The sequence below is a fragment of the Luteimicrobium subarcticum genome (assembly GCF_002798015.1).
Taxonomy (GTDB): domain Bacteria; phylum Actinomycetota; class Actinomycetes; order Actinomycetales; family Cellulomonadaceae; genus Luteimicrobium; species Luteimicrobium subarcticum.
In genome coordinates, this window is sequence record NZ_PGTZ01000007.1 from 1 (window position 1) to 57,671 (window position 57,671).

Consider the following 57,671-nt stretch of genomic DNA (forward strand, 5'->3'; position numbering starts at 1 on the left):
GCGCCGGCGATCGCGATCCCGGCATCGAGCCACGACCGTTCCCCGGTCGCCGCGAGGGCGATGTTCGCTAGAGCGCTGACTATCGCGGCCACCGCGGCCACGACCAACAACACTCCGGCGAGCGCGGTCCCGACGACGGGGATGAACGCGACCACGATCGCGAGGATCCCCGCGATCGTCGAGATCACATCGGCGATGTCCGCGATGGCGGCGACGACCTTCGACCCCCAGTCGTCCCACCAGGAGTCGTTCAGATCATCGTGTGCCGTGATGTCGGTGATCTGCGCGATCGCGTTGTCCGCAGCCCGGTCCCGGTCGCTGACGGCGGTGTCGATGTCGCCCTTCGCGGCGTTCACCACACCATGGGCCGCAGTGACCTGGTCACCCGCCGCATCAGCCTTGTGCTGGTAGACCGTCTTCTCGTGCGGGTCGGTGGCGTCGTCCGCGAGCTGCTGCCACCGCGACTTCGTCCCGGTCGCGTCCGCCGACTCGTCGAGCGCCGAGATCGCTGTGTTCAACGCCGCCAGCGTGTCCGACTGGACCCGGTCCAGCACCCCCGCGTACGTGACCAACGCGTTCCCCGCGGCCTCGTAGCGGCCATGGGCTTTCCGGATGTCCGCGATGACGTCTTCCTTGCGGTCCATCACCGCATCCACCGCTTGAGAGACCGTGCCGTCCACCGACAACCGGTCCAGAGCCGACGCCGCGTCATCGATCGCCGTCGCGACGTCCAGGTAGTCCCGACCGCCCGCCAGCACCAGCACCGGATCACCCGGCGTCGGATCGATGTCCAGACCCACCGGCGACCAATCGGACGGCCGACTCACCGCACGCCCCCGTCCGCGGCCACCGCGGTGTGCACCGACGTCCGAGCCTCACGCCCCCCGCAACCCCTGCGTCCCATGACGCGCGACCCTACCTACCCGACGGCGGTCACCACGATGGGGAGTAACTGCCCTGTGGATGGCCGGCGGAGTCACCGGTGTGCGTGGAGCGAAGCGACCCTCAGCGACCCTCAGGGCGTGAGGCTCGCCACCGCGTCACCGGCCGCCTCCCACCACAGCCGCGCGATCTCGCGGTGCCCGGTCGGGGTGGGGTGCACCCCGTCCGGGGCGACGAGCTCGTTCCCGCCGAGCGACGCGGCGAGCGTGCGGAGCGGCTCGGCCAGGGCGACGAACGCGGCGCCGCGCTCGGCGGCGAGCCGGCGGACGGCGTCCTGCTTGGGAGCGAGGTCCTCGGCCCACTCCTCCTGGTCGGGCGTCACGGGCAGCACCCACGGCTCGACGAGGACGGCGGGGATGCGGCGCTGCCCGAGCGTCGCGAGCAGGGTGGCATAGGTGTCGACGAACGCGTCGAGGGACGTCTCGTCGCCCTGGTCGTAGCGCCGCCAGGTGTCGTTGATCCCGACGTACACGGACACGAGCGACGGCATCGGGACGAGGACGTCGTGCTCCCACCGTTCCGCGAGGTCGCGCACCCGGTCACCGCCGGTGCCGGCGTTCACGACGTCGCACCCGGCGAGCGGTCCGGACGCCAGGTCGCGCACGTAGCCCCAGCCGAGGCGGAGCAGGTCGTCGCGCCAGCCCGCGTCGGTGATGGAGTCCCCCACGAGGACGACGGTGGGCTGGGCGGTCACGGGCGCTCCTGCGGTCCGGAGATGCGGTCGGTCGTCAGACTAACGCTGCTCCAGCGCACGGGTGCCCGGTCGGCGGAGACCGGCCGGGCACCCGGCTGAGCGCGGCGACGTCAGCGTCGCGGCGCGCCCCGGTGGAGCACTCCGAAGAGCGTGACGCCCCGGGTGGCCGCGGACGTCGCCGTCCCGTCCGACGCCCCGGCGCGGTGCGCGGTCACGACCACGGCGATCCTCTGTCCGATGTCGCGCAGCCGCGGGACGTAGGTGCTCGACGTGGCGCCGGAGACGGTCCGCCCGCCGACGGTCCACCGGTAGGTGAACGTGGTGTCGTCGAGCGACCACCGGCCCGGGTCGCCGGTGAGCCGCGCGCCGACCCGAGCCGTCCCGCGGACGCTCGGCGCCGTGGTGGCCCGCAGCGTCGTGTCGAGCGTCGCGAACCGGGGTGTCCCGGACGCCCCGATGGACCGCGAGTAGAAGTCCGCCATCCCGGCGGGGCCGGTGTTCTCGGCGTTCCAGGTCCGGGCGCCCCACGGCATCGCGAGCGTGTACTTCGGCGCAGCGGCCTCCTGCTCCGCGGTCGGCAGGTAGAAGGTCTCGCCGATGATCATCGGCTTGCCGCCGTCCTCGGTCGCGATCGCGGACGCCTGGTCGTAGTACTTCTGCTGGTACTTGTCGAGGTCGTAGTAGTCGACCGCGAGGACGTCGTAGTAGTCCTTCCCTGGGTCGAAGCTGCGCCAGTCGTTCGCGTCGTACTCGGCCAGACCGCCGGGGACGCCCTCGTAGCGGTCGAACTTGGCGTCACCGTCGGCGTACCCGTAGTCGTCGGGCAGGTCCTGGACGTCCCACACCCACACGATGTTCGTGAGGCCCTTGGTCTTGACGAGGTAGTCGTGGAACATCCGGTACAGCGCGGGGGAGCCCTCGACCTGCGGCGTGGACGGGTCGTCGGGACGTCCGCCCCACCAGAACACGTGCTGGTTCATCTCGTGGAACGGCCGGAGCATGACGGTCACGCCGGCGTCCTCGAGCTGCTGCAGGTAGCGCGCGTACTCGTCCATCCGCTGCTCCCAGTTCTCGTGGATCGGCGTGCCGTCCGTGAGCAGCTGGTCGAACTGGTCCTGGTAGAGGTACGAGTAGACGTGGTTGGGGCTCGGCATGGTCTCGGGGCCGGTGTCGCCGCCCCAGCCGCCCTGGGCCTCCTGCGCCACCGTGTACTGCGGCGGGGAGACGTGGAACATGATCTGGACGAGGTTGCCGTTCGCCCACTGGCGCTTCACCTCGTCGATCATGTTCTGCCGGTAGGCCACGGTGCCGCCGGTGAGGAAGTCGGCCGAGTAGAGCGCCGGGTACACGCCGAACTCGCGGGCGACGCGCTGGTGCAGGACGTCCGTCGCGGCGGGGTCGGCGTACGACTGGTCATGGTGCATCGCGGAGAGCATCCCGTTGCCGGTGAGGCTCCGCAGGTAGTCGACGACGCCGACCGGCGGCGGCAGGTGTCGCACCCGGACGTCGAGCGTGACGTCGGGACGGACCGTGAAGGTGGTGCCGTCCGCGAACAGCGTGAGGCTGGTCAGGTGGACGCTCGCGCGTCCGTCGCGCTCGAAGTCGCCCTTGGGGGCGAGCCGGTCGGGTCGGCTCGCGAGCACGGACTCGTCGGTGGACGTCCACGTCGCCTGGACGATGCGGGAGCCGGCGGGCTTGGCCGCCTCGTCGTTCAGCACGGTGACGAGGTTGCTCACGCCGTCGGCGGTGAGCCGCGTCCTGGGGAACGTCACCGTCGGCGTCACGGGCTCCCGGTCGAACGTGAGCCGCACGTCGTCGAGGACGACGGACCCGCTCGCGACGCCGTTCTGCTGGTTGGCGTAGACGGCGAACGTGGTGACGCCCTTCGGGTCGAGCGTCCCCGAGCCGGACTTGGGGGCGAAGTCCGCGACGGGGATCGTGAGGTGCTGCGGCGCCGTCGAGGTCGCGTCGAAGCCGGCCACGCGTGACAGGTGCGCCTCGTAGGACGCGCCGTCGGAGAGCTGCAGCAGGACGTCCTGCCCGGGGGTGAGGTCCTGGACCCAGAGGTCGACGGACCGCAGCCCGGGCCAGTACCCGTCGGCGACCGGCCGGGAGACCCCGGCATACCCGCTGCGGTAGGTGTAGTCGAGCCGCATCGCGTGCCCGGACGACGCGGGGTCGAGGCTGTCCGCGCGGTGCAGCGCCACGTCGCCGCCGTTGGGGTTGCGCGAGTACGCCGCGGTCAGCGCGGCGTCGTCGGCGTATCCGTCGAAGTCGTCGAGGACCCGCTGGTAGCCGGTCCCGGCGTCGGCCGACACACCGGTCGACGCGTCAGCCGCAGGGACGGCTCCCGGGGCGGCGCCAGCGGGGGCCGTGGTCCCGCCGAGGGCGGCGAGAGCCGCAGCGGTCGTGACGGACAGGGTGAACAAGCGCTTCACAATGACCTCCTTGTCGAATGCGATGCCGTGAACCTATGAGCCACATTTGCAGGCTGTCAACGTTGACAGTTGGAGTATGAAGCGCTTAAGTGTGAAGCGGCAACCGGAGGACGCATCGCAGCGCTCCCCGGTCGCCGTGTCAGGCACGACAGGCAACGGAACAAGGTGGTTTCGCATGCTCTCCCTCGGCAGTACACGCACGACTCGACGGCTCTTCGCGGCAGGCGCCGCGCTCGCCGCAGCCTCTCTCCCGCTCGTCGGAGCGACCGCCGGACAGGCGCTCGCCGCACCAGAACGCGCACCGAGCACGGGGTCGGGACCGGTCACCGCATCGGTCGTCGTACCCGGCGGCGCGCCACAGGTCAGCCGTCTCGCGCTCGACGGCACCGCCACCACGAGAGCGGACCGGCCTGCCGCCCGCTCGGCCCTCGGGGCAGCACCCGGGTACGTCACGGGCACCACCGTCGCGGTGGACCCGGCGATCCGTCTCCAGACCGTGACGGGCTTCGGCGCCTCGCTCACCGACTCGTCGGCCTACGACCTGTCGCTGCTCCCCGCCGCCGACCGTGACGCCGTCATGACTCGCCTGTTCGACCCCGTCCGGGGCGCCGGGCTGAGCCTCCTGCGGCAACCGATCGGAGCCTCCGACCTCGCCCGCGAGATCTACAGCTACGACGACATGCCGGCCGGGCGGACCGACTACGGCCTCAAGCACTTCTCGATCGCCCACGACGAGGCGCAGATCCTCCCGCTGCTGCGCCAGGCGAAGACGCTCAACCCGGACCTCACCGTCGTGGCGTCGCCGTGGAGCCCGCCCGGCTGGATGAAGACCAGCGGGTCGATGATCGACGGGCGCCTCACCGACACGCCGCGGACCTACCGCGCCTACGCCGCCTACCTCGTCAAGTTCCTCCAGGCCTACCGCGACGCCGGTGTCGACGTGGACTACCTCACCGTCCAGAACGAGCCGCAGGCGCTCGAGCGCAGCGACTACCCGGGCACCAACCTGGACGTGGCCCAGGAGGCGAAGGTCATCGCGCAGCTCGGCCCGGCGATCAAGAAGGCCGGCCTGCGCACGAAGATCCTCGGGTTCGATCACAACTGGGGTGTGCACCCCTGGGACGCCGGACGCCTCGAGCAGGAGAACGGCGACCCCGAGGCGAACTACCCGCTCAAGCTGCTCGGCACGAGCGCCGCGCGATGGATCGCCGGGACGGCCTACCACTGCTACTACGGCGACCCGGCCGTGCAGAGCACGATGAAGGCGTTGCACCCGGACAAGGAGATCCTCGAGACCGAGTGCGAGGGCCTGAACCTCACCCGGGCGATGGGGACCCTGCAGAACTGGGGACAGTCCCTCACCGCGTGGAACCTCGCGCTCGACGAGAACCACGGACCGTTCGTCGGCGGGTGCAAGACCTGCACGGGCCTGGTCACCGTCGACGCGACGACCAAGAAGGTCACGTACAACGAGCGCTTCTACCTGCTCAGCGCCTTCTCCTCGTTCGTCCGTCCGGGCGCGCACCGCGTCTCCAGCACGTCGGTCAACAACATCGACGGCCAGACCGCGCAGGTCGACAGCGTGGCCTTCCGCAACCCGGACGGCAGCACGGCGGTCGTGGTCCGGAACCTCAGCTCCACCGAACCGCAGAGGTTCGCGGTCCGCGAGGGCTCGACGCAGTTCACGGCGACGCTCCCCGCGGGCGCGTACGCGACCTACAGCTGGGACGCACGGTGAGGGCGTCCCGGCGGCTGCTCGCGGCAGGCGCCTCGCTCGCCGCCACGGCGGCCCTCGTCGCGACGAGCGCCCCGTCGGCGACGTCGTTCCCGGCGTCCTCGAAGCAGCAGGTTCTCGACTACCTGACCTCGATCACCGGTAACCACGTCGTCGCGGGTCAGCACAACAAGGAGCCGGCGTCGCAGCCCAACCAGTACAGCCAGGTCGTCAAGAACGTCACCGGCCAGTGGCCCGGGCTCTGGGGCGGTGACCTCATGTTCAACGCCGCCGACGTGGCGAACCGGCAGCGCGTGATCGACCAGGCCAAGTCCGAGTGGGCGAACGGCTCGCTCGTCGCGCTCACCTGGCACGTCTGCCCGCCGACGCAGGGCAGCTCGTGCTCGTTCGACGGCGGCGTGAAGTCGCGCATCACGAACACCCAGTTCGACCAGGTGGTCACCGACGGCACAGCGCTCAACACCGCGTGGAAGAAGCGGCTCGACGAGGCCGTCCCGTACCTCCAGCAGCTCAAGGACGCGGGCGTCCCCGTCCTGTTCCGGCCGCTGCACGAGATGAACGAGACCTGGAACTGGTGGGGCGGCTACGGCGCCAAGAGCGCCCAGCTCTACCGGATCACGCACGACTACCTCGTCGGCAAGGGGCTCACGAACCTCATCTGGGTGTGGAACGTCCAGGACAACCCCGCCGGCGGCTGGTCGACCTATTACCCCGGGTCGTCGTACGTCGACGTCGTCACCCTGGACGCCTGGTACAAGGCGTACCCGAGCGCGTCGGACTACCAGCAGATCCAGTCGATCGCGGGCAGCAAGCCGATCGCGATCGCCGAGATGGGCACCATGCCGACGGAGGCGTTCCTCGCGTCCCAGCCGAAGTGGTCCTCCTTCATGATCTGGTCCGAGCAGCTCCAGGGCAGCAACACGAACGCCGCGATCCAGAGCACGTACTTCGACCCGCGCGTGCTCTATCAGGGCAAGCTCACCCTGCCCGCGGCGGGATCGGGCGGATCCGGCGGCAGCACCGGTTCCGCACGGACCGGCGCGATCACCGGGCTCGCCGGCAAGTGCGTCGACGTGCGCTCGTCCGGGACCGCGGACGGCACCGTCGTGCAGCTCTACACGTGCGCGACGGGCAGCGCCCAGACCTGGACGGTCGCCGCGCCGTCGGGCACCGGGACCGTCGTGAACCCGTCGTCCGGCAAGTGCCTGGACGTCGCGGGCCAGGGCACCGCGGACGGGACGGCGGTCCAGCTCTGGACGTGCAACGGCTCGGGCGCCCAGCAGTGGACGTACGACGCGTCCGCCCGGACCCTGCGCAACCCCCCGTCGGGCAAGTGCCTCGACGTGACCGGCCAGAGCTCGGCCGACAGCACCCCGCTGCAGGTATGGACCTGCAACGGCCAGACGAACCAGGTCTGGAACCTGCCCGCGGCGTGACCCCCCCCGGCGGCGGGCGTCCCACGACGTCCGCCGCCGGGCGGTCAGCCCCCCACGCGAAGGAGCGCGGTACGCATGACGACAGCACGACGGCGTGAGGTCCACGCCCCACCGGCCCGCGGCCGGGCCCTGACCGGCGGCCTCCTGGCCGTCGTCCTCGGGCTCGGCCTCGGAGCGGGCACGATCGGTGCGGCCCAGGCCGCGCCCGGAGGAGACATGACCAGCCCTGACCTGACCGACCCCGCGTCGGCCGACCTCGGACCGTCGCTCAACACGACGTTCGTGACGCACGACGGCAAGCACCTCGAGCTCGACGGCTCGACGTTCCGGTTCGCCGGGACGAACGCGTACTGGCTCGGCCTGGACGAGAACGTGCCGCCGGGCACGGTCGACTACCCGACGGCGTTCCGCATCCGCGACGCGATCGACACGGCGTCGGCGATGGGTGCGACCGTGGTCCGCTCGCACATGCTCGTCTCGACGGGCACCGCGAAGTCGGTGCTGCCCTCGAAGGACGCCGGCTACCAGCAGGGCGCGTTCGACACGATCGACTACGCGATCGCGTACGCGGGGAGCAAGGGGATCCGGCTCGTCCTGCCCCTGACGGACAACTGGGCGTACTACCACGGCGGCCTGCGGGACTTCGCGCGCTCGTACGGCCTGTGCGCGAGCTCGACCGCGGACTGCCCGGAGTTCTACTCCGACCCCCGGGTCGTCGCCGACTTCCAGGACTACGTCCGCACCGTGCTCGACCACGTCAACCCCTCCACCGGCCTCGCGCTCAAGGACGACCCGACGGTCATGGCGTGGGAGCTCGGCAACGAGCTCGAGGGCATGACGCCCGCCTGGATCGACACGATCGCCGCCCAGCTCCGCGCGCAGGCACCGCGGCAGCTCGTGGCCGCGGGCCGGCGATTCGACATCGACCCCGACACGCTCGCCGCGAAGGACGTCGACATGGTCGACGTGCACTACTACCCGCCGACGACGGCGAAGGTCCGCGCGGACGCGAAGACGATCACGGACGCCGGCAAGGTCTACATCGCGGGCGAGTACGACTCGAACGTCGCGAGCACGCTCCTCCCGACGCTCGTCGACGACGCCGACGTCACCGGCATGCTGTCCTGGTCGCTCTTCCCGCACGACGACACGAGCGGGTTCGTGCAGCACGACGACGGGTTCCAGGTCCACTACCCGGGCGACTCGGAGAAGATGCGGGCGAACGTCGCCGCGCAGCAGGCGTACGCGAGGGCCCTCGGCGTGACGATCCACGCACCGGTCACCCGGGCGCCCCTCGTGACGTCCGTGACCAGCGACTACGGCCTGCACCGCCTCGCATGGCGCGGTGCGACCGGTGCCGTCGGGTACGACGTGCAGCGCCGGGACGGCGACGCGTGGAAGACCCTCACCGGCGAGCCCGTGGGCGACGCACCCTGGCTCGACACGGCCACGCAGGGCGCCGCGACGTACCGGGTCGTCCCGGTCGCCGCGGACGGCACCCGCGGGCCGGCGTCCGACCCCGTCGAGGTCGGCGCGGCCGAGCAGGTCCAGGTCGACGCCGTCGGCTCGCTCACCCCGCTCGCGGCCCACACCGGCGTCGAGGTGCGCCCGCTCGGCGAGGACGCCGTCGTCCACCCGCAGGGCGACGCAGCCGGCTCGGCGACCTGGGCGGCGCCGGGCGTGCGCGAGATCCGGCTGGACGTGGTCGCGCCGGACGCACCCCGGCTCACGCTGGCCGCCGGCACGTCCGGAGCGGCGTGGTCGACGCTCGACGCCGACGTCAGCGCTGCCGGCTCCGGCCGCTGGACGGTCACGGCCGCCATCCCGTCCGGCGCCGAGGCCGACACGGTCCGCGTCTCCTGGCCCGAGCGCGCGGTGCAGACCGGCGTCACCCGGGTCACGCCGCGCAGCGCCCCTGCCGAGGCGGTCCTCGTGGACCGGCTCGACGACCTGTCCCGCACGACGGCCCGGACGGGCTCGCTCGGGATCGACACCGGCAACGCGGCGCTGCTCGGCGGCGACGCGGCGCGGGCCAAGCGGGACGCGGCGGGCGCCGCGTCGGCCACCTGGAAGGTCTCGACCGACGACGCACCCGACGGCGTCAGCGGGTTCGACGCCACCGCGTACTACTGGCCCGACCAGGCGCCCGAGCGCCTCACGTTCGCCGTGTCGTCCGACGGCACGACGTGGCAGGACGTCACGCCGGCGCTGGCCACGACGGCGGGCGTGCAGGGCGGCGCGTGGACGCGGGACGTCGCGAGCGTCCGCGGGCTGACCGACGTCCGCTGGGTGCGCGTGAGCTGGCCCGACGGCAGCACCCCCGAGTGGGCGCAGCAGCTCGGCGAGCTGCGGCTCCTCGCGCCCGCGTCCGGTGCGTCTGCCCCGCCGGGTCCGGTCGTCCTCTCGACGCCCGCCGACGACGCGGCCGGCGTGCGCGGCGCGCCCACCCTCACCTGGCAGCCCGCGGCGCGCGCCGCGGTGTACCGGGTGACACTCTCCGCCCACGCGGACCTGTCCGACCCGGTCGCGACGACGGAGACGACCGCGACGTCGTTCGCCCCGGCGGTCACGTTGCGGGACGCCACGACGTACCACTGGCGGGTCGTGGCCGTGAACGGCACGGGCACGACGCCGTCCGCGGTCGCCTCGTTCACGACCGCCACGCGGCCCGTCGACCCCGTCGTCGTCGACGGCTACTCCTACGGGACCGACGCCGCGGTCGCCGCGGCCTACACCCGCAACACAGGCGGCGGCGCGGTCGCCCCGACCCTCGTGCCCTCGGGCGCGGGCACCGGGCACGGGACCGCGATGCGCCTGACGTTCGACCTCGGCAGCCCCGGGTACGCCGGTGTGACGCGCACCCTGCCGTCGGGCGTCCAGGACTGGTGGGGTTACGACGGCCTGTCGCTGTGGCTCGACCGCAGCGCGATGGCTGCCGGGCAGAAGGTCACCGTGCAGATCGTCGCGGGCGGCGCCTACTGGGAGGCCACCCTTCCGGACCCCGGGCCGCACGCGGCGGGCGTCGTCACGATCCCCTTCGGCGACTTCGCGCCGCCGTCGTGGGCGTCGGGAGAGTCGACGCTGGACCTCACGAAGGTCACCCAGCTGTCGTTCTACCTCGGCGGCTCCGGCGCGGGCGTGCTCGGCGTCGACGACGTGCGCGCGGTGCGCGTCGACACGAAGGCGCCCGTCGTGACCCTCTCCTCGGACCCCAGCGTGCCTGCCGGGTCGTGGGCGACGACTCCTGTGACGGTCACGGCGACCGCGCGAGACGACCTCGACGCGAAGCCCGTGGTCGAGACCCGCGTCGGCGACGGCCCGTGGTCGGCGGGACCGGCCGAGTCTGCCGGTCCGTCCCGGCTTGTGGTCGTTGACGCGGAGGGCACGACGACCGTGTCCGCGCGCGCCACCGACACCGCCGGGAACACGTCCGAGGCCGTCTCCACGACGGTGCGCATCGACACCGTGGCCCCGAGCGTCACGGCGAAGCTCGCCGGCCGCACGGTCACCCTCGCCGCCCACGACGCCACCTCCGGGGTCGCCCGCGTGGAGTACCGGCTCCCCGGCGGCGCGTGGACGACGTACGACAAGCCCGTCGCGGTCCCCGCCGGCGTGGGGTCGGTCGCCTTCCGGGCCACCGACGTCGCGGGCAACGCGTCCGCGGCGCAGGAGCTCGTCGTCCCCGGGACGGCACGCGCGGTGGTGGTCGCCCTCGCGCTGCCGCTCGTGGTGCGCGCGGGCGGGACGGTCGACGTCCTCGCGGTCGTCGGCGGCACCCACGGCGTCGCGACCGGCACGGTCACCGTGCGCGACGCGTCCGGCACGGCCGTCGGGTCCGGAACCCTGCGGTCCGGCGTGGCGTCGGTCCGCGTCACCGCCCCCACGCTCGCCGGCAGCACCGCGCTGACCGTCGAGTACACCGGCGACGCCACCTACGCGCCGTCGCGCACCACCACCTGGGTCCTCGTCACGAAGGGAGTGCGCTGACATGCGCCTCAGTCACGGAACGGGTGCGCTGCGGCGCACCGGAGCAGTCGGCATCGGCGTCGTCCTCGCGGCGTCCGTCCTCGTCGGAGGAGGTGGCGCAGTGGCGTCGTCGGGTCATGGCTCGGGGCACGGTCCTGGGCCGGTCGGTGGGCACGGCCGCTGCACGACGGCCGTCGCCGCCGGGACCCACCAGGTCCCGGTGACGTTCGGCGGGGCGCGCTACGACGTCCGCGTCCACGTCCCGGCGGGGGTGCGGAGCCCGGCGCTCGTCCTCGACCTGCACGGGAGCGGCGCGGACGGAGCGGCGCAGTCGGCGATCAGCGGTCTCGACGCGCTCGGCGACGAGAAGGGGTTCGTCGCCGTCGAGCCGGACGGGGCGATCCCGCTGAACGGCGGCTGGGCGTGGAACGTGCCGGGTGTGCCGACCACGGCCGGGCAGATGCCCCCCGCCGACGCCCGGGACGACGTCGCCTTCCTCGGTGCCGTGATCGACCAGGTGGGTCGGGTGGTGTGCGCCGACGACCGGCGCGTCTACGCGACCGGGTACTCGGGCGGCGGACGCATGGCGTCGGCGCTCGCGTGCCGGCTGTCCGACCGGCTCGCTGCCGTGGGCACGGTCGCGGGTCTGCGGGCGGGTCGGCCGTCGCCGCTCGACACGTCCGTCCCGGACGTCGCCGACTGCACGCCCACCCGGGCAGTACCGGTCGTCGAGTTCCACGGCGACGCGGACTACACCAACCCGTACCAGGGCAGCTCCGACCTGCGGTGGGGCTACACGGTGCCCGTCGCGGTGCAGACCTGGGCCCGTCTCGACGGCTGCCGGGTCGGCCCGACCACGACCGTCGTGTCGGAGCACGTCACGCGGTACGCCTACTCCCGGTGCTCGTCCGGTGCGGACGTGCAGCTCTACCGGGTCGCCGGCGGCGGCCACACGTGGCCGGGGACGAGCGTCGACCAGAGCAGCAACGGGACGGTCACGCAGGAGATCAGCGCGAGCCGGATCCTGTGGGACTTCTTCGCGGCGCACCCGCGGCGGTGAGGTCCCGGGGCTCAGGCCCCGGTGCGCGGCGGCCGCTCGCCCGAGCCGCGGCGCACGAGACGGGTGGGCACGACCACGTGCTCCGTCGGGCGGTCCGGTTCGCGCACGCGGGCGAGCGCGAGCCGGGCCGCCTGCTCCCCGAGGGCGACGGCGTCGAACGCGACGACGGTCAGGCCGAGGACGTCGGCCAGGTCGAGGTCGTCGAACCCGATCACGGCACGGTCCGAGCTCGGGCCGAGCGCGCGCAGGACTGCGGCGCTCGCCCGGCCGTTCCCGGCGAGGAACGCGGTCGGCGCGTCCGGCCGGCGCACGAGGCCGTGCACCGCCTCCTCCAGGAGGTCCGGCGTCGGCACGAGCCGCTCCCAGCGGGCCGTGTCGACGACACCCGCCTCGCGCAGCGCGTCCCGGTACCCGGCGAGCCGCTCGCGGTGCGTGTGCACGTCGCCGGGGGAGGCCACGAACGCGACACGACGGTGGCCCGCCGCGGTGAGCGACCGCACCGCGGCGGCCGCACCCTCCCGGTTGGCGAGCACCACGCTGTCGGCGTCGAGCCCCTGGCCGGGGCGGTCGACGCACACCATCGGCGTGCCGGCCTCGGCGTCGGGGGAGAGGTAGGACTGGTCGTCGCCGGCCGGTACGAGCAGGAGCGCCCGGACGCGCTGGGCCAGCATCGAGGCCGTGCACCGGCGCTCGGTCGCGGGGTCGTCCTCGCTCGCGGCGAGCAGCAGGGTCAGCCCGTGCTCGGCGGCGACCCGCTCGACCCCCGCCGCGACCTGCGCGTAGAAGGGGTTGGTGACGCGGCCGATGACGAAGCCGAGCGTGGCTGCCGTCCCGCCGCTGCGCAGGTCGCGCGCGAGGTGGTTGGGCCGGAAGCGGAGCGACGCGGCGGCCGCCTCGACGCGGCGTCGGGTCTCGTCGGAGACGGGTCCGCCGGAGAACACGCGGGACACGGTCTTCGCGCTCACTCCCGCGACCCGGGCGACGTCGGTGAGGGTCGCGCGCGGTCGTCCGGGCGGTGCTGCCCCCTGGTCCACGGGGGGACCCTAGCAGCGTGGACGCGCTCCGCCGGGGGGCAGGACGGATACGCTGGCAGGCGTCCGCGAGCGGTGTCGGACACGGGTGTCGGACACGGGGTGCCGGGCGTGGGTCGTCGGACCTGAGGAGCAGAGGGAGTCAGCACGTGGCGCGCATCACGATCACGGACATCGCGCGGCGCGCCGGTGTGTCGACGGGCGCGGTGTCGTACGCCCTCAACGACCGCCCCGGCGTCTCGAAGGAGACCCGCGCGCGGATCCTCGAGATCGCCGCCGAGATGGGCTGGCAGCCGTCGTCCGCGGCGCGGTCGCTGTCGGGCGCGAAGACCGAGACGGTGGGCCTGGTGCTCGCGCGCGACCCCAGCACGCTCGGCGTCGAGTCGTTCTACATGCAGTTCATCGCGGGCATCGAGTCGGAGCTGCAGAAGCGGTCGTACGGCCTGCTGCTGCAGGTCGTGCCCGACCAGGACTCCGAGCTGCGGACCTACCGCACGTGGCGCGCCGCGCGCCGGGTCGACGGGGTCGTCCTCGTGGACCCGCGCGTGGACGACCCCCGCGTCGCGCTGCTCGCCGAGGAGGACGCCCTGCCGGCCGTGGTCGTGGGCGACACGACCCTCGCGGGCGGCCTCCCGAACGTGTGGACGGACGACGCGGCCGCGATCCGCGAGTCGGTGCGCTACCTCCATGCCGCGGGGCACCGCCGCATCGCCCGCATCGCGGGCACGGAGGGGTACGGGCACACCCTGATCCGGGACGAGGCGTTCGACGACGAGGTGCAGCGCCTCGGCGTGCACGGGGTGGTCGCGCGCACGGACTACACGCCGGACCAGGGTGCGACCGCCACGCGGTCGCTGCTGACGTCGGGTGACGCGGACCGTCCGACAGCGTTCATCTACGACAACGACGTGATGGCGCTCGCGGGCCTGGGCGTGGCCGCCGAGCTCGGCCTCCGGGTGCCGGACGACCTGTCGATCATCGCGTGGGACGACTCGCCGCTGTGCGAGGCGACGTTCCCGCGCCTGTCGGCGCTGAGCCACGACGTGACGCGGTTCGGTGCGCACGTGGCGCGCCGCCTGTTCGACCGCGTGGACGGCAAGCCGGGCGGCAGCTTCCTCGACTCGACGCCGACGCTGCGTCCTCGCGGGACGACCGCCCCCCTGCGCCGCGGCTGACGCAGCCGCAGGGTCTGCCCGCCGCGCCGCACCGATACGCAACCGTGATCCCGGTGTCTTGACGCGCGCGAACTTAAGCGCTTAACTCTCTCTATCAGCACGGGACCGAGATTCGTTCTCGGCTGTGCTCATTAAGCGATCCACCTCAGGGCTCCCGCCCTGGTCAACGACGACACAGGAAAGCGAGACAGACATGACCCGACGGCTCATCGCGACCGCGGCCGGCGCTGCCGTGATCGCCCTGTCGCTCAGCGCGTGCGTGGGCGGCAGCAACGGCTCCGGAGACAGCGCGACGGCGAACGCCGACGCGTTCAAGGGCGACGTCAAGGGCACGATCACCGTCCTGACGAACCGCACCGACCTCGTCGACACGACGCTCAAGGACTACTCCGCCGCGTTCGCCAAGAAGTACCCCGGCACCACGGTGAAGTGGGAGGCGATCACCAACTACGAGGACGACGTCACCATCCGCCTCAACTCGAAGGACTACGGCGACGTCCTGCTCATCCCGAACAAGGTCGCCAAGGACCAGCTCGGCCAGTTCTTCGAGCCCCTCGGCACGGTCGACGACCTCGGCAAGACCTACCGGTTCGTCAACGAGCAGGCGTACGGCGGCAACGTCTACGGCCTCGCCACGTTCGGCACGGCGCAGGGCTACGTCGTGAACAAGAAGGTCTGGGCGAAGGCCGGCATCACCACGCCGCCGAAGACCACCGAGGAGTTCCTCCAGGACCTCCAGGCCATCAAGGACCAGGAGCCGGGCGTCACGCCGTACTACACGAACTACGCCGACGGCTGGCCCCTCACGCAGTGGCAGTCGAACCAGGGCGAGATCGCGGGCCCCGACACCGTCCAGCAGCGCGACGCCGACGACGCCCCCTGGGCCGCGGGCAAGGAGCAGTCCACGATGGACGGCCTCCTGTTCGACGTCGTCCACCAGAAGCTCTCCGAGGCCGACCCCACGACGACCAACTGGGAGGAGTCGAAGAACCTCCTCGGCACCGGCAAGGTCGCCACCATGGTGCTCGGCTCGTGGGCCGTCCCGCAGATGCAGGACGCCGCGGTCAAGGCCGGCGGCTCGAAGGACGACATCACCTTCTGGCCCATGCCGTGGCAGAAGGACGGCGCGTTCCAGTCGACAGTGGGCGGCGACTACAAGATCGGCATCAGCAAGACGTCGAAGAACCTGCCGACCGCCAAGGCGTTCCTCGACTGGTTCGAGGACGAGTCCGGCTTCTCCGCCGCCCAGGGCGGCCTGTCGCCGCGGATCGACGGCGCGACGCCCGACGTCCTCGCCGACTTCACGAAGTACGGCGTCAAGACGCTCGAGCTGCAGCCGGCCCCGGCCGGCAAGGAGTCGCTGGACTCCGACATCTACAACGCCGCCGAGATCGACCTCACCGGGCCGAACTACAAGAAGAAGCTCGTGGACATCGCACGCGGTGCCGCGAAGGGCGACAAGGACTCCTACTTCGCCGACCTGAACAAGAAGTGGGCCGAGGCCCGCACCCAGGTCGCCAAGTGACGGTCTGACCCGTTCCCGGGCGAGCGGTGGGGGTGCCGCCCCGCCGCTCGCCCGTCACGCCGGCGTCCCGTCCTCATCACTACCTTCCCGAATTGCCTGAGAGGTGCCCGTCATGGCTGCCCTGACCGAGACGGCGGCGAAGCTGCCGCCGTCGCCCACCCCGCCCCGCGGCCGACGCCGTGGCCGTCGTCCCGTGTCGCGGCACGGGTGGCGGATCACGCCGTGGCTGTTCCTCCTGCTGCCGCTGGCGTTCCTGCTGGTGTTCACCTACGTGCCCGTGTTCAACATGGTCGGGTACAGCTTCACGTCGTGGGACGGTCTCGACGTCCAGATGCCCTTCGTAGGCCTCGACAACTACGTGAAGATCTTCACGACCCCCGAGCTGTTCCGGGTGTTCCTCGTGAGCCTCTACTACCTCGCGGGCGCCGTCGTGCAGATGGGCCTCGCCCTCTACTTCGCGACGATCCTCAGCTTCAACACCCGGTTCCGGAACTTCTTCAAGGGGATCATCTTCTTCCCGTACCTCATCAACGGGGTCGCGATCGGGCTGGTCTTCCTGTTCTTCTTCCGCCCCGGCGGCACGCTCGACGCCGTCCTCGCGGCCGTCGGGTTCCACCACCCGCCGCAGTGGCTCGGCGACCCGTCGATCGCGAACTGGTCGCTCGCCGCGACGTCCGTGTGGCGGTACATGGGCCTCAACTTCGTGCTGTTCCTCGGGGCGATCCAGTCGATCCCGGGCGAGCTCTACGAGGCCGCCGACCTCGACGGCGCGAACTCGTGGCAGAAGTTCCGGTTCATCATCGCTCCCGGGATCCGCCAGATCATCGGGCTGACGTTCATCCTGTCGGTCGCCGGGTCGCTGTCCGTCTTCGAGCTGCCCTACGTCATGACGGGCGGCGCGAACGGCACCACGACGTTCGTCATCCAGACCATCAACACGGCCTTCACGTTCCAGAAGGTCGGCCTCGCGAGCGCGATGGCCGTCGTCCTCCTCGTCATCGTCCTGGTCGTGTCGTGGATCCAGCGCCGGGTGTTCCCCGACCAGAAGGGAGACCTCGTATGAGCGCCCCGACCCTCCCGTCGTCGTCGCAGTCGTCGCAACAGTCGGCCGAGCGGGCCGCCGTCCTGGACACCGCCGGAGCGTCCGACGTCCCGCTCACCACCTCCGACCGCGTCCGCGGGTCGTTCGCGGGTGCCGGCCGCGCCGTCGCGCCGTTCGCCGGACCCGTCGCGAAGGTCCTCAAGTACCTGTCGCTCGTCGTCGCGTGCCTGTTCGCGCTCACACCGCTCGTCACGATCTTCATGGCGTCGTTCAAGACGGACGAGGAGTACCGGACCTCCGGCCCGCTCGACGCGCCGAAGAGCTGGTTCAACTTCCACAACTTCGCGGTCGCGTTCACGCAGGGCGACATGCTCCGCGGTTTCATGAACACGACGATCATCCTCGTCGTCTCGATCGTCGGGACGGTGCTCATCGGCGCCATGACGGCCTACGCGATCGACCGGTTCGACTTCCGCGGCAAGAAGCTCGTCGTGTTCGCGTTCCTGCTCGCGACCCTCGTCCCGGGCGTCACGACGCAGGTCGCCACGTTCCAGATCGTCAACGCGCTCGGCGTGTTCAACACCCGGATGTCCGCGATCCTGCTCTTCATGGGCACGGACATCGTGTCGATCTACATCTTCCTGCAGTTCATGCGGTCCATCCCGAAGGCGCTCGACGAGGCCGCCATGCTCGACGGTGCGAACCGCGTGACGATCTTCACCCGGATCGTGTTCCCCCTGCTCAAGCCCGCCATCGCGACCGTCGTGATCATCAAGGGCATCGCGGTGTACAACGAGTTCTACATCCCGTTCCTCTACATGCCCTCGTCGGACCTCGGGGTGATCTCCACCTCCCTGTTCCGCTTCAAGGGTCCGTTCGGGGCGCAGTGGGAGGTCATCTCCGCCGGCACGATCCTCGTGATCATCCCGACGCTGATCGTCTTCCTCGCCCTGCAGCGATTCATCTACAACGGCCTGACGTCTGGAGCCACCAAGTGACGACCACCCTCCCCACGACCACCGGCAGCGCCGCACGCGTGCTGGTCCGGCGCGAGCTGCACTCAGGCTGGGCCGTGTCCGCGGTGGGCGGTCCCGTCCCGGCCGACGTGGCGGGCCGGTCGTTCCCCGCGACGGTCCCCGGGTCCGTGCACACCGACCTCCTCGCCGCGGGTGTCATCGACGACCCCTACCTCGACGACAACGAGGCGCTGCAGCGCTGGATCGGCCTGTGCGACTGGCAGTACCAGACGACGTTCGCCTGGTCGGCCCGGTCCGACGGCGCGGCTGACACGCGCGAGGACCGGCACGAGCTCGTCCTCGACGGCATCGACACCGTCGCGACGATCACCCTCAACGGCACCGAGGTGGCTCGCACCGCCAACATGCACCGGACGTACCGTCTCGACGTGTCGGCGCTGCTGCGCGACGCCCGGGCGGGCGAGGGCGACAACGAGCTCGTCGTGACCTTCCGCTCCCCGGTGCGGTACGCGGACGCGCAGAGCCTCGCGCTCGGCTACCGCCCCCAGGTCAACCACCACCCGTTCAACGCGATCCGCAAGATGGCGTGCTCGTTCGGCTGGGACTGGGGGATCGACACCGCGACCTCGGGGCTGTGGCGGCCCGTCGCCCTCGAGTCGTGGTCGACCGCTCGTCTCGCGGCCGTCCGGCCCGTGGTCACCGCGACCGCCCCGCACGCCGGGTCGGACGGGCGGGTCGGCGACGGCCACCTCGACGTCCACGTCGACCTCGCCCGCGCGTCCGACGCAGACCTGACCGTGACCGCGACCGTGAGCGGACAGGGCGCCAGGCAGGGCGGCCAGGTGACGGCGACGGTCACGGTCGCGGCGGGCGAGACGTCCGTCGTCGTGCCGCTCGACGTCCCGGACGCGGCGCTGTGGTGGCCTCGCGGGCACGGCGACCAGCCGCTCTACGACCTGCGCGTCGAGCTCACGGCCCCGCAGGACGACGCCCCGCAGCCGATCGACTCCTGGGACGCGCGGGTGGGGTTCCGCACGGTCCGCCTCGACGTGCGCCCCGACGAGGACGGCACCTCGTTCACGTTCCTCGTCAACGACCGGCCGGTGTGGGTCAAGGGCGCCAACTGGATCCCGGACGACGCGTTCCCGCACCGCGTCACGCGGGCCCGGTACGCGGCGCGGATCGCGCAGGCCGAGGCGGCGAACATGAACCTGCTGCGCGTCTGGGGCGGCGGGATCTACGAGGCCGACGACTTCTACGACCTGTGCGACGAGCGCGGCATCCTCGTCTGGCAGGACTTCGCGCTCGCGTGCGCCGCCTACTCCGAGGACGAGCCGCTGTGGTCCGAGGTCGAGGCCGAGGCGCGCGACAACGTCACCCGGATCATGCGGCACCCCAGCCTGGCCCTGTGGAACGGCTCCAACGAGAACATCTGGGGAATCACCGTGTGGGGCTTCCTGCCGCGTCTCGACGGGAAGTCCTGGGGCCTGGGCTACTACCAGGACCTCTTGCCGTCCGTCGTCGCCGAGCTCGACCCCACCCGCTCGTACACGCCGTCGAGCCCCTGGTCGGGCGAGCTGCCGATCGACATGTCGCGCGACCAGAACGACCCTGCCCACGGGTCGATGCACTCGTGGGAGATGTGGAACCGCGAGGACTACCTGCGCTACCGCGACGACGTGCCGCGGTTCATGGCCGAGTTCGGCTGGCAGGGCCCGCCGTCGTGGTCTGCCCTCACCCGGGCGATCCACGACGACCCGATCACGCCCGAGTCGCCCGGCATGCGCGTCCACCAGAAGGCCATGTCCGGCAACGACAAGCTCACCGACGGGCTCGTCCGGCACCTGCCGCTGCCCGACGACACCGAGGACTGGCACTGGGCCATGCAGCTCAACCAGGCGAACGCCGTCCAGGTCGCCGTCGAGCACCTGCGCTCGCACCAGCCGCGCAACATGGGCTCCGTGGTGTGGCAGCTCAACGACTGCTGGCCCGTGACGTCGTGGGCCGCGGTCGACGGGGACGGGCACCCCAAGCCGCTGCTCTACGCCCTGCAGCACGCGCACGCCGACCGGCTGCTCACGGTCCAGCCGCGCACCCTGAGCAGCGGCGACCGGCTCGCCGTCGTCGCGTCCAACGACACGGGCACGCCGTGGCGCGGGGACGTGCGCGTGCGGCGCGTGCGGTTCGACGGGCACGTGCTGGCGGAGACCACGCTGTCGCTCGGCGCCCCCGCCCGTGGGGTCGTGACGCTGCCGGTCCCGGAGTCGGTCGCGGCCGTCACGGATGCGGCGGCGGAGGTCCTGGTCGCCGACGTCGTGACCGACGTGCTGGGGACGGTTCCGGCCGAGGGTTCGGCCGGGGGTTCGTCCGCCGTCCCGCGGCCGCGGGCGGCCCTGTGGTTCTTCGCCGAGGCGCGCGACGCCGCGCTCGAGGCCCCGCGGCTCGCCACCTCGGTGACGCCGGTCGACGGTGAGGGCGAGGCCGCGGGTGTCGTCGTCGACGTGACCGTCACGGCGGAGAACCTCGTGCGCGACCTCACGCTCCTGGTCGACAAGGTCCACCCGGACGCCGTGGCCGACGACGCCCTCGTGACGCTCCTGCCGGGCGAGACGGTGACGTTCCGTGTGTCCGCGCCCGCCGGCACGGTCCTGGACGCCGCCGCCCTCGTCAGCCCGCGCGTCCTGCGCTCCGCGAACGACCTCGTCGTCCGGTGGGCGCGCTGACCTGGGCGCGGATCGATTGGATGATGGAGCCATGAGCACCCCCTGGACCGACCTGCCCACCCACCGCGCCTGGCTGCAGGCGCACGGCGAGTCCCTGCTCGCGTTCGGTCGACGTGTCGCCGTGCCCGGAGGCGGCGCGGCCTGGCTCGACGACGAGGGCGCCCCCGTCGTCGAGCGCGGCGTCCAGACATGGATCACGTGCCGCACCGTGCACGTGTACGCGCTCGGGCACCTGCTCGGGGTGCCCGGGTCGCGGCCCGTCGCCCAGGGGGCGCTCGCGGCGCTGCTCCCCGGTGGGGTCCTGCACGACGCCGAGCACGGCGGGTGGTTCGGGACGGTCCGGCGCGCCGGTGCGGGCGGCGGGGTCGAGGTGGTGTCCGACGCCAAGGAGGCGTACCAGCACGCGTTCGTGCTGCTCGCGGCGTCGTCCGGGGTGGTCGCCGGACTCGACGGCGCGCGCGAGCTCCTCGACGAGGCGGCGCGCGTCTACCTCGACCGCTTCTGGGACGAGGACGCCGGGCTGAGCGTCGACACGTGGGACCGGGCCTTCACGGCCTGCGACCCCTACCGCGGCATCAACGCCAACATGCACTCCGTCGAGGCGATGCTCGCGGTCGCCGATGTCACCGGCGACCCTGCGTGGCTCGACCGGGCCGCGCGGATCGGTGGTTTCGTCGTCCGGCAGGCCGCTGCGCAGGGCTGGCGGATCCCCGAGCACTACTCGGACGAGTGGGTGCCGGAGCCCGACCTCAACCGCGACTGTCCCGACGACCCGTTCAAGCCGTTCGGCGCGACCGTCGGGCACGGGCTCGAGTGGGCGCGGCTGCTGCTGCACCTGGAAGCCGCTCTGGTGGCCGCGCACGAGGCAGACCCGGGGCTGCCCCAGGCCGGGGGACCGGTCGACGGCGCGGCCGAGGGCTCGACGTGGGCCGAGGCGGCCGCCGCGCTGTTCGAGCGCGCCGTCGCGGACGGGTGGGCCGCGGACGGGGCCGACGGCTTCGTCTACACGACGGACTGGGCAGGCGAGCCCGTGGTGCGCGACCGGATGCACTGGGTCGTCGCGGAGGCCACCAACGCGGCCGCGGCCCTGCACACGCGGACCGGTGAGCCGCGGTACGCCGACCGGTACGCGCAGTGGTGGGACTACGCCGACCGGTACGTCCTCGACCACGAGCACGGGTCGTGGCACCACGAGCTCGACCCCACGAACACGCCGGCCGGGACCGTGTGGCCCGGCAAGGCGGACCTCTACCACGCGTTCCAGGCGACGCTCGTGCCGCGGCTCCCGCTCGCGCCGTCGATGGCGACCGCGGTGGCCTCGGGCCTCTTCGTGACGCCGTGACGGCGCAACAGTTGCAGTAAGAGCAAAAGGGGACGCCGGCGTGCTCGTCGAACGCACCGGACGGCGACGCGGTCGCGTGTGGCAGCACGACGGGATCCTTGCGGTCCTCGACGGCTACGCCGAAGGCCTGCGCCGCGGCTGAGCGCCCGGTCGTCCGTCGCCTACGCAAGGTCGCTTCGCGTCCGGTGCGGCGCACGCGAAGCGCCGGAGCGCACGCGGAGGCGCAGGGTCGGTGCTCGTCCGCCCGAGCACGACGACGCCCCGGCGAGGACGTCGCTCGCCCGGGATCCGACACGACGTCCACACGTGATGCGTCGCCGTGTCGACATCGGGCGCCACCTGAGGCTTGTGGGGGCATGAGCCACGCCGCACTGTCCCCTCGCGCCCGCACCGCGGTCGCGCTGCGCTACGGCGCCGACCTCGCCGAGGCCGAGGTCGCCGACGCCATGAACGTCACCCGCGGCACGGTCGCGACCACCCTGTTCCGGGCGCGTCGTGATCCCGCTGCCGCGACGCGCGGCGAGTGACGGCAGGCGCTGGCCCGCCGGGCGCCGGGCGCCTGCCCGGCGCGACTTCGCGTGCGCTTCGGCGCTTCGCGTGCGCCGCACCGGACGCGAAGCGACCTTGCGTAGGCGACGGACGCCCACGGGTACGCGACGACGCAGCGGCGGGGGCGGGTGTCGGGGGCGTGCGGCACGCTGGTCCCATGGCTTACGACCCCGTCCTCGCCGAGCGTGTCCGTGAGCGCGTCGGCTCGGACGTCGCGATCACCGAGAAGCGGATGTTCGGCAGCCTGGCGTTCCTGTGGGACGGCCACATCGTCGTCGGGGTCCAGATGGAGGGTCTGCTCCTGCGGGTCGCGCACGAGGACCTCGACGCGGTGCTGCGTGAGCCCGGTGTCGCGGTGGCCGACATGGGCGGCAAGACGATGAAGGGCTGGGTCACGGTCGACGGCGCGTACCTGGACGACGACGCGCTGGACCGCTGGCTGCAGGTCGGCCTGGACTACGCGACGGGCGCCTGAGCGGCGCGGGCCGTACGGTCGGGACCATGGCCAAGGACACCGCGGTCGAGATCGAGGTCGCCGGGCGGGCGGTGCGCGTGTCGAGCCCGGACCGGGTGATCTTCGAGGCGACGGACCGCACCCCGCCCGCCACCAAGCTGGACGTCGCCCGGTACGTGGCGGCGGTCGCGACGACGGGCGGCCGCCCCGGCCCGAGCACCGACGCGGGCGTCCCCGGCGGTGCGCCGTCGGACGTCGGCGGTCTGCTGCGCGCCCTGTGGCACCGTCCGACGACGTTGGAGCGCTGGCCGCGAGGCGTCCGGGAGGGCATGGTCCTCGCCACCCGTCAGGGTCACGAGCGCGACGCCGACGCGTTCTACCAGAAGCGCGTCCCGGCGGGCGCGCCCCCGTACGTGGAGACGGCGACGATCGCGTTCCCGTCCGGCCGGACGGCCGCGGAGGTCGCCCCGACGGAGCCCGCGGTCCCGGTGTGGGCGGCGCACATGGGGACGATCGTGTTCCACCCGTGGCCCGTGCGGGCGGACGACGTCGAGCACCCGGACGAGCTGCGCATCGACCTCGACCCGCAGCCGGGCACGACCTTCCTCGACGCCCGCCGGGTTGCGGGGGTGGCCCGCGACCTGTTCGAGGAGGTCGGGATCCGCGCGTTCCCGAAGACGAGCGGCAAGGGCGGCATCCACGTGTTCGTCCGCATCGAGCGGCGGTGGACGTTCACCGAGGTGCGGCACGCGGCCATCGCGTTCGGACGCGAGCTGGGCCGCCGCACCGAGGGTGTCACGACGGCGTGGTGGAAGGAGGAGCGCGGCGAGGCGATCTTCGTGGACTACAACCAGAACGCCCGCGACCGCACGATCGCGGCCGCCTACTCGCTGCGCCCGCGGCCCGGTGCGCCCGTGTCGACGCCGGTCACGTGGGACGAGCTCGCGACGGTCGACGACCCGCGGGCGTTCACCCTCTGGACCGTCCCGGAGCGCCTGGCCGCCGGCGGCGGTCCCGCGGGCGACGGCGTGGACCCCTGGGCGGGCATCGACGACGTCGCGCACTCCCTCGACCCGCTCCTCGCCTGGTACGCGCGGGACGAGGACGAGGGGCTGGGCGACCTCCCGTACCCGCCGGAGCACCCGAAGATGGCGGGCGAGCCGAAGCGCGTCCAGCCGTCCCGCGCCCGCCCGTCCTCGGCCGAGGGCGGCGCGTAGCCGTGTGCCGCCTGTTCGCCCTGCACGCCGGCCCCGACCCCGTCCCGGCGACGTTCTGGCTGCTCGACGCACCCGACTCCCTCGCCGCGCAGTCGCACCGCAACCCGGACGGCGCGGGCATCGGGGCGTTCGACGCCGACGGGAGTCCTCGCGTCGACAAGCAGCCGCTCGCCGCGTACGACGACACCGACTTCGCGACCGACGCCCGCACCCTGGAGTCGACGACGTTCGTCGCGCACGTCCGGTACGCCTCGACGGGTGCGCTGACGCCGGAGAACACGCACCCGTTCGTGCAGGACGGTCGGCTGTTCGCGCACAACGGCGTCGTCCTCGGGCTCGACGCGCTCGACGCGCGGCTCGACGAGCTGGGCGCCGCCGACCTCGTGCACGGCGACACCGACTCCGAGCGCGTGTTCGCCCTGGTCACGGCAGAGATCCGGCGGACGGGAGGCGACGTCGGCGCGGGCCTGACGACCGCGCTCCGCTGGGTCGCCGCCGAGCTCCCGGTGTTCGCGCTCAACGTCGTCCTCGCGACCCGCGACGACGTCTGGGCGCTGCGCCTGCCCGCGACGCACCGTCTGTTCGTCCTCGAGCGTGACGGCGACGTGGCCCAGTCGCCGCTGGACGCCCGCAGCCCGCGCATCCGCGCGCATGCGCCGGCGCTCGCGGGGGAGCGGTCGGTCGTCGTCGCGTCGGAGCCGATGGACGGCGAGGACGGCTGGCGCGCTCTCGTGCCGGGCGAGCTGGTCCGCGTCGACAAGGACCTGCGCGTGACGTCGTCGTTCCCCGTGCCGGACGGCCTGACCCACCTGGTGACGCTCGCCGACCTCGGTCACCACCTCGGTCATCACGCTGCGTCGTCGCAGGCGCCGTCGGGTGGCGCGGAGTAGATTTTCGGCGTCGACGTCACTGACGACGGGCCAGGCAACGCAGGGCCGCGCCGCACGCACCACCCCGCTCGTGTCGCCCCTCCTCGCCGCCTGGAGCCGTCATGCCTGGAGTCATGGTCCGTCGTGTGCTCTCGCTCGGAGCAGCCGCCCTCGCCGCCCTCGGGCTCGCGGTCGGGACCGCCGCAGCGCCCGCCCTCGCGACGTCGACCGCCGGACCGCCGCCGACCAGCTACTACCTCTCCTTGGGCGACTCGCTGGGCTTCGGCTTCCAGCAGCTCAAGATCGCGGACGTCGCCACGCAGGGTGCCGCCGCGTGGACCACCGGGTACACGGACGACCTGGCGGCGACGCTCGCCCGGACGGGCCGTCCGCTGACGGTGACGAACTACTCGTGCCCGGGGGAGACGACGACGTCGATGATCGCCGGCGGGTGCTCGTGGACCCGCAGCGGCCTGCCGCTGCACGACCCGTACTCCGGCCCGCAGCTCGACGCGGCGGTCGCGTTCCTGGCCGCGCACCCTGGCCACGTCCCGCTGATCACGCTGTCCATCGGCGCGAACGACGTCCTCAAGGGCTACCCGGCGTGCCTCGCGACGAATACCTGCCCCGAGCTGGCCCCGGAGCTCGCGACGCTGCGCGCGAACCTCGCGACGGTCCTGGACCGGCTGCACCAGGCGTCGCCGTCGTCGAAGGTCGTCGTCCTGTCGATCTACGACCCGTTCGGCGTCGCGTACCCGGAGAGCAAGACGCTGGCCGTGCAGGTCGATGCGACGATCGCGGCGACGGCGCTGACGCACCACGCCCGGGTCGCGGACGCGTTCGTGCCGTTCAACGTGCTCCCGCGGCCGGGGCTGTGCGCGCTGACGTACTTCTGCAGCACGGGCTCCGACATCCACCCGACGGACCAGGGCTACCGGACGATCGCGTCGGCGTTCTACCTGGCGCAGCTGTTCTGAGCGCGCGCCGTCATCCCTTGACGACCACGACCGCCCCCCATATCGTTTCTCGATAACATCGAAAAACGATATGGGGATGCCATGAGTGCGCCGGCAAGACGACGGCCCACCGGTGACGACCGCGTGCGGGCGCGCGGCGAGAGCGTCGCCCTCGAGGTGCTGCTGTGGGGGATCCTCCTCGTCGTCCTGGTCACCCAGGTGATCCGGCCGGTGGTCGGACCCGACGGGCTGGGCTGGTACGACGGCGCATCCGTCGAAGGTCCCCCGTCGATCACCGTGACCCTCGACCCGGCCGTCGTCGACACGATGACGGTCCCGCCGACCCTGCCGACGCTCGACGACACCGCCGGTGCGGTCAGCCCTGGGCAGGTCGAGATCGTCCCGTCGCGCGACGCCACCGTGACCTTCTGGTCGCCGACGTTCCGCCAGCTGGCAGCGGCGGACGGGCAAGAGCTCGTCGACGGCCTGGTCGCCGCGGCCGTCCTGGCGCTCGTGATCCTCGTCGTGCGGGACCTGCGGCACGGGGAGCTCTTCACGTCCCGCAACCTGCGCCGCGGGTACGCCGTCGCCGCGACCGTCGCCGGCGGCGGCATGCTCGCGCAGGCCGTCGGCACCTGGGGACGGATCGGCGTCCTCGAGAGCCCGCAGGTCGCGCCGTACGCGCGGCTCGAGTGGACGGTGAGCTGGGGACCGCTCGTCGCCGGGCTCGCGGTGTTCGTCGCCGTCGAGGCGGTCCGTCAGGGCGTGCAGCTCCGCCGCGACGTCGAGGGGCTCGTATGAGCCGACGGGACGACGCCCGACCCGACCACGCCCCTCTCGACGACGAGCCCACCGGGATCGTCGTCCGTCTCGACGCCCTGCTCTCCGACCGCGGCATGACGCTCACCGAGCTCGCCGACCGCGTCGGCATCACCGTCGTGAACCTGTCGGTCCTGAAGAACGGCCGGGCACGAGCCGTGCGGTTCAGCACGCTCGCCGCGATCTGCCGCGAGCTCGGCTGCCGGCCCGGCGACGTCCTCGACTACGAGCCCTGAGAGGATCGCGAGATGCCCGGCGACCTCCTGATGCGCATCCACAGCCCGGAGTTCCGGGCCATGTCCGAGCGCGTCCTGCGCGCCACCGAGCTGACGTCACGGCTCAACGTCCTCCCGTTCGAGGACGAGTCCGGGAAGGCCGAGCTGTTCGAGCAGATCCTCGGGCGGCCGCTGCCCGCCCACGTCACGATCTACCCGCCCTTCTACACGGACCACGGTCTGAACCTCGACCTCGGCGAGCGGGTCTTCGTCAACCAGGGGTGCACCTTCCTGGACTACGCGGGGATCCGGCTGGGCGAGCGGGTCATGGTCGCACCGAAGGTCACGTTCATCACCGTCGGGCACCCCGTCGACACGGACGACCGGCGGGTGTGGCTGACGGGCGGCCCGATCGATGTCGCGGAGAACGTCTGGATCGGCGCGGGTGCGACGATCCTGCCGGGCGTCAGCATCGGCCGGGACTCGGTGGTGGCGGCCGGGGCGGTCGTGGCGGACGACGTGCCGCCGGCCAGCCTGGTGACGGGGCAGAAGGCGGCGGTCCGGCGACGGTGGTGAGCCGCCCGTCCGGCAGGGGCGACGCATAGGGTGGGCGCGTGCCCGACACCACACCGCAGGACGCCGACCGCCAGCACCCCGCCGAGCAGACCGGGCCGGCCGAGCCTGCGGAGCCGACGCGCCCGAACGCCCAGGCGGCCCCCGCCGCACCGCCGACGGCCGACCGCCGTCCCGTTGCGCGCACGCACCACGGCGACACGTTCGAGGACCCGTACGAGTGGCTGCGCGAGAAGGACGCCCCGGACGTCCGGGCTTACCTCGAGGCGGAGAACGCGTGGACGTCCGCACGGACGGACCACCTCGCCGCGCTGCGCGGGACGCTCGTCGACGAGATCCGGACGCGCACCCAGGAGTCCGACCTGTCCGTCCCGGTGCGCCAGGGCGACTGGTGGTACGTGACGCGGACGGTCGAGGGCGCGCAGTACCCCGTGCACGTGCGGATCCCGGTCGACGACCCGAAGGACTGGACGCCGCCGGTGGTCGACCCGGCGTCAGCGCCGGGCTCCGCGCCGGGTGAGCAGGTGCTGCTCGACCAGAACGTCGAGGCGGAGGGCCACGACTTCTTCTCGCTCGGCTCGTTCGACGTCTCGGCGGACGGCGGCCGGCTGCTGTACGCGGTCGACACCGAGGGTGACGAGCGGTTCGTCCTGCGGGTGCGCGACCTGGCGTCGGGCGAGACCACCGACGAGATCCCCGAGACCTTCCCCGGTGCGTTCTTCACGCCCGACGGCGGCCACCTCTACTACACGACCGTGGACGACGCGTGGCGTCCGGACACCCTGTGGCGCCACCGTCTCGGCACGCCCGCGGCGGACGACGCGAAGGTCTTCCACGAGCCGGACGAGCGGTTCTGGCTCGGTGCCGGGCTGACGCGGTCGAAGCAGTACGTGGTCGTCGAGATGGGCTCGAAGATCACGTCCGAGGTCTGGCTGCTGGAGGTGTCCCCCGACGGCGAGGGCACGTTCGACGAGCCCCGCGTCGTGTGGCCGCGGCGCGACGGCGTCGAGTACTCGGTCGAGCACGTGATCCTTCCGGTGGAGCCGACGCCGGAGCAGCAGGCGGAGCGTGACGCCGCCCGCGCGGGCGCCGGGCCGGACGGGACGTGGCACGTCGGCGGGTCGAGCCACGGTGCCCTGCTCGTCCTGCACAACGGCGGCACGGGCGAGGCGCCGGAGAACTTCGAGCTGGCCCTGGTGCCGGAGTCCGGTCCGCGCGACCCCGAGCACGCGATCACGGTGGTCCCCTCCTCGGCGCACACCCGCCTCGAGGACGTCGACGCGTTCGCGGGCCACGTCGTCGTGTCGTACCGGCGCGACGGGCTCGCCCGGATCGGCGTGGCGCGGATCTCGCACCTGACCGGTCCGTTTGCGGGCGGCACCGCCCCGTGGGACCTCGCCGAGATCCCCTTCGACCAGCCGCTCTTCACCGCCCAGGTGGGCTCGAACCCGGAGCACCACCAGCCCGCGGTGCGGATCGGGTACGCGAGCTTCGTGGAGCCGGCGACGGTGTACGACTACGTCGTCGCGACGGGGGAGCTGCGCGAGCTGCGCCGCCAGCCCGTCCTGCCGGGCCCGGACGGGCGGGCGTTCGACCCGGGCGAGTACGTGCAGCGCCGCGAGTGGGCGACCGCGGACGACGGCACGCAGGTGCCGGTGTCGCTCGTCTGGCGCAAGGACGCCCTGGGTCTCGACCAGGCGGGCACGCGCGCCGACGCGGCGCCCCTGCTGCTGTACGGCTACGGCTCGTACGAGACGAGCATCGACCCGTCGTTCTCGATCCCGCGCCTGTCGCTGCTGGACCGGGGCGTCGTGTTCGCCGTCGCGCACGTGCGCGGCGGCGGCGAGCTGGGCCGCTCCTGGTACGAGGACGGCAAGGAGCTCACGAAGAAGAACACGTTCACCGACTTCGTCGCAGTCGCACGGCACCTCGTGGGCGCGGGCTGGACGAGCCCCGCCCGTCTGGTCGCGGACGGCCGGTCCGCGGGCGGGCTGCTCATGGGCGCGGTGGCGAACCTCGCGCCCGAGCTGTTCGCGGGCATCCACGCGGGCGTCCCGTTCGTCGACGCGCTGACGTCGATCCTCGACCCGTCGCTGCCCCTCACGGTCGTCGAGTGGGACGAGTGGGGCGACCCGTTGCACGACGCCGACGTGTACGCCTACATGAAGTCGTACAGCCCGTACGAGAACGTGCGCGAGGGCGTCCGCTACCCGCGGATCCTCGCGACGACCAGCATCAACGACACGCGCGTCCTGTACGTCGAGCCGGCGAAGTGGACGGCGCGCCTGCGCGAGGTCGGCGCCGACGTCCTGCTCAAGACGGAGATGAGCGCGGGCCACGGCGGCGTCTCGGGCCGGTACGCGCGCTGGCAGGAGATCGCGTTCGAGGACGCGTGGCTCCTCGACGTGCTCGGGCTCGCGGGGGATGCCTCCGACGACGCCTGACGGTGCCGGCCGCCCCTGGTCAGAGGGCCGGGGCGGCGGTCACCGGCGCGCCCAGCGCCACAGCCGCGGCCGGGACGCCGTCGCCCAGACGTCCTGCGCGGCGGCGACCGCGGCCCGGGCGCGCTCCCGCTCGCGCTCGACCAGCAGCCCGTACGTGAAGCCGTTCTCGCCGGACAGGTGCGCCTGCATCCCCGTCGTACGGAACAGCGCGGCGAGCTCGCACGCGTCGTGGTGCGCGCCGAGGACGTCCTGCACGTCCGCGAGCGCCGCAGCCAGCGTCGCCGCGTGGTCGCCGACCGTGGGGACGGACGCCTCGGCGGCGTAGCGCACGGCCTTGACCTTCTTGCGCGCCTCGTGGAGCGCGGCGGCGAGGCGCGGCGCGGTGGCCGAGGAGGAGTGGATGGCGTGCCCGTCGGCCGGGTCCAGCACGGCGAGGACGTCCAGCACACCCGCGGCACGGTCGACGCGGCGCCGGGCGCGACGGAACGCGTGCCGGACGACCCGGGCGGCGACGTCGTCGGCGGGGTCGTCCGCACGGCGGCGAAGCGGTGGACGCGCGGCGCGGGCGGCGAGCGTGGCGAGGGCGTCGAGGTCGGCGAGCAGCCGCCGGTACCGCTCGGTCCCCAGCTGCGCCGCAGCCTCGCGCTGCGCGGCCCGGTACCCGCGGTCGAGCCGGTCGTCGAGGCGGGCGCGCACCGGGCCGACGACGAGCTCGGCAGGCAGGTCGTCGAGCAGCGCACGGGCGCGGTCGCGCTGGACCTCGAGGTCGCGGGCGGTGCCGAGGACGCCGCCCCACCAGCGCAGCTCGGCGCGCAGCGGCTCGACGGCGGCGCGGTCGAGGACGGGCCGGAACGTCCGCAGGGTGCTGCGCAGGCGCCGTGACGCGACGCGGGCCGCGTGCACCGCGTCGGGCTCGTCGTCCCGGACGCGCGGGCCGGCGTCGGTGAGGGCGTCGACGTGTTCGCGCAGGTAGCGGGCGACGAGGTCGCCGCCCGTGGTCGGGGGCGCCGCGGCGCTGTCGTCCGCGGGTCCGTTCGCGGGTCGGCTCACCGGGCCGGGGCGGGTTCGAGCACGACGAGCGGGATCTCGCGGCCCGCACGCTCCGCGTGCTCGGCGAAGAACGGGTAGGACGCGACGAGGCGTTCCCACTCGCGGTCGCGTTCGTCGCCGGCGAGGACGCGGGCGGTCGCGTCGTACGCCTCGGTGCCGTCGCCGCCATCGACCTCGACGTGGACGGACGGGTCGGCGACGAGGTTCCTGAACCAGGCGGGGTCGTGGGGCGACCCGTTCCCGGACGCGACGACGAGACGCCGGCCGTCGCCGGCACCGCCCTCCAGGTCCGGTCCAGGTGGGACGAACATCATCGGAGCGGTGCGTTCCTGCCCGGTGCGCCGTCCGCGGGTCGTGAGCAGGAGCAGCCGGTCGCGGTGCATCCCGGGGATCTCGCCGCCGTAGCGGAACGCCTCGATGACGTGGCGGTTGATCTCGAGCGGGTCGTCGTCGGGTCCCATGCGTCCACCGTGCGCCCCCTTCCTGGTCGGCGCGAGTCGGTGTTGCGGGCGCCGGGGGCGGGACAGGTCAGCGGGACAGGACCTCCGCGAGGTCGAATCCCGGGACCTCTTCCAGCTGGGTGTAGGTGCAGGAGTCGGCGTCGCGGTCGTCGCGCCACCGGACGAGCTGTGCCGTGTGGCGGAACCGGTCGCCCTCCATGTGCTCGTAGCGGACCTCGGCGACGAGCACGGGGTCGAGCGGCACGAACGACAGGTCCTTCTTCGCGTTCCAGCGGGAGACGCCGCCGGGCAGCCGCGAGTCGCCCGACGTCGCGTCGGTCTGCCAGCGCGCCCACGGATGCTCGTCGAGCGGGACGCGCAGCCGGTCGAGCTCGGCGACGAGCTCGGCGCGCCGGGCCATCGGGAACGACGCCGCGACCCCCACGTGGTGGAGGACCCCGTCGTCGTCGAACAGGGCGAGGAGCAGGGAGCCGAGCAGGGGCTCGGCGTCCGTGGACGCCTTGTGCAGCCGGTAGCCCGCGACGACGACGTCGGCGGTGCGCTCGTGCTTGACCTTCGTCCAGCCGCGCTTGTCGGGCTGGTACGTGGACGCGAGCGGCTTCGCGACCACCCCGTCGAGCCCGGCACCCTCGAACTGCTCGAACCAGCGCTGCGCCTCGTCCGGGTCGTGCGTCACCTGCGACAGGTGGACGCGCGCGACCGCGCCGAGTGGCAGGTCCGCGTCCGACGCGACGGTGCCCGCCGACCCGAGCGCCGCCTCGAGCCGCACCCGACGCTCGGCGAGCGGCAGGCCGGTGAGGTCGTCGTCGTCGAGCGCGAGCAGGTCGAACACGACGAGCGACGCGGGCGTCTCGCGCGACAGGAGCTCGACGCGCGACGCGGCCGGGTGGATGCGGTTCTGCAGCAGGTCGAAGTCGAGGCGCGCCCCCGCGCCGGACTCGTCCGGCCCCGGCGACCGGGGGATCACGAGCTCCCCGTCGACGACGCACCGCTCGGGCAAGGCCGCCCGCACTGCCTCCACCACCTCGGGGAAGTACCGCGTCAGGGGTTTGGTGTTGCGGCTGCCGAGCTCGACGTCGTCACCGTCGCGGAACACCACGCACCGGAACCCGTCCCACTTGGGCTCGTACGACCAGCCCTCACGTCCGCTGTCGCCGCGGTCGCCGGAACCCGGCGAGCCACCGGACGAGCGCGGGATGCGCGGTGCCGCCTTCGCGAGCATCGGCAGGACGGGTGGCAGCACCGGCAGGTCCATCCGGCCAGCGTAGGAGCGCGTGCGCCGCGCCGCAGCGGCAGCCGGTCGCGCGGTGTCAGCCGCGGCCGAGGACGTCCGCGAGGAACGACGTCATCGCCGCCCACGACCGGCGGTCGGCCCGCGCCCGGTACGACGGGGAGCCGGCGATCGTGAACGCGTGCGGCGCGCCGCTGTACGCCGCGATCTCCCAGGTCACGTCGGCGGCGCGCAGCTCGTCCGCGAACGCCTGCACGTCCGCGTCGGGGACGACGGGGTCGGCGCCGCCGGTCAGCACGAGCACGGACCCGCGGATCGTGCCCGCGTCCGACGGCTCGTGCGGCACGAGCCGCCCGTGCACGCACACCGCGCCGCGCAGGTCGGCGCCGGTCCTGGCGAGCTCGAGCGCTGCGCTCCCACCGAAGCAGTACCCGACGACGGCGACGCGCGCGGGGTCGACGTCGGGCTCGGAGAGGGCGCGGGTCATGCCGGCGGCGACCCGGTCGCGAAGGAGCGTCAGGTCGCCGTAGTAGCGGCCCGCCTCGACGGCGGCGGCGTCGCCGGTGGGCCGGACGCCCGCGCCGTACACGTCGACGCAGAACGCGACGTAGCCGAGGCGCGCGAGCATGTGGGCGCGGGCGACGACGGCCGGCCCGACACCCGTCCAGTCGTGCACGACGAGGACGACGGGCTGCAGCCCGGTCGCCGCGAGGTCGCGTGCGACGTACCCCTCGAACGTCTGCCCGTCGTGCTCGTAGGCGACGGGGCCGCCGACGACGTGCGCCCCGGGCGGCGCGGGGACGGTCGCGACGACGTCGCGCCACGCCGCGGTGAGCGTCGCGGGGTCGTAGGGCACGAGGGTCGGCACGTCGGAGGTCATGGGCCCACCGTAGGCACGGGTTCGCCGAAGACACGGGTAGGTGCGCTGCCGTATGCCGTGCCGGCGCGCGCGCCGTTACGCTGGCCTGCGTGGACGACGCGACCCTCCGGCTGCTGCGCGGCACGCGCACGGGCCTCGTCGCGTCCACGTCCTTCGCGCTCGCGGCCGGCGCCCACCTGGGTGCGGGCGGCCGGGTCCCGTCGGGCCTGGGCCTGGGGGCCCTGCTCACCTTGACCCTCGTGGTCGCGGTCGGGCTCGCCCGCGGACCGTTGCGGGCCGCGGTCGTGGTCCCCGTCGTCGGCGGGCTGCAGGTCGCGCTCCACCACGGGTTCGAGTGGTTCACGGCCGTCCCAGCGGGTGCTTCGGTCTCGAGCGGCATGGCGACCGGGATGTCGGGGGCGCCCTCTGCGACCGGGCACCCGTTCGGTGGCGTCGCCGGCGCCGACGGCGCAACCCATGCGGCGCTCGCAGCGGCGACGCCCACGATGGCGTCGATGCACTCGTCGTCGATGCTTGCGGTGCACGTCGTCGCGACGCTCGCGACGACGGTCCTGCTCGTGGTCGGCGACCGTGCCGCGCGCCGCACCGTCCTGTGGTGGACGGCCGTGCTTCCGGTGGTCCTCGCGGTCGTCGCCGGACGGTTCCGTGACCGGGTCCGCGTGCCGCTCGCGGCGGTCGCGGTGGTGCCGGTCCGACTCGCCCTCGTGCTCGGGGGAGGCCCGGGACGGCGTGGCCCGCCCGTGCTCCGTGGCGCACGCACGTCCGTGCTCGCGCCCGCGCTCGCCTGAGCCCGCCGTCGTCCGACGGCGGGTCCGTCCGACGACCTCGGAGCACACCATGTCTCGCACGACCCTTCTCCCGCGCCGCCCTGCCCGCACGATCGGCGCGTCCCTCCTCGCCGGCGGCACGGCCGTCGTCCTCGTGGCGGCGCTGCCGCTCGCGGCCCAGGCGCACGTCCACGTCACGCCCGACCAGGCGACACCCGGCGACTACGCGGCGCTGACCTTCCGCGTCCCGACGGAGTCCGACACGGCGTCGACGGTCAAGGTCGAGGTCGACCTGCCGACCGACACCCCGTTCAGCTATGTGGCCTACAAGCCCCTGCCGGGCTGGACGGCGAAGATCACCACGTCGAAGCTCGACAAGCCGGTGAAGACCGACGCGGGCGCGACGATCACCGAGGCCCCCACGAAGATCGTGTGGACGGCCGACAAGGGCCAGGGCGTCGCGCCGGGCCAGTTCCAGGAGTTCGAGATCAGCGCCGGTGCCGTCCCCGACGCCCCGAGCATCCTGCTGCCCGCGATCCAGACGTACTCCGACGGCTCGGTCGTGACGTGGGACGACCCGACCCCGGCGTCCGGCGAGGAGCCGGAGAACCCGGCCCCGACGCTCTACATCACGGCGACGCCTCCCGCGGAGGACGACGGCGGGACGGCCGCGCCGTCCGTGACGCCCACGACCGTCCCCGACGACGCGCAGACCGCTACCGGGGCGGTTCCGGCACAGGGGACGGTCGCTGCAGGCTCCACGACCTCCGACGACGACTCCGGCAACGGCGTCGCGATCGGCCTCGGCGTCGCGGGCCTGGTGCTCGGCGCGGCCGGCCTGGTCGCCGGTCTCGTCGCGCTGCGCCGGAGCCGGGCGTGACGTCGCGCGTCTGGCCGACCATCCGTCGCCGCGGGCTGCGGGCGGCGGCGGCGGGGGTCGTCGCGCTGGCGGCGGCGGCGCTCGCGGTCCCCGCGGCGGCGCTGCCCGCGATGGCGCACGACTACGTCGTGAGCACGTCGCCGACCACGGGCTCCACGGTCACGAAGGCCGTCCCGAAGGTGTCGGTGACGTTCGACGACGTGGTCCTCGACCCGCAGGGCGACGGCTCCACGACGGTCGTGCAGGTCACGGACGGCGCGGGCAAGCACTACGAGACCGGCTGCCCGGCGATCCTCGACCGGACCATCTCGGCCGACACCGCGCTCGGGGCGGCGGGCAGCTACCTCGTGACGTGGCGGGCCGTGTCCGCGGACGGGCACCCGGTGTCGGGCACGTTCTCGTTCCGCTACCAGCCGCCCGCGGACGCGGTCGCGGCGCCGGGCGCGGACACTCCGGCGTGCGGGAAGGGTTCGGGCTCCGGCGAGACGGGGAGCGCCACGGGCGCGGCGGCGTCCGTCTCGGGCAGCTCCGGGGTCGGGCTGGGCGTGGTGGCGGCGCTCGTCGGGGTCGTGGTGCTCGCGGGCGCGGCGGTCGTCGTGCTCGCCGTGGTCCGGCGACGCAGCCAGGAGGAGGACGTGGACGCGGGCGCCGACGCGACCTGACCGGACGCAGCGCGTCCGGTGCGCGGGCTACCGTGGGTCCAGCGTCTTCACCATCTCGAGGTCGCGCTGCGACCGGTCGAGCGCGTAAGGCGTCCAGTCCCCGGTGAACCGGTACCCGTGCCGCAGGTAGAACGCCTGGGCGCGAGCGTTGTCCTCGTGCACCTCCAGCCGGACGGACCCGTGGCCGCGGTCGCGGGACCAGTCCTCGCACGCCGCGAGCAGCTCGTCCGCGACCCCGGTGCCCCGGTGCGCGGGGCTGACGTACACGGACGCGACCGTGGGGGCGCTCCCGGCCGGGACGAACACGCTCATCGTCCCGACGGTGCGCTCCCGGCCGTCGGTGGTGCTCGGCCCGACCACGGCGACGAGCACGACAGAGCCCGGCGCCGTGTGGCGCCGGGCTCTGGTGTACCACTCGCGGTCGGACCGTCGCGCCGCGTCGCCGTACGTCTCGAGGTAGGCGAGCGGGGTGTCCGCGAGCATCTCGAGCCGCACGTCGCGCAGCAGCTCCCAGTCCGCGAGCGCGGCCCGGCGGATGCGCGGGCCGCGCTCGGGGGGTGTCACGCGGACAGTGCCTTGGCCTTGATGCTGTCGAACTCGGCCTGCGTGATGGTGCCGGAGTCGAGGAGCGACTTCGCGGACGCGATCTCCTCGGCGGGCGACTTCGACGACGACACCTGACGGATGTAGGAGTCGGCGTCGGCCTGTGCCTGCTTGACCTGCGCGTACTGCCGCTCGGCCATGCTGTTGCCCCGTGCGATGAGGTACACGAGCGCCGTCAGGACCGGGATCAGGATCAGGAAGATGATCCAGACCGCCTTGACCCATCCGCTCATCCCGTGGTCGCGGAAGATGTCCGCGAGGATGTTGAACAGCACCATGAGGTAGGCGATGAACAGGAAGGACCAGACGACGAGCCAGAAGAACTGCCAGAAGTCCATGCGAGGACTCACTTTCTACGGGGTTCGTCCTCCACGCGGTTGCGCAGGAAGATCAGGGGCAGGACCAGGGTAGCCAGGGCGGTCACGAGCCACACGATGAGCGTGGCGAGGATCCAGGTGCTCACCCCGTCGATCGTGAGGCCGTCCCCGATCAGGCTCGCGAGCAGCAGGCCGACGAACGCGGAGACCAGGCCCACCCCGCCGATGAACGCGTTCGCGTACCGGCGCGTCATCTTCATGATGAACGGCGTGAGGATCCACTGCGCCAGCGCGTAGACGACGACCGCGATGATGAACCCGGCCGCTTTGAGGTGCATGTCGTCGAGGAGCAGCGACGCCACCCAGATGCCCAGCGCCGCCGACGCCAGGTAGATGCCCGTGCGGATGAGGAAGACCACCATGGCGCTCAAGGTAGACCTGTCGGACGGTTCGGGCGCGTCGAGCGCCGCGGCGAGCACGGCACGGATCTGCGGCCTCCCGTCCGGAGGACGACACTGGCACCACGCGGCCGCGCCGTGCCGCCCCAGCCCGCTCCCACGACGGCCCCCGGAGGTGCCCCGGTGAACCTGGCTCTCGCGATCGTGCTCGGAGCGCTCGCCGTGATCGGCGTGACCGCGTCGTCACGACGGCTGGGCGTGGCGGCCCCGCTCGTCCTGGTGCTCCTGGGCGTCGGGGTGAGCTTCCTGCCGTTCGTGGACGCCGTCGAGATCGAGCCGGAGCTGATCCTCGGGGGAGTGCTGCCGCCGCTGCTCTACTCGGCGTCCGTGAGCATGCCGGTGATGGACTTCCGGCGGGACTTCAAGCTCATCGGCGCGCTGTCCGTGATCCTCGTCGTCGTGACCGCCGTGGTCGTCGGGTTCCTGCTGTCGTGGGTGCTGGACGTGGGCCTGGCGACGGGCATCGCGCTGGCGGCCGTGGTCAGCCCGACCGACGCGGTCGCGACGAGCATCGTCAAGAAGCTCGGGGTCTCGCCCCGCATCGTGACGATCCTCGAGGGCGAGAGCCTGCTCAACGACGCGTCGTCCCTGGTGGTGCTGCGGTCCGCGGTCGCGGCGATGGCGGCGTCGGTGTCGTTCGCGCACGTCGCCTGGGACTTCGGCCGGGCCGTCGTCATCGCCGTCGTGATCGGCGCGATCGTGGGGCGGCTCAGCCTCATGCTGCGCGCCCGCCTGCGCGACCCCGTCCTCATGACGGCGTCGTCGTTCGTCGTGCCGTTCGTCGCCTACCTCCCGACCGAGAAGCTCGACGCGTCCGGGCTCGTCGCCGTCGTCGTCGCAGGGATCATCGCGGGGCAGGGCGCCGCGAAGTACCTGCCGCCCGCCGCGCGCCGTTCCGAGGAGGCCAACTGGAGGACCGTCGAGGCGCTGCTCGAGGGCGGCGTCTTCCTGGTCATGGGGCTCGAGCTGTACGGGCTGGTCCAGGAGGTGCGCGACGAGCACGGCAGCCTCGTGACCGCGACATGGGTCGCGCTGCTCGCGCTCGTCGCCGTCGTGCTCGTGCGTGCCCTGTACCTGTGGCCGATGGTCGTCGGGCTGCGACGCGACCGTGAGGAGATGTCTGGGCAGCGCGAGCGGCTCGCCCGGGTGCAGGAGCACCTCGGGAGCGGGACGACGACGCCCGAGGACATGATGACCGTTCGGCGTGACGGGCGGGAGCCGCCGTCCGATCCCCGCCGGCGCGACGTCCGGCGCGCCGCCGAGGAGGTGGACGGGACGACGCAAGCGGTCGAGGGCGCCGACCCGTCCGACGCGCCGACCTTCGGCGACGGGGCCGCTCACGACATGGAGACGCTCCGCCCCCGCTGGTCGAAGAAGAAGGTGGGGCGTCGCACCGCGCGTCAGGTCGAGCGCAAGAAGCGCCGGGTCGAGCAGTACGACGCGCTCGACCCGCAGGCGAAGGCCGCGCACACCACCCGAGTCCAACGGTTCGTGGACCGTCGCCTCGCCGACATCGACTACCTGAGCGCCGAGCCCATGGGGTGGCGCCAGGGCACCGTGCTCGCCTGGGCGGGGATGCGTGGCGTCGTCACGGTCGCCGCCGCCCAGACGCTCCCGATCCACGCGCCGGGGCAGCCCGGCTACGACCGGCCGCTGCTCGTCCTCATCGCGTTCGGCGTCGCTGCCGGCAGCCTCATGCTGCAGGGCGGGACGCTCGGCCCGCTGGTCCGGCGGCTGGGTCTCGCCGGGCGCGACGACGGCAGCACGTACGCGGAGCGCAGCCAGATCCACGCCGAGCTCGCGCGCGCCGCGTTCGAGGACCTCGGGCGGGACGACCTCGTGCGGCCGGACGGCTCGCCGTACGACCCGGACGTCGTCGACGCCGTCCGGCAGCGGGCGGGCGCGACCGCCGACAGGGTCTCGACCGAGCAGGACGAGGCCGCCGAGGACGTCCGCGAGCAGTACCGCGAGCTGCGCATCGAGGTGCTGCGAGCGCAGCGCGACGAGCTGTTGCGCATCCGTGACGTCGGGGCGTACTCGTCCGAGTCGCTGCGGGAGATGCTCGCGATCCTCGACGCCGACGAGATCAGCGTCGAGCTGCGCGCGCCGAGCGCTGAGGAGTAGATGCGGGCCGCGCCCTCCTAGGCCGCAGCACCGACGGGGAGTGCTCCCCATCGACGTCCGGGAGATCCTGGCGGCTTCCCCCAGCGAGGACGAGCTGGCCGAGATCCTCGAGATCGTCGGCGGATGAGACGCTGTCGCTGACCGGCGACGTTCCCCCTGAGCCAGCGCGCTCCGGGGTCATCAGCCGAAGCCCCTAGGCTGGTCGCATGCCCCAGGTCCACCTCGTCGTGCGCGACCTCGCCTTCGCGTACCCGGGGCGGCCGGTCTTCGAGGGCGTCACGTTCCGTGTGCCGCCGGGCGGGCGGCTCGGCGTCGTCGGGGAGAACGCGTCCGGCAAGTCGACCCTCCTCGGTGTGCTCGCCGGGCGTCTGGCCCCCACGGTGGGCGAGGTCCGGACGGCCGGGCGGCTCGCCGTCGTCGAGCAGGAGCTGGACCCCGCCGAGGGTCTGACGGTGGGCGACCTCGTGCAGGGGACCCTGCGGGAGGTCCGCGAGACGGCGGCAGCGCTCGACGCCGCCGCGCGGGCGTTCGACCACGGCGACGGTGACGGCGGTGACGACGGGACGGACGCGGCGGCGTCCGCGGCCGGACTCGCCGAGCTCACCGACCTGCTGGCCCGCGCCGAGCACCTCGAGGTGTGGGACGCCGACCGGCGCGTCGACGTCGCGCTGACCCGGCTCGGCGCGTCGCGCGACCCGGACCGTCGCCTCGACGAGATGAGCGTGGGCGAGCGGTACCGGGTGCGGCTCGCGTGCCGGCTCGCGGAACGCTCCGACGTCCTGCTGCTCGACGAGCCCACGAACCACCTCGACGACGCCGCGGTCGCGTTCCTCACCGCGGAGCTGCAGGCGTGGCGCGGGATCGTCGTCGTGGTCACGCACGACCGGCAGCTCCTCGACGACGTCGCGACCGCGATCCTGGACCTCGACCCCGGCATGGACGGTCACCCGGTGCTCTACGGGCAGCCGGGGTACCTGTCGTACCGGTTCGCGAAGACGCAGGCCCTGCACCGGTGGCGGCAGCGGTGGCGCGAGGAGCAGAAGCGGGCGGAGCGGCTCGCCGCGCGGCTCGACGCGTCGTACGAGGGCCTGTCCGACGAGTGGCGCCCCGAGAAGGGCTCGCAGAAGAACCGTCGCGCCACCCGCGCGCGCATCCACGTGAAGGCCGCGGACCGGCTCGTCCAGAAGCTCGAGGCGGAGGCCGTCGAGGTGCCGACCCCGCCGCTCGAGCTCGTGTTCCCCGACCTCGTGGCGATGTCGCCCGGGTGGGACCCGTCCGCGTCGGTCGTCGAGCTCCGCAACCCCCGCGTCTCTGCTGGTGCTTCCGCGCCGGCGGACGCGCGGCCCCGCCTCGACCTCGCCGGTACACGCATCGCCGTCCCGCCGTCCGGACGGCTCCTCGTCGTCGGCCCGAACGGCTCCGGCAAGTCGACGCTGCTCGGGGCGCTCGCGGGCACGGTCCCGCTGGCGCGCGGCACCCGGACGGTCGTCGACGGAGCGCGTGTCGGCACCGTGGGCCAGGAGGAGTCCGTCCCGGTCGGGCTGCGCATGGGCGACGGGCGGCTCGCGACGGGCTTCGACGCGTACGCGCGCGAGGCGCTCGACCTGCTCGCGGCGGGCGCGCTCGACCCGGAGCTCCTGGTCCCGGTCGCGGCGCTCGGCCTGCTCACCGAGGACGACCTCGACCGCCCGCTCGCCGAGCTGTCGGTCGGTCAGCGGCGCCGGTTCGAGATCGCGCGGGCCCTGCTCGCCGTGCCGCACGTGCTGATCCTGGACGAGCCCACGAACCACCTGTCGATCGACCTCGTCGACGAGCTGACCCGCGCGCTGCAGCGGACGTCCGCGGCCGTCGTCGTCGCGACGCACGACCGGCGCCTGCGCGACGACCTGGGGGACTGGCCGACGCTGACGCTCGCCTGAGCGCGGGTCGCTGCGCGCGTCAGGCGGTCTCCGTGCGGACGTCGTAGGCGTCCTGCGCGAGGGTGATCTCGGCGATGTGCGCCTCGGACCACGCCTTGAGCGCGTGCAGGACGGGGGTGAGCGAGCGCCCGAGGTCGGTGAGCTCGTAGTCGACGCGCACGGGGACGGACGCGGTGACCGTGCGGGACACGATGCCGTCGCGCTCGAGGGTCCGCAGGGTCTGCGTGAGCATCTTCTGGCTCGCGCCGGCGACGGTGCGGGCGATCTCCGCGTGCCGGAGCGACCCGTCCTCCAGGGCGTTGACGATGAGGCTGGCCCACTTGTTGCCGATGGTCTCGAGGACGCGTCGGCTGGGGCAGGCGGCGAAGAACGCGTTGTACTCGTCCTTGGCGGCGTCGCGCTGCTGGGCGGCGGTGAGGGTGGGCACGGCGGGCTCCTGGAAGGTTCGAACAGGTCAGTTAGGCACTCAGAGGTACCTACTTTCCTTCAGTACCTAGGTTTCCTACGGTAGACGCATCAGGGCGTGACGGGAACCCCCACGGGCACCCGGGACCGCCGAGAGCGCAAGGTCAGGAGAACCACCATGAAGGTCGTGCAGCAGTCCCAGTACGGTCCCGCCGACGTCCTCGAGGTCGTCGAGCACGACACCCCTGCGGCCGTCGACGGGCGCGTCCGCGTCCAGGTCCAGGCCCGCGCCCTCAACCCCGCCGACATCGGCACCCGCGCCGGCGCGTTCGCCGCGATGACCCCCGGCCTCACCTTCCCGGCCGTCCTGGGCTGGGACTTCGCGGGCGTCCTCCTGGACGACGCGACGGTCGGCGGGAGCGTCGGCACGCTGGCCGCCGGCACCCGCGTCGCGGGCTTCGTCCCGTGGTTCGGCGAGGCGCTCGGAGCCGGGTCGTACACCGAGGTGCTGGTCGTCGACCCGACGTGGGTCGCGCCGGTCCCCGACGCGCTGTCGACTGCCGAGGCCGCCGTCCTGGGCATGAACGCGGTCACCGGCGCGCACGCCGCCGACATGGTGGCCGACCTGCTCGGCGTCGCCGGCGGTTCCGACGCCCTCGCGGGACGCACGGTCCTCGTCACCGGAGCGAGCGGACCGGTCGGCGCCGCTGCCGTCCTGACCCTCGTCGGCCGCGGCGCCCGCGTCCTCGCGACCGGGTCGCGCGGGGACGACGAGAGCGTCGCCGCGCTCGGTGCCGAGGTGCTCCCGCGCACCGACGCGGCCGGCATCGCCGCGGCCGCACGCGAGGCAGCGGACGGCGGCGTCGACGCGGTGTTCAACGCCGGCCTCGCGTCGCACGAGCTGCTCGCCGCCGTCCGGGACGGCGGGGTGTTCGTCAGCGCGACCCGCGGCTACATGCCGACGGCCGAGCGCGGCGTCACCGTCGACGGCGTGCACGTCGAGCCCGACCCGGAGCGCCTCGTCGCGCTGCTCGACGAGGCCGTCGCCGGACGCCTGCCCGTCCGCGTCGCGAAGGAGGTCCCGCTCGAGGACGCCGCCGCGGCCCACGCGCTCGTCGAGGCGGGCGGCGTGCGCGGCAAGGTCGTCCTCGTGAGCTGATCCCGGCCCGGCGGGCGCCCGCTGGACGTAGCGTGGACCGCGTGACCCCCGCCCAGCGGCGCGTGCTCGTCGTCGCGATCCTCGCGAGCTTCGTCGCGTTCCTCGACGGCTCGGTCGTGAACGTGGCGCTGCCCGCGATCTCGCGCGACCTCGCGCCGCCGGGCACGGACGCGACGCTCGACGCCCTCGCCCTGCAGCAGTGGGTCGTCGACGCGTACCTCGTGACGCTGGGCTCCCTGATCCTGCTCGCGGGCTCGCTGTCGGACGTCCACGGCCGCAAGAAGGTCATCGTCGCGGGCCTCGTCGTGTTCGGGGTGGCGTCGGTGGCGTGCGCGCTCGCGCCTGACGGGCTGGTGCTCGTCGTGGCGCGGGGCGTGCAGGGGGTCGGCGGCGCGCTGCTCGTGCCGTCGTCGCTCGCGCTGATCATCTCTGCCTTCTCCGGGCACGCGCAGGGGCGCGCCATCGGCGTGTGGACGGCGTGGACGAGCACGGCGATGATCGCCGGCCCGCTCGTGGGCGGCCTGTTCGTCGACAGCCTGTCGTGGCGGTGGGTCTTCGGGATCAACGTCCTGCCGATCGCGGTGACGCTGTGGCTCGTGCGGGGCGTGGCCGGCGGGCGTCCCACCGGCGGACGACGGCTCGACGTGGTCGGCGCGGTGCTCGCGACCGTGGGGCTGGCGGGAGTCGTCCTCGGGCTCGTCGAGCTGGGCCACCGCGGCTGGGCGAGCCCCGTCGTGTGGGCGCCGACGGTCGTGGGCGCCGCGGCGCTCGTCGCGTTCGTCGTCCGGGAGCGCACCGCCTCCGACCCCATGCTGCCCATGCGTCTGTTCGGTGCCCGGAACTTCGCCGTCGGCAACGTCGCGACGCTCGCCGTCTACGGCGCGCTGACGCTCATGTCGTTCGTCGTGTCGATCTTCCTGCAGCAGGTCGCGGGGTACTCCGCGTTCCAGGCGGGGCTCGCGCAGCTCCCGCCGACGCTCCTGACGATCGGGCTGTCCTCGCGGTTCGGCGGCCTCTCCGGACGGTACGGCGCGCGCTGGTTCATGGCGGGCGGCCCGTGCGTCATGGCCGCGGGCATGCTGCTCCTGCTCACGACGACCGCGGACGCCGTCTACGTCACCCAGGTGCTCCCCGGGCTGGTGCTGCTCGGCCTCGGTCTGTCGATCACCGTGGCGCCGCTGACCGCCGCGATCCTCGGAGCCGTCCCCGCCGCCGACGCCGGCATCGGGTCGGCCGTCAACAACGCCGTCTCGCGCGTGGCCGGGCTGGTCACCGTGGCGTGCGCCGGGATCGTCGTCGGGGCGACGTTCGACGTCGACGGGTTCCACCGGGCGCTCGTGCTGTGCGCGGTGCTGTTCGCGGTCGGGGGAGCGGTGTCCGCGGTGGGGATCGTGAACCGGGTGGACGCGCCCGACGACGCCGCGCCCGACGACGCGCCCGCACCAGGGGTGCCCGACGCGCACGCCGACGGCTAGGGTGGCCGCACAACTGAAGACGCGGGAGTCCGTCGCAACGGGCTGAGAGGGCGATGACGCGTCGCCGACCGCTGGAACCTGTCCGGATCATGCCGACGTAGGGAGAACTCATGAGCGTCAGCTCTGCGCGCCCGAGCGCCACCCCCAGCAGCACCAGCATCAGCGCCCCCAGCAGCGTCACCGCCCACAGCAGCGTGCCCGCCGCCGTGCCCGCCGGTCTGCCCGTCACCGAGGTCACGACGGGACCGATCTCCGGCTCGGAGAAGGTGTACCTGCCCGTCCCGGGGACGACGGCGACCTACCCCGTCCGCCGCATCCACCTCACGAACGGCGAGCACCTCGACGTCTACGACACCTCCGGCCCGTACACCGAGGGCACGCAGGACGCCCCGGCCGCCGTCGACGTGCGCGCCGGCCTGGCGCGCACCCGCGCGTCCTGGGCGGTGCCGGACGCCTCGCCGACGCAGCGAGGGGCGGCCCGGACGCAGCTCGCGTGGGCGCAGGCGGGCGTCGTGACCGACGAGATGCGGTACGTCGCCGCGCGCGAGGGTGTGGACGTCGAGCTCGTCCGCGCGGAGGTCGCGCGGGGCCGCGCGGTCATCCCGGCGAACCGGAACCACCCGGAGTCGGAGCCGATGATCATCGGCAAGGCGTTCGCGGTGAAGATCAACGCCAACATCGGGAACTCGGCGGTGACGTCCTCGATCGAGGAGGAGGTCGAGAAGATGGTGTGGGCCGCGCGGTGGGGCGCGGACACGCTCATGGACCTGTCGACGGGCAAGCAGATCCACGAGACGCGCGAGTGGATCCTGCGCAACAGCCCCATCCCCGTCGGGACCGTGCCGATCTACCAGGCGCTCGAGAAGGTCAAGGGCGACCCGGCGGCGCTGACCTGGGAGGTCTACCGGGACACGGTGATCGAGCAGGCGGAGCAGGGCGTCGACTACATGACGGTGCACGCGGGCGTGCTGCTGCGGTACGTGCCGCTCACCGCGCGCCGGGTCACGGGGATCGTGAGCCGCGGCGGGTCGATCATGGCGGCGTGGTGCCTCGCCCACCACCGCGAGTCGTTCCTCTACGAGCACTTCACCGAGCTGTGCGAGATCCTCGCGCGCTACGACGTGACGTTCTCGCTGGGTGACGGGTTGCGTCCGGGATCGATCGCCGACGCGAACGACGCCGCCCAGCTCGCGGAGCTGCGCACCCTGGGCGAGCTGACCCAGGTCGCGAAGTCGTACGGCGTGCAGGTCATGATCGAGGGGCCCGGGCACGTCCCGATGCACAAGATCGCGGAGAACGTGCGGCTCGAGGAGGAGTGGTGCGACGAGGCGCCGTTCTACACGCTCGGCCCGCTCGCGACCGACATCGCGCCCGCCTACGACCACATCACGTCGGCGATCGGCGCGGCGATGATCGCGCAGGCCGGCACCGCGATGCTCTGCTACGTCACGCCCAAGGAGCACCTCGGTCTGCCCGACCGTGACGACGTGAAGGTCGGCGTCATCACGTACAAGATCGCGGCGCACTCGGCGGACCTCGCCAAGGGTCACCCCGGCGCGCAGGCGCGGGACGACGCCCTGTCGACCGCCCGGTTCGAGTTCCGCTGGACGGACCAGTTCAACCTCGCGCTCGACCCCGACACCGCGCGCGCCTTCCACGACGAGACGCTCCCCGCGGAGCCCGCGAAGACCGCGCACTTCTGCTCCATGTGCGGGCCGAAGTTCTGCTCGATGCGGATCTCCGCGGACGTCCGGGCCTACGCCGAGGAGCGCGGGCTCACGAGCGTCGAGGCGATCGAGGCAGGCATGGCGCAGAAGTCGGAGGAGTTCGCCGACGCCGGGGGGCGCGTGTACCTCCCGGTCGCCCCCGCCTGACCCTCCGCCCCCCCGTCCCGCCGACCAGCCGACCTGTGTCACGCCCCCGGGCGCATGACGGGTGGGTTGAGGACGACGGCGCCGGGGTCGGCGTCGGGCGCCAGCCGGTAGAGCGCGGCGGGCCGCCCGGCGCCGCCCGACGTCGTCCGGCCGGTCTCGACGAGGAAGCCCGGCGTCCCGGTGACCTTGCGGTGGAAGTTGCGCGGGTCGAGGGTGACCCCCCAGACGGCCTCGTAGACGGCGCGGAGCTCGGCGACGGTGAACTCACGCCCGCAGAACGCCGTCGCGAGGGCCGAGTACTCGAGCTTGGCGCGGGCGCGTTCGACGCCGTCGCGCAGGACGTCGGCGTGGTCGAACGCCAGGTCGAGTCCGCTTCCGCCGACGCGGGCGACGGGGTACCAGCCCACGGCTTCGGCGTCGCCTCCGGCAGCGGGTCCGCCGGGCGGGAGCCGGAGGGCGTCGGCGGGTGCGAGCAGGAGGTGGGCGACGCTGACGACGGGCCCGCGGGGGTCGCGACCGAGCGGTCCGTAGGTACGGAGCTGCTCGAGGTGGCCCGTCGGCGCGACGCCGGTCTCCTCGGCGAGCTCGCGGCGGGCGGCGTCGTCGAGCGTCTCGTCGGGCAGGACGAACCCGCCGGGGAGGGCGAGCGCGCCGCGGAACGGTTCGAGCAGGCGGGTCACGAGCAGCACCTGCAGGCTCGCGTCCCGCACGGTGAGCGCGACGACGTCGACGGTCACGGGCAGGGTCGCGGCGGACGGCGGGACGGTGGTGCCGCGCGGGTGGGTCATGGGGACAGCGTAGCCCGGATTCTCGTCCGGTTGACGTTAAGCGCTGCGGAGGGTTATCGTCATGACGACGACAACAAAGAACGACACAGAGCACCACGAAGGAGCGACCACCATGGCCACCATCAAGACGTACCCCGCAGCCCGCCGGTTCCTCGGCACCCCCACGGACTACGTCGTCCACCTGCGCCGCGGCGAGGTCGCCCACCAGGGCGTCGGGCAGGCGTTCTGGTTCCGCCCCGCGACGGCCGTGCTCAGCGAGGTCCCCGCGACCGACCAGGAGCTCCCCGTCCTGTTCCACGCGATCACCGCCGACCACCAGGACGTCACCGTCCAGGTCAACGTCACCTACCGCTTCGACGACCCGGTCAAGGTCTCGCAGCGCCTCGACTTCGGCATCTTCCCCGCCCGCCAGAACGCCGGCGGCGCACAGGGCGCGGGAGCAGTCGGCACCGGGCGCCAGCAGGTCGCGACGATCATCGGCCAGCTCGCCCAGAGCCGGGCGGTCGACCACGTCGCGACGCTCACCCTGACCGACGCGCTCGAGCTCGGCGTCGGCCAGGTGCGCGCCGTCCTCACCGACGCGCTGCGCGGCGACGCCCGCCTCCAGAGCACCGGCATCGCGGTGCTCGGCGTGCACGTGCTCGCGATCCGCCCCGAGGCCGACGTCGAGAAGGCGCTCCAGACCCCCGTCCGCGAGCGCGTCCAGGCCGAGGCAGACCGCGCCACGTACGAACGTCGGGCGCTCGCGGTCGAGCGCGAGCGGGCCATCTCGGAGAACGAGCTCGCGAGCCGCATCGAGCTCGCGACCCGGCGCGAGCAGCTCGTCGCCCAGGAGGGCGTCAACGCGCGACGGGAGGCCGAGGAGGCCGCGGCCGCCGCGCTCGTCGAGGCGCGCGCCGCCGCCGAGCGCCGGGACATCGGCGCAGCGTCGAAGGCCCAGGAGGTGCGGCTGCTCGGTGAGGCCGAGGCCGCGAAGGACGCTGCCGCCATGGCCGTCTACGCCGGCATGGACCGCGGCACGCTGCTCGCCCTCGCGGTCCGCGACGCGGCCGGCGCCCTGCCGAAGATCGACAACCTCACCATCACGCCCGACATGCTCACGGGCGCCCTCGCGGCGTTCACGCAGGCCACGACCGGAGGCGCACGATGAGCCTGCGCCGCCGCGCGGTCGTCGTGCACCGCCGCACCGAGCTCGACGAGCTCCTCGACCGGCACGGCACCCGCGGGCAGGCCGAGTTCTTCCTGCGGACCCGTGGTCGCACGCTCGACGCGGTCCAGCGGGCGCACGACGCGGTGGCCGCCGCCCGGGCGACCGTCGCCGGCGCCGTCCCGAGCGACTGGGCGCTCGCCGAGGTCGAGCGCGCCGACCTCGGACGGTTCCTCTGGGCGCCCGAGGACGTCGTCGTGGTCGTCGGGCAGGACGGCCTCGTCGCGAACGTCGCGAAGTACCTGGACGCGCAGCCCGTGCTCGGCGTGGACCCGGCACCGGGCGCGAACCCGGGCGTCCTCGTGCGGCACGACGCGGCGAGCGCCGCCCGGCTGCTCGCCGACCCGTCCGGACGGCACGGGCTCGACCGCGCCGAGGTCGTCCCGCTCACCACGGTGCGGGCGCGGCTCGACGACGGGCAGGAGATGACGGCCCTCAACGAGATCTTCGTCGGGCACCCGTCGCACCAGTCGGCGCGCTACCGGATCGTGACGCCGGACGGCGGCGAGGACCAGTCGTCGTCGGGCGTGATCGTCGGCACCGGGACGGGAGCCACAGGCTGGTGCGCGTCGCTGGCGCACGACCGCGGCGGCCGGACGTTCCCCGGACCGACCGACGACCGGCTCGCGTGGTTCGTCCGCGAGGCGTGGCCGTCGCCCACGACGGGCGTCAGCCGAACCGAAGGGGTCGTCGGGCGGGGGGACGAGCTGGTCGTCGTCGTCCGGTCGGACGAGCTCGTCGTGTTCGGCGACGGGATGGAGGCCGACCGGCTCGTCGCGTCGTGGGGGCAGGAGATCCGCGTGGCGGTCGGCGACCGTCCGCTGCGGCTGGTGGTGTGAGGGCTGTCAGGACGCTTGGCGCCTCAGGGTGCGTCGCGCTCGGCCGCTGAACGGGCGGCGTCCGCCTCGGCCCGGAGCGCCTCCCGGACCGCCTTCTCGCCTTCCCGAACCTTCTTCTCCGCCTCCTGTGCGGCCTTGCGCAGCTCGCGCACCCGACGTTCGGCGTCCTTGCGCTTCTCCGCGGCCTTCTTGACGCGGGGGTCGCGGGCGAACCGGGATGCGAGAGCCGCGGACGCGCGGAGGTCGTCGTCGTCCCCGGTGAGCGACCCGCCGTGCTGTGCGGTCGGCCCGCTGTCGGCGCGGCCGGTCTCGGCGGGTCCGGCAGCGTCCCTGGACGCGAAGTCACGGCCCGCGCCAGGCAACCCGGACGCCCGGGCGTCGATGTACGCCGCGATGCCGTCGAGCACGCGCTCGAGCCCGAACGCGACATCGTCGATCTGGCCCTCGCCGACGTAGGAGCCGCTCTCCACGAGCGGCCGCAGGTACGGGAAGCGCTCGGCGTCCACGAGGTCGCGCAGCACCGACTCGTACGCGCCGCCCAGCACCTCGTCATGGCCGCCGGCCGCGGCGACGGCGCGGGCGAGGTCGCGCTCGAGCTGCGCGGCGGCCTTGCCGTAGTTGGACGCGAGGAGGATGACGGCCATCTTCTCCTCCTGGTCGAGCGGGACGTCGCGCAGCGCCCGCAGCCCCCGGTCCACGATCTGGAGGTTGTTGGGCGTGACCGGTGCGCCCTGCACGGGGATGTCCAGGTACCAGGGGTGCGCGCCGAGGAGCGACTGCGTGAACTGGGACCACTCGCGCAGCTCGGCCCGCCAGTCGGACGGTTCGTGCGCGGGCGGCGGCTCGACGCCGATGACCTGCTCCTGCATGAGCAGCAGGAGGTCGTCCTTGCTGGTGACGTACCGGTACAGCGACATGGTCGTGTACCCGAGGCGTTGGGCGACCTTCGCCATGGAGACGCCGTCCAGGCCGTCCGCGTCCGCGAGCTCGATCGCCGTGTCGACGATGCGCTCGATGCTGAGCTCGCGACGCGGTCCGCGGTTGGGGCTGGCGGCAACGCCCCAGGCGAGCGCGAGCGCGTGGGGGAGCTCGGGCGGCTCGGGGGTCGGGTCGTCGACGGTCACGGGGCCATCCTCTCGCGCGTGCGCCGCGTCACGAGCGGTCAGCGCGCGGTGCGGTGCGGACCTTGCGTAGGCGACGGACGTTCGCGTGCGCCGAAACACGCGCGAACGTCCGTTGCCTACGCAAGGTCGCGACCCTCGGGGAGTCAGCGCGCGGTGCGGCGGCGGTAGGCGAGCGAGCCGAGCGCGATGCTCACCACGAGGAACCCGACGAGCCACGCGACGGCCGTCCAGATCGTCGCCGCGTCGGGCGTCCCCGACAGGAGCCCGCGCAGCGCCTCGATGATCGGGGTGAAGGGCTGGTTGTCGGCGAAGCCGTGGAGCCAGGCGGGCATCGTTCCGACCGCGACGAACCCGCTCGACAGGTAGGGCAGGAACAGGAACACCGAGTTGAGCGCCTGGGTCGCGTCGACGCTGAGGACGAGCCCGGCGGCCGCGCAGATCCACGTGAACGCGAGGACGGTCAGGACGACGAACCCGAGCACGGCGCACCACCCGAGGACGTCGGCGCCGGGCCGGAACCCGAGCGCGATGGCCACGCCGAGCACCACGACCCCCGACGCCAGGTTGCGCAGCACGCTCGCGATCACGTGCCCCCACAGCGGGGCCGCGCCGAGGATCGGGAGCGTCTTGAAGCGGTCGATGGTGCCGCTCGTCATGTCCTGGGCGACGGCGGTCGCGGTGGCCGCGGACCCGAACCCGAGGCACAGCACGAGGATTCCGGGCACGACGTAGTCGATGTAGTCGCCGCTGCTGTCGAGGGCGCCGCCGAAGATGACGACGAACACGAGCATGATCGCGACGGGGATCGCGAACGCCGTGACGAGCCCGTCGACGCTGCGGAGCGTGCGGCGCACCTCGCGCGCGGTCATCGTGCCGACGTCGCGGACTCCGGCGCGGACGGCTCTGCCCGCGCTGGGGGCTGCCGGCCGGGGCCTGGCGGCACGCGGGACGGCGGGGAGCAGGGTGCCGGCGGTGCTCATCGGTGGTCCTCCGTGCTGGTGGTGGCGCCCGTGACGGCGAGGAAGACGTCGTCGAGCGTGGGCTTGACGACGCTCACGCCGGCGAGGGCGAGGTGGTGCTGGTCGGCGAGGGCGAGGGCGTCGCGGATGGTGGCGACGGGGTCGGTCGCGGGGGTGGTGAGGGCGAGGCCGCGCTCGTCGACCTCGACGACGCGCAGCCCCGCGGCCGGGGCGAGGTCGCGTGCGGCCGCCAGCGAGGCCGCGTCGTCGAACGCGATGCGGACGTGGTCGCCCGCGACGAGCGCCTTGAGCTCGCCGGCGGTGCCGCGGGCGGCGACGACCCCGTCGTGCAGGACGGCGATGGTGTCGGCGAGACGGTCGGCCTCCTCGAGGTACTGGGTGGTGAGGAGGACGGTGGTGCCGTCGGCCGCGAGCCCGCGCACCACGTCCCACAGCAGGGACCGCGCGGCGGGGTCGAGCCCGGTGGTGGGCTCGTCGAGGACGAGCACCGCGGGGGACGCGACCAGGCTGATGGCGAGGTCGAGCCGGCGGCGCATCCCGCCGGAGTACGTCGACACGGGCCGCCGTGCGGCGTCGGTGAGGTCGAACCGCTCGAGCAGCTCGTGGGCACGGTCCCGGACGGTGCGCCGCGGGAGGTGCGCGAGGTGGCCCATCATGACGAGGTTCTCCTCGCCCGTCTGGAACCCGTCGACGGCCGCGTACTGGCCGGTGAGCGCGACGAGCTCGCGGACGCGGGCGGCGTCTCTCGCGACGTCGGAGCCGGCGACGGTGACGGTGCCCGCGTCGGGGCGGACGAGCGTCGTGAGGATGTTGACGGTGGTGGTCTTGCCGGCTCCGTTGGGCCCGAGCAGCGCGAAGATCTCGCCGCGACGGACGGTGAGGTCGATGCCGCGCAGGACGGTGGTGTCGCCGTAGGCCTTCTCGAGTCCGCGCACCTCGATCATCGGGTGGCTCGTGCTGGTAGCGCTGCCTGCGCCCGTCTGCTGCTCCATGCCCTTCCCCCTGCTCTCGTGATCTGCTGGGCCTGTCCGTGTACAGCACACACGGGGTGTACGTAGTACGCGTTGTGTAGACCATAAACAGTCTTTGCGGGAGGCGTCAACGCCCACCGGCCATGGCCTGGGAGACGACGTACCTGCACTGCCGGCCGCTCTGCCGGCCACCGGTGCCCGGCGACGGCTGCGGAGTGCACGAAACGGCTGCGCGGGGGCGTACCCCGCGCAGCCGTTAAGGACGGTGCTGTCGTTCGGTGGTCGTCCGTCGTGGCGACCGCCCCCGCGCCGCTACTGCTTGCGCAGGGTGCGGAAGGTCGGGCAGTCGAACGGGTCGCGGGCCGCGAGCCCCACCCGGTTCAGGTACCGCACGACCATGCCGTAGGACCGCAGGGCCGTGGTCTCCGTGTAGGGCATCCCGATGGACGCGCAGTGCTCGCGGACGATCTCACGGGCCCGGGCGAGGTGCGGTCGCGGCATGCTCGGGAAGAGGTGGTGCTCGACCTGGTAGTTCAGACCGCCGTACAGCGCCGTGATCCCACGGTCCGGCACGACGCGTCCGCCCATGATGTTGCGGGACGTCAGCACCTGCCGCGACAGGAAGTCGAGCTTCGAGTCGTGGGGGATGATCAGCATCCCCTTGTGGTTGGGGGCGAACGACGCACCCATGTAGACGCCGAACACGGCGAGGTGCACGCCGACGAAGGCGGCGGCGATCCCGGGTGGCAGGAGCCAGAACACCAGGCCGAGGTAGACGGCGAGGCGCACGGCGATGGTGACGATCTCACGCACCCAGCCCTCGCGCCGGTCGCTGATCAGGCTCTTGATGGACGTGACGTGCAGGTTGAGGCCCTCGAGGGTCAGCAGCGGGAAGAAGAGCCAGCCCTGCCGGCGGATGATGACCGCGCGCCAGCCCGACTTCGTGGCCGCGTCCTCCTCGGTGAACGAGATGGTGTCGAACGAGATGTCCGGGTCGGCACCGACCTTGTTCGGGTTGGCGTGGTGGCGTGTGTGCTTGTTCATCCACCACGAGTACGAGATGCCGACGACACCGTTCGCGAGCCAGCGCCCGGCACGGTCGTTGGCAGGCCCGGACGTGAAGACCTGGCGGTGCGAGGCCTCGTGCGCGAGGAACGAGAACTGGGTGAGGACGATGCCGAGCACGCCCGCCAGCGCGAGCTGCCACCAGGAGTCCCCGAGCAGGAACATCCCCGCGACGACACCCACGGTCAGGGCAGCGAGGACGCCCGCGGTGGTCGCGTAGAAGCCGACGCGGCGCTTGAGCAGGCCGGCGTCTCGCACCGTCCGCAGCAGCGCGGCGTAGGTGCCCGTCGCGGCGTCGCGCGGACGGACGCGGGCCGCGCCGACGACGGGGGGGCTGACGAGAGAGGTCACGCTGCCTCGCAGGTGCTCGGGTCGACTTCCCAGCCTGTCGGTGAGCGGACGCTCGTCGTGCGGATGTGCCGACTGTACGGGACCGTGCTGGGCGTGTCGGATGGTGAGCGGCACCACGCAGGATCTCCCCATCTTCCGCGCCGTCCCCCCTGACGGCGCGGAAGAAGGGGAGCCGGACCGTCAGGACTCCCGCAGCTCCAGGTACTTCGCGATGAGGGCCTTCGTCGACGGGTCCTGCGCGTCGAGCGCAGCGCTGTCGCCCGTGACCGCGGGCGCGATCTCGAGCGCGAGCTTCTTGCCCAGCTCCACGCCCCACTGGTCGAACGAGTCGATGCCCCACACGACACCCTGGACGAACGTGATGTGCTCGTACAGCGCGACGAGCTGCCCGACGACGGACGGCGTCAGGGCAGGCGCGAGGATCGACGTCGTCGGACGGTTCCCCGAGAAGACGCGCGCCGGAACGATCGCCTCGTCCGTGCCCTCGGCCCGGACCTCGTCGGCCGTCTTGCCGAACGCGAGCGCCTTCGTCTGCGCGAAGAAGTTCGCGAGGAACAGGCTGTGCACGTCCGCTCCCGGCTCGACGGCGGCGCCGTCGCCGACCGCGTCGAGCAACGGGCGCGCCGGGTTCGCCACGGCGATGAAGTCCGCCGGGATGAGTCGCGTGCCCTGGTGGATGAGCTGGTAGAACGCGTGCTGGCCGTTCGTGCCGGGCTCGCCCCAGAACACCTCGCCGGTCTGCGTCGTCACGGGCGTGCCGTCCCAGCGGACCGACTTGCCGTTCGACTCCATGGTGAGCTGCTGCAGGTACGCCGGGAACCGGTGCAGGTACTGCGCGTACGGGAGGACGGCGTGCGTGTGCGCGTCGAGGAAGTTCGTGTACCAGACGTTGAGCAGGCCCATGAGGACGGGCACGTTCGCCTCGAGCGGCGTGGTGCGCACGTGCTCGTCCGCGGCGTGGAAGCCCGCGAGGAGCTCCTCGAACGCGTCGGGCCCGACGGCGATGGCGACGGACGTCCCGATGGCCGAGTCGACCGAGTACCGGCCGCCGACCCAGTCCCAGAACCCGAACGCGTTGTCCGGGTCGATGCCGAACGCCGCGACCTTGTCGAGCGCCGTGGAGACCGCGACGAAGTGCTTGCCGACCGCGGCGGTGCGCGCGTCGTCGGTGTCGTCGAGCACGCCGGCGTCCGCGAGGCGCTCCCACAGCCACTGGCGCGCGAGGCGCGCGTTCGTGAGGGTCTCGAGCGTGCCGAACGTCTTCGACGCGACGATGAACAGCGTGGTCTCGGGGTCGAGGTCGGCCGTCTTCTCGTACACGTCCGACGGGTCGATGTTCGACACGAACCGCACCTCGAGACCCGGCTGGACGTACGGCTTGAGCGCCTCGTAGACCATGACCGGCCCGAGGTCGGAGCCGCCGATGCCGATGTTCACGACCGTCTCGACACGCTTGCCGGTGACGCCCGTCCACTCGCCCGAGCGGACCTTGTCGGCGAAGTCGTAGACGCGCGCGAGCACCTCGTGGACGTCGTGGTCGACGTCCTGGCCGTCGACCACGAGCGGCTCGCGGCTGCCGGCCTCGTCGTCCTCGGGGTCGACGGACGGGCGACGCAGGGCGGTGTGCAGGACGGCGCGGTCCTCGGTGACGTTGATGTGGTCGCCGCGCAGCATCGCCTCGTACCGTCCGGCGACGTCGACCTCGCGCGCGAGCGCGACCAGAAGGGTCAGCGTCTCGTCCGTCACGAGGTTCTTCGAGAGGTCGACGGTCAGGTCGGCGAGGTCGAGCGTGAGGCGCTCCGCGCGGCCGGGGTCGGCGGCGAACCAGCCGCGCAGGTCCGGGGTCAGGGCGTCGCGGTGCGCGCCGAGAGCGCCCCAGGAGGAGGTCGTGGTGGGGTCGGTCGGGGGTGTCGTGGTCACGGTTCGAATCTACGCGGCCGCGCGCCCTGGTGCCGCGTGTCGCCCGGCCCGTGAGCCCGGGGCAGGAGCGGTCACAGACCGCACGATCCGTGCTGCCGCAGGACGCCGGTACCGTGGACGGATGCGTACGGGGGTGCGGTCGGGACGACGGCGCTGGCGACGCCGGGAGACGGCGCTCGTCGGTGCGGGCGCGCTCGTCGTCGCGCTCGGGCTCGGCGGCGTCTCGTACGTGGGCCGCGATCGTGTGCTCGAGCAGGACCTCTACCTCGACACCATGGCGGTGTCGGTGAGCGTGGACGCGTCCGGCACGGTCCACCAGGAGCTTCGACCGGTGCCCGCGACGACGGGCGACGACGCGCTGCTGCCCGGCTCGCGCGTCCTGCGTCCGGCGGCCGACGCGTCCGCCGCCGAGGTCACGGCCGCGGACGCGGAGGCGACCGCCCAGCGCGACTGGCTCGCGGCCGGCACCGTGCCGGGGGCCGGCACCGCTGACGAGGACATGGCGCGCGACGCCCTCCTGGACCTGCACGTCATGACCGCGGACGACGGCGCCGTCCTCGCCGCGGGGTCCGGGCCGTGGCAGTACGCCTGGCCGCGCGACGGCGCGTTCGCCGCGGTCGCGTTCGCCCGGACGGGCCACCTGGACGACGCCCGCCGCGTGCTCGCGTTCTTCCAGCGCGCGCAGGAGCGGACGGGCGACCTCGAGGCCCGGTACCTGCCGGACGGCTCCGGGTCGCCCGACGGCCGGGCTCGTCAGCTCGACGGGAACGGCTGGCTGCTGTGGGCTCTCGGCGAGGTGGTCGACGCGGCGCCCGTGGCGCAGCAGGCGGGCCTCCTGGACGACTTCGCGAGCCTGCGGCACCGGTCCGAGGACGCGGCACGTGCCGCCCTGCAGACGACCGGCCGATATGCCGGGCTCCCGAGGGTGTCGCCCGACTACTGGGAGAAGAAGGAGACGAAGCCGACGCTCGGCACCGCCGCCGCGCTCCTCGCTGGCCTGCGCGCCGCCGAGCGGCTCGAGGACCACGCCGGCGACACGGGACGGTCGGCACGGGCCGGGTCGTCGGCGGCGACCCTGGCGGCGGCGATCGACCGCGAGTTCGGACCCGACTACGGCCGGTACCCCGGCAGCGACCGCCGCGACGCGGCCGTCGCGTTCCTGCTCCCGCCGTTCGCCGCGACCGCGGACCCGGCGGTCGTGTCCGCGCTCGGCGCCGCCGCCGACCAGATGGCGCGCCCGGCGGGCGGCCTCGCGCCGGGTGCCGACTGGCACGACGACGGCGTGTCCTGGACGCCCGAGACCGCCGCCGTCGCCCTGGGTGCCGCCTCGGCCGGGGACGACGACCTCGCGCGGCGGCTCGTCGACTTCCTCGCGACGCACCGCACGGCCGCCGGGTCGATGTCCGAGAAGGTGCTGTTCGACGGCCGTCCGGCGGGTACCGCACCGCTGGTCTGGAGCGAGGCGACGACGCTGCTGGTCCTCGACGCGCTGGACGACGAGGACCAGCTGGACGGCTAGGCGCTCAGCCGCGGTGCATCCCGTGCATGCCGTCCATGTCCTGCATGCCGCCCTGGTCGTGCATCGCCGGCATGCCTGGCATGTGCGCCTCCGAGCCGGCGGGCGTGGCCGACATCCCCGCGCCCGCGACGGACGCCACCACGACCGCGGTGAGCAGCAGGACGCTGAGCTGGCCGGCCGTCCGCCGCCCCGACGGGACGCTCGCACGAGGGCTGCTGCCGGACCGTGCGTCCGCACGGCGCGCGGCGATCGTCACGGCCACGCCAGCGCCGACCTGCAGGAGAGCGGCCGCGGCGTCCGCCGTCCCGATCACCTCGTGGAGCGCCCCGGCGAGAGCGAGCCACCCGGCTCCCGCCGCAGCGAGGACCGGGCCGACCGTGCGTCCGGCGGGAACACGTCCGCCACGCAGCGCGACCAGGGCGAGCCCGAGCTCCGCGAGACCCAGGACGAGCGGGACGGC

49 protein-coding genes and 1 riboswitch (1 of these 50 running past the window's edge) are annotated in these 57,671 nt (G+C 73.3%); of the genes, 30 read left to right on the forward strand and 19 right to left on the reverse strand.

Annotation, left to right across the window (positions count from 1 at the left end):
• From CLV34_RS05175 to CLV34_RS05185, 3 genes are all read right to left on the reverse strand, one after another.
• The coding region (locus CLV34_RS05175; RefSeq protein ID WP_211289358.1) for a hypothetical protein at positions 1-800 on the reverse strand (800 nt) is incomplete at its 3' end.
• Positions 801-1,015: 215 nt separating this feature from the next.
• Positions 1,016-1,636 (reverse strand): SGNH/GDSL hydrolase family protein, encoded by a 621-nt coding sequence (locus CLV34_RS05180; RefSeq protein WP_100349243.1) that lies wholly within the window; start codon positions 1,634-1,636, stop codon positions 1,016-1,018.
• Between the two features lie 110 nt (positions 1,637-1,746).
• Positions 1,747-4,074: a glycosyl hydrolase gene (locus CLV34_RS05185; RefSeq protein ID WP_100349244.1), complete on the reverse strand. Its 2,328-nt coding sequence runs from the start codon at positions 4,072-4,074 to the stop codon at positions 1,747-1,749.
• A 175-nt stretch (positions 4,075-4,249) separates the two neighbouring features.
• On the opposite strand from CLV34_RS05185, the gene CLV34_RS05190 reads away from it, so the two are divergent.
• The 4 genes from CLV34_RS05190 to CLV34_RS05205 all read left to right on the forward strand — a co-directional run bounded on the left by CLV34_RS05190 (position 4,250) and on the right by CLV34_RS05205 (position 12,271).
• The gene (locus CLV34_RS05190) at positions 4,250-5,812 is read left to right on the forward strand and encodes a glycoside hydrolase family 30 protein (protein ID WP_100349245.1); all 1,563 of its coding nucleotides are present in this window, start codon (positions 4,250-4,252) and stop codon (positions 5,810-5,812) included.
• The gene (locus CLV34_RS05195; protein ID WP_211289359.1) at positions 5,809-7,245 is read left to right on the forward strand and encodes a glycosyl hydrolase; all 1,437 of its coding nucleotides are present in this window, start codon (positions 5,809-5,811) and stop codon (positions 7,243-7,245) included. Before CLV34_RS05190 ends, CLV34_RS05195 begins: the two co-directional genes overlap by 4 nt.
• A 75-nt stretch (positions 7,246-7,320) precedes the next feature.
• On the forward strand, positions 7,321-11,232 hold the full coding sequence (locus tag CLV34_RS05200; RefSeq protein WP_100349246.1) for an OmpL47-type beta-barrel domain-containing protein: 3,912 nt from the start codon (positions 7,321-7,323) through the stop codon (positions 11,230-11,232).
• A 1-nt stretch (position 11,233) separates the two neighbouring features.
• The gene (locus tag CLV34_RS05205) at positions 11,234-12,271 is read left to right on the forward strand and encodes an extracellular catalytic domain type 1 short-chain-length polyhydroxyalkanoate depolymerase (RefSeq protein ID WP_100349247.1); all 1,038 of its coding nucleotides are present in this window, start codon (positions 11,234-11,236) and stop codon (positions 12,269-12,271) included.
• A gap of 11 nt (positions 12,272-12,282) precedes the next feature.
• On the opposite strand, the gene CLV34_RS05210 is transcribed toward CLV34_RS05205, so the two are convergent.
• On the reverse strand, positions 12,283-13,305 hold the full coding sequence (locus tag CLV34_RS05210) for a LacI family DNA-binding transcriptional regulator (protein ID WP_100349248.1): 1,023 nt from the start codon (positions 13,303-13,305) through the stop codon (positions 12,283-12,285).
• A 146-nt stretch (positions 13,306-13,451) separates the two neighbouring features.
• Between CLV34_RS05210 and CLV34_RS05215 the strand changes: the two genes are divergently transcribed.
• From CLV34_RS05215 to CLV34_RS05285, 15 genes are all read left to right on the forward strand, one after another.
• Complete coding sequence (locus tag CLV34_RS05215; protein WP_100349249.1) at positions 13,452-14,477, forward strand: LacI family DNA-binding transcriptional regulator; 1,026 nt, start codon at positions 13,452-13,454, stop codon at positions 14,475-14,477.
• 193 nt (positions 14,478-14,670) lie between these two features.
• The gene (locus CLV34_RS05220) at positions 14,671-16,002 is read left to right on the forward strand and encodes an ABC transporter substrate-binding protein (protein ID WP_100349250.1); all 1,332 of its coding nucleotides are present in this window, start codon (positions 14,671-14,673) and stop codon (positions 16,000-16,002) included.
• Positions 16,003-16,114: 112 nt separating this feature from the next.
• On the forward strand, positions 16,115-17,065 hold the full coding sequence (locus CLV34_RS05225) for a carbohydrate ABC transporter permease (protein WP_100349251.1): 951 nt from the start codon (positions 16,115-16,117) through the stop codon (positions 17,063-17,065).
• Positions 17,062-18,042 carry a carbohydrate ABC transporter permease gene (locus CLV34_RS05230; RefSeq protein ID WP_157803709.1) on the forward strand — a complete coding sequence of 327 codons (981 nt, stop codon included), beginning with the start codon at positions 17,062-17,064 and terminating at the stop codon, positions 18,040-18,042. The genes CLV34_RS05225 and CLV34_RS05230 overlap by 4 nt, the downstream gene beginning before the upstream one ends.
• Complete coding sequence (locus CLV34_RS05235) at positions 18,039-20,744, forward strand: glycoside hydrolase family 2 protein (RefSeq protein ID WP_245859018.1); 2,706 nt, start codon at positions 18,039-18,041, stop codon at positions 20,742-20,744. The genes CLV34_RS05230 and CLV34_RS05235 overlap by 4 nt, the downstream gene beginning before the upstream one ends.
• 31 nt (positions 20,745-20,775) lie before the next feature.
• On the forward strand, positions 20,776-22,086 hold the full coding sequence (locus CLV34_RS05240; protein ID WP_100349252.1) for an AGE family epimerase/isomerase: 1,311 nt from the start codon (positions 20,776-20,778) through the stop codon (positions 22,084-22,086).
• 356 nt (positions 22,087-22,442) lie between these two features.
• On the forward strand, positions 22,443-22,613 hold the full coding sequence (locus tag CLV34_RS05245; RefSeq protein ID WP_100349253.1) for a sigma factor-like helix-turn-helix DNA-binding protein: 171 nt from the start codon (positions 22,443-22,445) through the stop codon (positions 22,611-22,613).
• A gap of 179 nt (positions 22,614-22,792) precedes the next feature.
• Positions 22,793-23,110, forward strand: a complete 318-nt coding sequence (locus CLV34_RS05250; RefSeq protein WP_100349254.1) for a TfoX/Sxy family protein — start codon at positions 22,793-22,795, stop codon at positions 23,108-23,110.
• Positions 23,111-23,136: 26 nt separating this feature from the next.
• Positions 23,137-24,306, forward strand: coding sequence for a DNA polymerase domain-containing protein (locus CLV34_RS05255; protein ID WP_100349255.1), 1,170 nt, complete (start codon positions 23,137-23,139; stop codon positions 24,304-24,306).
• A 2-nt stretch (positions 24,307-24,308) separates the two neighbouring features.
• Positions 24,309-25,196 (forward strand): class II glutamine amidotransferase, encoded by an 888-nt coding sequence (locus CLV34_RS05260; protein ID WP_100349256.1) that lies wholly within the window; start codon positions 24,309-24,311, stop codon positions 25,194-25,196.
• Between the two features lie 101 nt (positions 25,197-25,297).
• Positions 25,298-26,152 carry an SGNH/GDSL hydrolase family protein gene (locus tag CLV34_RS05265; protein WP_157803710.1) on the forward strand — a complete coding sequence of 285 codons (855 nt, stop codon included), beginning with the start codon at positions 25,298-25,300 and terminating at the stop codon, positions 26,150-26,152.
• Between the two features lie 81 nt (positions 26,153-26,233).
• Positions 26,234-26,932, forward strand: coding sequence for a hypothetical protein (locus tag CLV34_RS05270; protein WP_157803711.1), 699 nt, complete (start codon positions 26,234-26,236; stop codon positions 26,930-26,932).
• Positions 26,929-27,186, forward strand: a complete 258-nt coding sequence (locus CLV34_RS05275; protein ID WP_100349259.1) for a helix-turn-helix domain-containing protein — start codon at positions 26,929-26,931, stop codon at positions 27,184-27,186. Before CLV34_RS05270 ends, CLV34_RS05275 begins: the two co-directional genes overlap by 4 nt.
• Positions 27,187-27,198: 12 nt before the next feature.
• On the forward strand, positions 27,199-27,741 hold the full coding sequence (locus CLV34_RS05280; RefSeq protein ID WP_100349260.1) for a DapH/DapD/GlmU-related protein: 543 nt from the start codon (positions 27,199-27,201) through the stop codon (positions 27,739-27,741).
• A 38-nt stretch (positions 27,742-27,779) separates the two neighbouring features.
• The gene (locus CLV34_RS05285) at positions 27,780-30,182 is read left to right on the forward strand and encodes a S9 family peptidase (protein WP_100349261.1); all 2,403 of its coding nucleotides are present in this window, start codon (positions 27,780-27,782) and stop codon (positions 30,180-30,182) included.
• Positions 30,183-30,221: 39 nt separating this feature from the next.
• On the opposite strand, the gene CLV34_RS05290 is transcribed toward CLV34_RS05285, so the two are convergent.
• The 4 genes from CLV34_RS05290 to CLV34_RS05305 form a co-directional block, all read right to left on the reverse strand.
• A complete protein-coding gene (locus CLV34_RS05290; RefSeq protein ID WP_157803712.1) occupies positions 30,222-31,232 on the reverse strand; it encodes a CHAD domain-containing protein in 1,011 nt (336 codons plus the stop codon).
• A complete protein-coding gene (locus CLV34_RS05295; RefSeq protein WP_100349263.1) occupies positions 31,229-31,693 on the reverse strand; it encodes a nitroreductase/quinone reductase family protein in 465 nt (154 codons plus the stop codon). Before CLV34_RS05295 ends, CLV34_RS05290 begins: the two co-directional genes overlap by 4 nt.
• Positions 31,694-31,760: 67 nt before the next feature.
• The gene (locus CLV34_RS05300; protein ID WP_100349264.1) at positions 31,761-32,948 is read right to left on the reverse strand and encodes an ATP-dependent DNA ligase; all 1,188 of its coding nucleotides are present in this window, start codon (positions 32,946-32,948) and stop codon (positions 31,761-31,763) included.
• 55 nt (positions 32,949-33,003) lie between these two features.
• A complete protein-coding gene (locus tag CLV34_RS05305; protein WP_100349265.1) occupies positions 33,004-33,804 on the reverse strand; it encodes a dienelactone hydrolase family protein in 801 nt (266 codons plus the stop codon).
• An 89-nt stretch (positions 33,805-33,893) separates the two neighbouring features.
• On the opposite strand from CLV34_RS05305, the gene CLV34_RS05310 reads away from it, so the two are divergent.
• The 3 genes from CLV34_RS05310 to CLV34_RS05320 are packed head-to-tail and all read left to right on the forward strand — an operon-like array spanning position 33,894 to position 36,113.
• Positions 33,894-34,592: a hypothetical protein gene (locus tag CLV34_RS05310; RefSeq protein ID WP_100349266.1), complete on the forward strand. Its 699-nt coding sequence runs from the start codon at positions 33,894-33,896 to the stop codon at positions 34,590-34,592.
• Between the two features lie 49 nt (positions 34,593-34,641).
• Positions 34,642-35,451 (forward strand): YcnI family copper-binding membrane protein, encoded by an 810-nt coding sequence (locus tag CLV34_RS05315; protein ID WP_100349841.1) that lies wholly within the window; start codon positions 34,642-34,644, stop codon positions 35,449-35,451.
• Positions 35,448-36,113: a copper resistance CopC family protein gene (locus CLV34_RS05320; protein ID WP_245859019.1), complete on the forward strand. Its 666-nt coding sequence runs from the start codon at positions 35,448-35,450 to the stop codon at positions 36,111-36,113. Before CLV34_RS05315 ends, CLV34_RS05320 begins: the two co-directional genes overlap by 4 nt.
• Before the next feature lie 27 nt (positions 36,114-36,140).
• On the opposite strand, the gene CLV34_RS05325 is transcribed toward CLV34_RS05320, so the two are convergent.
• The 3 genes from CLV34_RS05325 to CLV34_RS05335 are packed head-to-tail and all read right to left on the reverse strand — an operon-like array spanning position 36,141 to position 37,455.
• Positions 36,141-36,677, reverse strand: a complete 537-nt coding sequence (locus tag CLV34_RS05325; RefSeq protein WP_245859020.1) for a GNAT family N-acetyltransferase — start codon at positions 36,675-36,677, stop codon at positions 36,141-36,143.
• On the reverse strand, positions 36,674-37,054 hold the full coding sequence (locus CLV34_RS05330; protein ID WP_100349267.1) for an SHOCT domain-containing protein: 381 nt from the start codon (positions 37,052-37,054) through the stop codon (positions 36,674-36,676). The genes CLV34_RS05325 and CLV34_RS05330 overlap by 4 nt, the downstream gene beginning before the upstream one ends.
• A gap of 8 nt (positions 37,055-37,062) precedes the next feature.
• Positions 37,063-37,455: a phage holin family protein gene (locus CLV34_RS05335; protein ID WP_100349268.1), complete on the reverse strand. Its 393-nt coding sequence runs from the start codon at positions 37,453-37,455 to the stop codon at positions 37,063-37,065.
• Positions 37,456-37,614: 159 nt separating this feature from the next.
• Here CLV34_RS05335 and CLV34_RS16685 point away from each other — a divergent pair, with 159 nt between their 5' ends.
• Both CLV34_RS16685 and CLV34_RS05345 read left to right on the forward strand, forming a co-directional pair.
• The gene (locus CLV34_RS16685) at positions 37,615-39,615 is read left to right on the forward strand and encodes a cation:proton antiporter (RefSeq protein WP_211289360.1); all 2,001 of its coding nucleotides are present in this window, start codon (positions 37,615-37,617) and stop codon (positions 39,613-39,615) included.
• A 206-nt stretch (positions 39,616-39,821) separates the two neighbouring features.
• On the forward strand, positions 39,822-41,534 hold the full coding sequence (locus tag CLV34_RS05345; RefSeq protein ID WP_100349269.1) for an ABC-F family ATP-binding cassette domain-containing protein: 1,713 nt from the start codon (positions 39,822-39,824) through the stop codon (positions 41,532-41,534).
• Positions 41,535-41,553: 19 nt separating this feature from the next.
• Here the strand turns inward: CLV34_RS05345 and CLV34_RS05350 are convergent, their stop codons facing one another.
• The gene (locus tag CLV34_RS05350) at positions 41,554-41,961 is read right to left on the reverse strand and encodes a winged helix-turn-helix transcriptional regulator (RefSeq protein ID WP_100349270.1); all 408 of its coding nucleotides are present in this window, start codon (positions 41,959-41,961) and stop codon (positions 41,554-41,556) included.
• A gap of 156 nt (positions 41,962-42,117) precedes the next feature.
• Between CLV34_RS05350 and CLV34_RS05355 the strand changes: the two genes are divergently transcribed.
• From CLV34_RS05355 to thiC, 3 genes are all read left to right on the forward strand, one after another.
• Positions 42,118-43,098, forward strand: coding sequence for an NADP-dependent oxidoreductase (locus tag CLV34_RS05355; protein WP_100349271.1), 981 nt, complete (start codon positions 42,118-42,120; stop codon positions 43,096-43,098).
• Positions 43,099-43,139: 41 nt separating this feature from the next.
• Positions 43,140-44,573 (forward strand): MFS transporter, encoded by a 1,434-nt coding sequence (locus CLV34_RS05360; RefSeq protein WP_100349844.1) that lies wholly within the window; start codon positions 43,140-43,142, stop codon positions 44,571-44,573.
• An 11-nt stretch (positions 44,574-44,584) separates the two neighbouring features.
• A riboswitch (TPP riboswitch) is annotated at positions 44,585-44,694 on the forward strand.
• Complete coding sequence (gene thiC, locus CLV34_RS05365; protein WP_100349272.1) at positions 44,684-46,447, forward strand: phosphomethylpyrimidine synthase ThiC; 1,764 nt, start codon at positions 44,684-44,686, stop codon at positions 46,445-46,447. It overlaps the preceding riboswitch by 11 nt.
• A 38-nt stretch (positions 46,448-46,485) precedes the next feature.
• On the opposite strand, the gene CLV34_RS05370 is transcribed toward thiC, so the two are convergent.
• Positions 46,486-47,235 (reverse strand): NUDIX hydrolase, encoded by a 750-nt coding sequence (locus tag CLV34_RS05370; RefSeq protein ID WP_100349273.1) that lies wholly within the window; start codon positions 47,233-47,235, stop codon positions 46,486-46,488.
• 61 nt (positions 47,236-47,296) lie between these two features.
• Here CLV34_RS05370 and CLV34_RS05375 point away from each other — a divergent pair, with 61 nt between their 5' ends.
• Positions 47,297-48,385: an SPFH domain-containing protein gene (locus CLV34_RS05375; protein ID WP_245859021.1), complete on the forward strand. Its 1,089-nt coding sequence runs from the start codon at positions 47,297-47,299 to the stop codon at positions 48,383-48,385.
• A complete protein-coding gene (locus CLV34_RS05380; protein WP_100349275.1) occupies positions 48,382-49,281 on the forward strand; it encodes a diacylglycerol kinase catalytic domain-containing protein in 900 nt (299 codons plus the stop codon). Before CLV34_RS05375 ends, CLV34_RS05380 begins: the two co-directional genes overlap by 4 nt.
• A 23-nt stretch (positions 49,282-49,304) precedes the next feature.
• On the opposite strand, the gene CLV34_RS05385 is transcribed toward CLV34_RS05380, so the two are convergent.
• The 5 genes from CLV34_RS05385 to pgi all read right to left on the reverse strand — a co-directional run bounded on the left by CLV34_RS05385 (position 49,305) and on the right by pgi (position 55,692).
• Entirely contained in the window at positions 49,305-50,405 is a 1,101-nt protein-coding gene (locus CLV34_RS05385; protein ID WP_157803713.1) for a TetR/AcrR family transcriptional regulator, read from the reverse strand.
• Positions 50,406-50,548: 143 nt separating this feature from the next.
• Positions 50,549-51,385, reverse strand: coding sequence for an ABC transporter permease (locus tag CLV34_RS05390; protein WP_100349277.1), 837 nt, complete (start codon positions 51,383-51,385; stop codon positions 50,549-50,551).
• On the reverse strand, positions 51,382-52,377 hold the full coding sequence (locus CLV34_RS05395) for an ATP-binding cassette domain-containing protein (RefSeq protein ID WP_100349278.1): 996 nt from the start codon (positions 52,375-52,377) through the stop codon (positions 51,382-51,384). The genes CLV34_RS05390 and CLV34_RS05395 overlap by 4 nt, the downstream gene beginning before the upstream one ends.
• Positions 52,378-52,668: 291 nt before the next feature.
• Positions 52,669-53,772: a fatty acid desaturase family protein gene (locus tag CLV34_RS05400; protein ID WP_425436182.1), complete on the reverse strand. Its 1,104-nt coding sequence runs from the start codon at positions 53,770-53,772 to the stop codon at positions 52,669-52,671.
• Positions 53,773-53,952: 180 nt separating this feature from the next.
• The gene (pgi, locus tag CLV34_RS05405; RefSeq protein ID WP_100349280.1) at positions 53,953-55,692 is read right to left on the reverse strand and encodes a glucose-6-phosphate isomerase; all 1,740 of its coding nucleotides are present in this window, start codon (positions 55,690-55,692) and stop codon (positions 53,953-53,955) included.
• 121 nt (positions 55,693-55,813) lie between these two features.
• Between pgi and CLV34_RS05410 the strand changes: the two genes are divergently transcribed.
• Complete coding sequence (locus tag CLV34_RS05410; protein ID WP_157803714.1) at positions 55,814-57,211, forward strand: glycoside hydrolase family 15 protein; 1,398 nt, start codon at positions 55,814-55,816, stop codon at positions 57,209-57,211.
• Positions 57,212-57,215: 4 nt separating this feature from the next.
• Here the strand turns inward: CLV34_RS05410 and CLV34_RS05415 are convergent, their stop codons facing one another.
• Positions 57,216-57,671 carry the 3' portion of a hypothetical protein gene (locus CLV34_RS05415; RefSeq protein ID WP_100349282.1) on the reverse strand. It continues 159 nt past the right edge of the window, so the window shows 456 of its 615 coding nt (coding positions 160-615); the start codon falls outside the window, past its right edge — the gene reads right to left on this strand; the stop codon is at positions 57,216-57,218.

Excerpts from the sequence above, each read along its gene's own strand:
- CLV34_RS05330 (WP_100349267.1), bottom strand. The coding sequence starts at position 37,054 with ATGGACTTCTGGCAGTTCTTCTGGCTCGTCGTCTGGTCCTTCCTGTTC.
- CLV34_RS05220 (WP_100349250.1), top strand. The coding sequence starts at position 14,671 with ATGACCCGACGGCTCATCGCGACCGCGGCCGGCGCTGCCGTGATCGCC.
- CLV34_RS05270 (WP_157803711.1), top strand. The coding sequence starts at position 26,234 with ATGAGTGCGCCGGCAAGACGACGGCCCACCGGTGACGACCGCGTGCGG.
- CLV34_RS05200 (WP_100349246.1), top strand. The coding sequence starts at position 7,321 with ATGACGACAGCACGACGGCGTGAGGTCCACGCCCCACCGGCCCGCGGC.
- CLV34_RS05375 (WP_245859021.1), top strand. The coding sequence starts at position 47,297 with ATGACGACGACAACAAAGAACGACACAGAGCACCACGAAGGAGCGACC.
- CLV34_RS05410 (WP_157803714.1), top strand. The coding sequence starts at position 55,814 with ATGCGTACGGGGGTGCGGTCGGGACGACGGCGCTGGCGACGCCGGGAG.
- CLV34_RS05390 (WP_100349277.1), bottom strand. The coding sequence starts at position 51,385 with ATGAGCACCGCCGGCACCCTGCTCCCCGCCGTCCCGCGTGCCGCCAGG.
- CLV34_RS05265 (WP_157803710.1), top strand. The coding sequence starts at position 25,298 with ATGCCTGGAGTCATGGTCCGTCGTGTGCTCTCGCTCGGAGCAGCCGCC.
- CLV34_RS05275 (WP_100349259.1), top strand. The coding sequence starts at position 26,929 with ATGAGCCGACGGGACGACGCCCGACCCGACCACGCCCCTCTCGACGAC.
- CLV34_RS05355 (WP_100349271.1), top strand. The coding sequence starts at position 42,118 with ATGAAGGTCGTGCAGCAGTCCCAGTACGGTCCCGCCGACGTCCTCGAG.
- CLV34_RS05335 (WP_100349268.1), bottom strand. The coding sequence starts at position 37,455 with ATGGTGGTCTTCCTCATCCGCACGGGCATCTACCTGGCGTCGGCGGCG.
- thiC (WP_100349272.1), top strand. The coding sequence starts at position 44,684 with ATGAGCGTCAGCTCTGCGCGCCCGAGCGCCACCCCCAGCAGCACCAGC.
- CLV34_RS05240 (WP_100349252.1), top strand. The coding sequence starts at position 20,776 with ATGAGCACCCCCTGGACCGACCTGCCCACCCACCGCGCCTGGCTGCAG.
- CLV34_RS05300 (WP_100349264.1), bottom strand. The coding sequence starts at position 32,948 with ATGGACCTGCCGGTGCTGCCACCCGTCCTGCCGATGCTCGCGAAGGCG.
- CLV34_RS05305 (WP_100349265.1), bottom strand. The coding sequence starts at position 33,804 with ATGACCTCCGACGTGCCGACCCTCGTGCCCTACGACCCCGCGACGCTC.
- CLV34_RS05345 (WP_100349269.1), top strand. The coding sequence starts at position 39,822 with ATGCCCCAGGTCCACCTCGTCGTGCGCGACCTCGCCTTCGCGTACCCG.
- CLV34_RS05380 (WP_100349275.1), top strand. The coding sequence starts at position 48,382 with ATGAGCCTGCGCCGCCGCGCGGTCGTCGTGCACCGCCGCACCGAGCTC.
- CLV34_RS05315 (WP_100349841.1), top strand. The coding sequence starts at position 34,642 with ATGTCTCGCACGACCCTTCTCCCGCGCCGCCCTGCCCGCACGATCGGC.
- CLV34_RS05295 (WP_100349263.1), bottom strand. The coding sequence starts at position 31,693 with ATGGGACCCGACGACGACCCGCTCGAGATCAACCGCCACGTCATCGAG.
- CLV34_RS05225 (WP_100349251.1), top strand. The coding sequence starts at position 16,115 with ATGGCTGCCCTGACCGAGACGGCGGCGAAGCTGCCGCCGTCGCCCACC.
- CLV34_RS05395 (WP_100349278.1), bottom strand. The coding sequence starts at position 52,377 with ATGGAGCAGCAGACGGGCGCAGGCAGCGCTACCAGCACGAGCCACCCG.
- CLV34_RS05245 (WP_100349253.1), top strand. The coding sequence starts at position 22,443 with ATGAGCCACGCCGCACTGTCCCCTCGCGCCCGCACCGCGGTCGCGCTG.
- CLV34_RS05280 (WP_100349260.1), top strand. The coding sequence starts at position 27,199 with ATGCCCGGCGACCTCCTGATGCGCATCCACAGCCCGGAGTTCCGGGCC.
- CLV34_RS05370 (WP_100349273.1), bottom strand. The coding sequence starts at position 47,235 with ATGACCCACCCGCGCGGCACCACCGTCCCGCCGTCCGCCGCGACCCTG.
- CLV34_RS05255 (WP_100349255.1), top strand. The coding sequence starts at position 23,137 with ATGGCCAAGGACACCGCGGTCGAGATCGAGGTCGCCGGGCGGGCGGTG.
- CLV34_RS05190 (WP_100349245.1), top strand. The coding sequence starts at position 4,250 with ATGCTCTCCCTCGGCAGTACACGCACGACTCGACGGCTCTTCGCGGCA.
- CLV34_RS05205 (WP_100349247.1), top strand. The coding sequence starts at position 11,234 with ATGCGCCTCAGTCACGGAACGGGTGCGCTGCGGCGCACCGGAGCAGTC.
- CLV34_RS05250 (WP_100349254.1), top strand. The coding sequence starts at position 22,793 with ATGGCTTACGACCCCGTCCTCGCCGAGCGTGTCCGTGAGCGCGTCGGC.
- CLV34_RS05230 (WP_157803709.1), top strand. The coding sequence starts at position 17,062 with ATGAGCGCCCCGACCCTCCCGTCGTCGTCGCAGTCGTCGCAACAGTCG.